The organism is Vibrio sp. 1562 (assembly GCF_033340155.1).
Taxonomy (GTDB): domain Bacteria; phylum Pseudomonadota; class Gammaproteobacteria; order Enterobacterales; family Vibrionaceae; genus Vibrio; species Vibrio alginolyticus.
Window position 1 is genome coordinate 115,344 of sequence record NZ_JAWOVY010000008.1, and the last position, 57,671, is coordinate 173,014.

A 57,671-nucleotide genomic window follows, 5' to 3' on the forward strand; every position below is an offset into this window, starting at 1 on the left:
GTCGCGCAAATCAAAAGTGGTCGAGAAAGTGGTAGAAAAACCAGTCGAGAAAATCGTCGAGGTTGAGAAACCAGTTGAGAAGATCGTTGAAGTAGAAAAAGTAGTGGAAGTAGAGAAAGTCGTAGAGCGTGTTGTAGAAGTTGAATCAAAACTTGCAACCGCATCAACAGACTCTGCAATGCAGCTGCTTTCTATCATGCAACAAGAAGCTCGTCTGATTGACTTCTTAAAAGAAGACCTAACGTCATTCTCTGATGAAGAAGTAGGCGCAGCCGCTCGCGTAATCCACACTGGTGGTCAGAAAGTACTGAACGACTACGTGACGCTAGCGCACGTTCGTAACGAAGACGAAGAAACTCGCATTACGGTTGAAGAAGGCTTCAACCCACAAGAAATCCGCCTAACTGGCAACGTAACAGGCAGCGCGCCATTCAACGGCACACTAGTTCATAAAGGCTGGAAAGCAACATCAATGACGTTGCCTAAACTGGCTGAGAACTACGATGCATCTGTGATCGCTCCAGCTGAGGTTGAGCTGTAATGGAACACATGAACCAAGAAAACCATTCTCAAGAAGCGTCTGTTGAAACTCAACAGACACCTAAATTCAGTGTTGGTATCGACTTAGGTACAACACACTGTGTCATGTCTTTTGTTGATACACACAACGAAGACGCTCGCGTTGAAGTGATGCCAATCCCGCAGTTAACTGCGCCAGGTACGGTAGAGACTCGTAGCCAATTAGGCTCTTTCCTTTACCAGCCGCACGAACACGAAATGAACCCGCAATCACGCGTTCTTCCGTGGTCGAGCGAGCCAAAAGCTCTAGTTGGTGCAATTGCACGTAACCTAGGCTCAAAAACACCAATTCGTCTTGTTGCAAGTGCGAAATCTTGGCTTTGCCACGCAGGTGTGAACCGTCGTGATGCTTTCCTGCCAGCAGGTAGCCCAGAAGAAGTGGAAAAAGTCTCCCCTCTTCGTGCGACAGAGCTTTACCTAGAGCACCTAAAAGACGCTTGGAATCACGCGAACCCAAATCACAACCTTGCCGATCAAGACGTAACCATTACGGTTCCTGCTTCTTTTGATCCTGCTGCTCGCGATCTAACTGCAGAAGCAGCACGCAACGTTGGTTTTGTGCACCTAACACTTCTAGAAGAGCCACAAGCTGCACTTTACAACTGGATCGATAACAGCAACGACAAATGGCGCGACGAAGTTGAAGTTGGCGACATCGTGCTTGTGGTCGATATCGGTGGTGGTACAACCGACCTTTCTTTGGTTGAAGTAACTGAAGACGACGGCAACCTAACTCTGAACCGCATCGCGGTAGGTGAACACATCCTACTTGGCGGTGACAACATGGATCTTGCACTTGCGTACCGCTTGAAGATGAAGCTAGCCCAAGAAGGTAAAGAGCTACAGCCATGGCAAGTTCAGGCAATGACACACGCATGTCGCGACGCGAAAGAAGCGCTATTGAACGACAGCGAACTTCAGTCAGTGCCAATCGTAGTACCAAGCCGTGGTTCTAAACTGCTTGGCGCAACGCTGAAAACAGAACTGACTCAAGAAGAAGTACAACAAACACTGGTTGACGGCTTCTTCCCTCAAGTTGCGATTACTGACCACCCTGTTCAACGTAACCGTGGTGCACTAACGCAAATGGGTCTGCCTTACGCGCAAGATGCAGGTATTACTCGTCACATCGCAGCGTTCTTGTCTAAGCAAGCTAATGCCCTTTCTGCTTCAGGAAATGGCGGCGAAGCAGCAGCTCAAGATTTCAACCCATTCGCTAACATGCCTGGTATGCCAGGTGCGGATGCGGCGCAATCAGCTGACTTCATCAAGCCAACCGCAATCCTATTCAACGGTGGTGTTCTGAAATCGAAACTTCTAGCATCTCGTCTAGAAGACACGATCAACGAATGGCTAATTGAAGCAGATGCGGAAATGGCTAAACGCCTAACAGGTGTAGACCTAGACCTTGCGGTTGCTAGCGGTGCGGCTTACTACGGCTCTGTTCGTCGTGGTCAAGGTGTTCGTATCCGTGGTGGTATTGCTTCTGCGTACTACGTGGGTATCGAAAGTGCGATGCCAGCGATTCCGGGCATGGCGCCTCCAATGGAAGCACTTTGTGTTGCACCATTTGGTATGGAAGAAGGTTCAAGCGTTGACGTACCAAGCCAAGAGTTTGGTTTGATCATCGGTCAGCCGGTTAACTTCCAATTCTTCGGCTCAACGGTTCGTCGTGATGACCTAGCAGGTACTCACCTAGACTACTGGGCACCAGAAGAGCTCGAAGAGCTACCAGAAATTCAAGTAACGCTGCCTGTATCTGAAGGTCGTCGTGAAGGTGAAGTGGTTCCGGTAACCCTAGCCTCTCGCGTCACAGAGCTTGGTACGCTTTACTTAGAAGCCATTGCCGCTGATAACGGTCAAAAATGGCATGTTGAGTTCGATGTGCGCGAAGACGCGAAAAGCAACTCAAACGAAGAAGAATAAATAGAAATCAAACGGCATCCAATCGGGTGCCGTTTTTAAATACGCGAAGGTTTGTATGGCATCTCCTCGTTTTCTTGTTGGTATTGACCTTGGCACCACAAACACTGTGGTGGCGTACTGTGAAATCACCGACAACCTTGAACAATCCGAAGTATCCCTATTCGACATCGACCAATTGATTGGCCCGGGTGAAGTGGTTCGTAAGCCATTGTTGCCCTCTTTCCGCTATCACCCAGCGGTTGGTCAAATCTCCCCTTCTGACCTAACACTTCCTTGGGAAAACGAACCTGTATCTGGCGACATTAGTAATGTGATCGTGGGTGAATGGGCTCGTGAATTAGGCGCTAAGGTGGAAGGACGTCAAGTATCCAGTGCTAAAAGCTGGCTATCGCACCAAGCAGTGGATCGTAGTTCAGACATTCTTCCTTGGGCTGGTGCGCAAGACGTAGATAAAGTCTCTCCCGTCATTGCCAGCGCAAGCTACCTCAACCACATTCGCCAAGCATGGAACTACCGTCATCCTAGCAATAAGTTAGAAGACCAAGATGTGGTTGTGACCGTTCCAGCGTCGTTCGATGAAACCGCTCGTAAACTCACGCTTGAAGCGGCACAGCTAGCTGGTTTAAAGAAAATCGTCCTGCTCGAAGAACCACAAGCCGTATGTTACGACTGGTACGCACGCCACCAGCAAACCGCAGCTGATAAACTCAAAGAGTTACCGCTGATTCTGGTGTGTGATGTGGGCGGTGGTACTACCGACTTGAGCTTGATTGAAGCCAGTTTCTCTTCTCAAGATGAGCTAGCCCTTGACCGCATTGGCGTTGGCGAACACTTGATGCTTGGTGGTGATAACCTCGATTTAGCATTAGCACACCTTGCAGAAAGCCGCTTCAACCAAAGTAAGAAGCTCACTGCCGCAAGCCTGACTAAGTTGATTCAGCAAACGCGTAAAGCGAAAGAAAACCTGCTTTCAGCGAATGCACCTGAAGAAGTGAAAATCACCATGCTGGGCAGCGGCTCGAAACTTCTTGGCGGAACAAAGAGTATTGGGCTGAGCAAACAAGAAGTGCACCAAATCGCTTTAGATGGCTTCTTCCCGCTTTCTGATTTCAGTGAAGTACCAGATAAACGCCGCAGCGCGGTTGTCGAGTTTGGTCTTCCATACGTTGCCGACCCAGCAGTGAGCAAACACGTTGCCGAGTTCTTAACGACGCATCAGCAAGTCTCTCGTGCCGCACTTGGCATTGAAGACGACAAACAAAATGCCATTCCAGTCGGTTTGCTACTCAATGGTGGTGTGTTCAACAGTGAGCTTGTGACTGAGCGTGTCACTACCCTACTTTCCGATTGGCGCGGCGCACCAGTTACGGTATTAGACAACCCACATCCAGATTGGTCGGTTGCACTGGGTGCTGTTGCATTTGGTAAAGCGCGTCGTGGCGCACAACTTAAAATTGGTGGTGGCGCAGCGCGTTCTTACTTCTTGCATCTTCAAGAAAAGAACAAGATGGGCAAAGCGCTCTGTTTGCTTGCAAAAGGCACAGAAGAAGGACACGAGATCCGATTAAGTGGTCGCCGATTCTCGCTTACCCTAGGTGAGCCCGTTCGCTTTAACCTGCTGACTTCTACCCACGACACCTTAACCAATAACACCGCCATTCAAAACGGTGTAATGGTTGACGTTGATCCGGACTTGTTTGCTCCCCTGCCGCCTTATATCACCACCCTTGAAGGTGAAGGTGCCGAACTGCAAGCCAACCAGAAAGAGCGCGTAGAAGTGCAACTGGCGTGTCAGTTGACTGAAGTCGGCACGCTTAAGATGGAATGTGTCAGCGCAGAAGACGACAACAAACGTTGGGAGCTAGAATTCGAAGTTCGTAACAAGCAAACCGATGACAGCGAGCAAGTTAAACTTCACCCTAAGTTGAACGAATGTAAGGAGCTGATCGCTCGCCTTTACAGCGGTAATAAGAAAAGCGCGGAAAGCAAAGAGATCAAAACCTTAGCCAAAGATCTTGAGAAGAAACTTGGCAAACGCGATGAATGGGATTTCACGACCCTACGTCAACTGTTCGATACCTTTGCACAAGGTCGTAAGCGTCGCCGCCGTTCAGAACAACACGAGAAAAACTGGCTTCGTTTGGCTGGCTTTGCACTGCGTCCGGGCTTTGGCGATCCAACCGACTCATGGCGTATTGAGCAAGTTTGGGGTCTCTACCAACAAAACATTCAGTTTAAGAACCATCAAGGTTGGACCGACTGGTGGGTGTTCTGGCGTCGTATTGCCGGTGGTTTAAGCCAAGAGCAACAAGAGACCATCTTGGCGGACATCGCGAAATACCTACATCCTGGTGCGATGAAAAACCCACAATCCGCCAAAGCGGCACAAGATATGGGTTACGAGTCGATGGTGCGCTTGTCTGCCTCTCTGGAGCATTTAGAAGTCGAAGACAAAGTTCTATTGGCAACGTGGTTCTTGAGCAAAGCCATCAACCATAACCAGTTCGAACAAGCACACTGGTGGGCAATGGGTCGCTTGGCATCACGTACGCCTTTATATGGCAGTCAGCATAACGTCGTTCCTCGTGAACAAGCGGAACAGTGGTTGCCTAAGCTGCTAGAGCAGAACTGGCAGAAAGAGCCAATGATCGCTTTCGCAGCCGTAATGATTTGTCGTAAGACGGGCGACCGCCTATTCGATATCTCAGACGACTACCGTGAGCAGGTACTGGCTAAGTTGAAGCAAAGCAAGGTACCTGAATCTTGGGTATCACTGGTTGAAGAAGTCAAAGAGCTATCTGAGAGCGAATCGAAACGTATCTTCGGTGATGCACTCCCAAGCGGTCTGACACTGGTAAATAACTAGGCTCTCACGCTTATAAACGCAACAAAGCCCTTCTCGTGAAGGGCTTTGTTTTATCTGATTCTAATAGCTGACGAAAAACGACTCGTTAGTTCATTTCCGTATTGATCACCACATCACGCGTTTCATTATCCATATCACTAATGCCGACAACTGAGATTTCACGGTCAGATAAATTCTCAATCATGCTGTCTTCTAACCCACCGTCCGTCATCCACGCATAGAATTTTTCTGCAATACGATCCGAACCTTCCCCGACAAACGTTAATGTGACCTTCTTCATTTGTGACACTCCATCAATTTACGATTCAGCCACTTAAGCGTAGTATGTTTCACAAATATCGACATAAACTAGGACTAACTTCTTTTATGAGTATCGAAAAATTTGACGCGATTTATCAGCGCGCTGCCGAGCGTAAAGGTGGTGAAGATCAACTTGAAGCGCTTTTGTCTCATCCACTAAGCAAAGAAGAATTGGCAGCGATTCCCGACGACCGTTGGCTAGCCGCTTTTTCGATGAAGGTATTCCAAAGTGGGATTTCGTGGAGCGTGGTTCGCAACAAGTGGCCGAACTTCGAAGAAGTGTTCTTTGGGTTTAAGATTGAGCCGCTATTGATGCTGTCAGATGAGCAATGGGAAACCAAAGCAACCGACAAACGCATCATTCGCCACCTCACTAAAGTCATGTCGATTCCTGCCAACGCTCGTATGATCCACGAAGCAAAAATCGAATATGGCTCGTTTGGCAAAATGGTTGCCGATTGGCCGCAAGAGAAAATCACCGACCTATGGGCGTATTTGAAGAAACGCGGCAATCGCCTAGGCGGAAATACTGGCCCTTACACACTTCGTCAAATGGGCGTTGATACCTTTATCTTGTCTAGCGACGTGGAAGCTTACCTGCGTAATTGCAAGATCATTGAAGGTGGCAAAGATACGAAAAAATCGCTCGATGCAACCAACAAAGCGTTTGTTCAATGGCAGCAAGAAAGTGGCAGAAGCCTGTCTGAAATCAGCCAAATCATTGCGTTCAGTACCGGCGATAATCGCATTTAATCCAGACTGAACCCAAAATACAAACGGCGCACTGATCATTGGATTTAGTGCACCGTTTTTATGTTCATTGGTTCAAGTACACACTTACTTTAAAGCCAGTGATTCCCACTCAGTCAGTAGCTGCATAATACGGTGAGAGTCTTCCCATGTTGCACAAGGGTTTTCTAACGAGGTACGCCCCTCTTCAACCGCTTGGCGAATATTGCGCACTTGATAGAAGAAAGCGTCCCCAGTTGCCGGTACAGACACTTCCCGCTTCGACGTCTCGTAAATTTCCACACTAAACTGGTTATCTTGCGTTGGTAGCCATGGGTTTGAATCTAAGGTAATACAGCCTTTGCTACCCAGAATGGTGAACTGGTGTTTCAATCCATGATCTTCGGCAGTATGTACGCTCACCGTTTGTTGCTCACCAAATTGCATCATCAAGCTCGACTCGCAGATATTCCCATCATTACCTCGTCGGCCAATCGCTTTCATTGAACGGTTCTCAAAGGTTTGTTCACCCAACATGGTTTTAACCACCAAATGCACTAATGACATTGGATAGCAACCTAAGTTATACAAAGCACCTTTGCTGTCTGGATTAACAAACTGCGCAATCGACGCAATATAAGACGTATGGATGGAGCGAAGTTCACCAATCTCTCCCGATTTAAGCACCGAAACCAACTCACTGATCAATGGGTGATGCAAGTACATTAAGCCTTCAGCAAAGAATACCTTGTGCGCTTCTACGGCTTGAAGTGCCAGCTCGGTTTTTTCCATATCTACCGAAAGTGACTTTTCACACAGGATCGCTTTGCCCTGCTCAGCCGCTTTGACGATAAAGTCATGATGAAGGTGATTTGGCAATGCGATATAAATAATGTCGACTTGCTCATCAGCAATCAACGCATCGTAATCGTTGAACGTATTCTCGATGCCATATTGCTCAGCGAATGCCTGTAAGTTCTGCTCCGAACGCCCAGCAACCGCGTACAGTTCACTCTTGTCATCGCCTTGGATTGCCTCAGCCATGACTCCTGAGATAAAGCTTGTGCCTAAAATGCCCCATTTCATGTTCACGTCTCCTATTGAGCTTGGGTTTCGAATGCTTGAACTAACTCTGCCATTTCAGCCGCAATAAACGCTTGTGTATGCGGCATAGCAAAATGCGCTTCAATCGCGGCGCGGTTTTCATATCGCTCCCAAAGAATCACACGTTGTGGAGCTTTAGAATCGTAGGTCGCATTCGCTTGCAAGCACCCCGCTTCGCTTTGCATATCAAGGCAAAATTGTTCAATGGCTTCAACCACTTGTTGTCTTGGCTTATCGGCATTCATTTTCAGTTCGGCGGTAACAAAAATCGTCTCGCTCATGATGGCTCTCTTTCTCCATTCTTAATCATACGCCCACTGTAATTAACCTCATTTGATTGATAAACTCTGCTTTAGTTATTTCTTTATCAACTCTGGGTGTGCAATGGATAAATTAACAAGCATGAAAGTTTTCGCTTACGTGGTCGAACACGGCAGCTTTCGTAATGCAGCACACCACTTTGATATTTCACCGACCATGGTTGGCAAGCACATGAGCTTTCTTGAGCAAAGCTTAGGTACGCAGCTGATTCATCGCACCACGCGCAAACAGTCCTTGACCGAAGCTGGCAGACTCTACTATCAAGAGTGCCACCGCATTATTGAAGACATCACCAACGCAGAGAACCTAATCCAGACGCTGATCAACCGCCCAACTGGAACAGTAAAAGTTAACTGCCCAGTTACCTATGGTAAAAAGGTGATTGCGCCCATCGTGGCTGACTTCTTAGCAGAATTTCCCGAACTGAACGTTGAGTTAATGTTGGATAACAGTTTGATTGACCCATATCGAAGCGAAGCAGACGTGATTATTCGTATTGGTGAGTTGGTCGATTCATCGTTAGTTGCAAGAAAACTCGGGCAATACGACATGACTTACTGCGCCTCACCCTCTTATCTTAAGCTGCATGCCCCTATCCAATCGCTTGATGACCTTGAACATCATCATTGTTTGGGATTTCAGTACCACCAAGGGGAAAGCCAACAGGTGTTGAACATGCCATCTAATACCTTTGGAAACAGCAACACCCGATTAACGTCTAATAATGGTGATGTGCTTAAGTTTGCCGCGTTAAAAGGCTCTGGTGTTCTTCTTCAACCAAAGATCTTAGTTGAACAGGAAATTCAATCTGGTGCCTTGGTAGAAATTCTCCAGCAACATACTCCCAAGCCAAAACCGATCCACCTGCTTTACCGTTCAAAACAGCTTTCCCTTAAAAACCGCACCTTGGTTGATTTTGTTCTTTCGCATGTGAATCCGTAACACCACCTCATAAAGCGGCGGCAATTTAACCATTTAATTAACTTTTATTGTCGATATGACAAATATTATTACTTGTTAATTGTCTTTATTTTTCATGTTGTTAGTCAGAGATACCCATTAACTAGGCATAATTTATTGATTCACACCAATTGCATTGCTCTGACAAAGTGACTAGGATTGCCGCCTTTCCTGAGTGAACTATCAAAAAAATATCGAGAAATTTAATCTAATTTCTCTTCCTGTTCGTGTGCAATCACAACATTTACACTCATTTCAAATTGCATAAGCACATTCCTTTGCTTATGAAAACGACATTGATTTCTCAACGCTTTTAGTCACGTATGTGACTTTTTGGCTTGAGAGAGATTTTTATTCAAGGTAGGTCACAAGGACGCTACCCCTTGACTGCATTTACTGGAGGATAAGATGCCTAAAGGTCTAATGCTGACTGACTTAGCCATCGCTGGCTTACTATTGATTTTGGCAAAAGTCATTCGCGTTCACGCGCCATTACTACAGCGTATGTACATTCCATCGGCGGTTCTCGCAGGATTATTCGGTCTAATTTTTGGACCAGCCCTGTTAGACGTACTGCCTTGGACCGATACGTTTACCGCTAACGCAAGCCTATTAACTGCTGCACTTTTTTCTGCGTTAGGTCTGGCAACGGATGTTCCATCACCTAAAACCGTCGCACAGCGTGCTGGCTCATTGTGGGCGTTTAACCAAATCGCTTCTGTTTCTCAGTGGTTGTTTGCGGCAATGTTTGGTCTAGTTCTCACAACCTTCTTCTGGCCAGAGATTAATCCCGGCTTTGGTGTGACAATGTCTGCGGGCTTTATGGGCGGACATGGCTCTGCATCTGTTGTTGGTGAAATCTTCACGGGGCTTGGTTGGGAAGATGGCTTCACACTTGGCTTAACGTTCGCAACCGTGGGTATTTTCATTTCAATTTCTGTCGGCATGCTCATGCTGCAATTCGCATTGAAGATGGGTTGGATTCGTAGCTTTACGACCTTCGACAGCATGGATGAACACGAACGCAAAGGTCTTGTTAAGCCTGTTGATCAAGAACCGGTAATGAAAGACACCATGTCTTCCCTGTCAGTCGATTCTTTCGCGATTCACGCGGCGTTGGTTGTAGTGGTAACGGCTTTCTCGTATGTAGCGGCTAACTACTTATCCTCTTTCCACGATAAGGTACAAATTCCTACGTTCGTAACTGGCTTCCTTGGCGGCATGCTCGTGCGAATCGTCGCGAAACAAACGAAAGCTTCACGCTATCTTTGTGACGGTGCATTCAAACATGCTGCGGGCATCAGTACCGATTATTTGATTATCTTTGGTATCTCAGCCATCAAGATTACCGTCTTAGCCCAGTTTTTAATGCCGATGGTCGTGCTTGCAATCGGCGGTATCGCCTTCACACTATGGCTAATCTTCTGGGTTGCCCCACGTATCATGGGAGAAGATTGGTTCGAGAAAGGCATTTTCTCTTGGGGTTGGTTAACCGGTACAGTTGCCATGGGTATTGCGTTGCTTCGCATTGTTGATCCAAAAATGCGTAGCAAGGTGCTTGATGATTACGCCATCGCTTATGTCCCTGGCTCAATCACTGACATCTTCATCATCTCTTTGATGCCAATCGCGATGTATAACGGCATGCACTGGCAAGCGCTTGGTGTAGGATTAGGTTACATCGCAATTGTCTTATTTATTTGGCGATTCATTTTTAAACGTAACAGCAGTGCTCTGACACACGAATCTTAGTCGCTTTACTCGGGAGGATTTTATCCTCTCGAGTTCATTCCTTGGTTTTTATCAAAATCACTCCTCATCTCGAAAGTAAGCAACTTGTTTTATATTTGAGATTTGCAATCCCGATCTCTTACTATCATCCTTTTTTAATACTTGACCTGAAAGTTTCTATATCAGAATAGCCGCCTATTCGTTTCTAAAACATGGAGAAAGGCTGTGCGTCGCTCTCAAGGATTTACTCTTATTGAACTCATTGTGTGCATCATCATTCTTGGTATTGTAAGCGTCGTTGCATTTCCTAAATTTCTTGGCTTACAAAAAGATGCCAGAGTGGCGGTTCTATATGGAGCCAGAGAAGCACTCATGACCGCCAACAACTTTGTCTACACCAAAGCAGTGATTCAATCTCAAGAGACAGTAGATGGCGGCATACAATATAACATTGATCTAGATAATGACGGCCATAACGACCTAATTGGTTACTTTGGATTTATCAAAAATGTTATTCCAGCAAAAGAGCTAGCAGGCTTTGATCCGCAACTCACTATCAACACTTGGTATGGGGTAGATAGCCCAGACGAGCCCTACTTCCTTATTGGTTTTGCAAACAAGCCTGTTGGTCCAGAACATATGTGTTATGTCGAAGTTTACTACCCAGAAACTCCTGGTGGCCAAGTGAAATACAAAATACAAACTGACGATTGCTAATTCCCATAGAGAGTGGCAGTAACACTTTTACTTTTGGTGTCTTCATCGTTATTGCAAGGTCATGGCTCCAAAACCACCATTAACAACTATTTCACATAATGTCGTCGCACAGTTAGCTCATAGAGATAAAACCAGTAATTTGCGCCGACACATGGTTATAATTGAAACAATCTATCGTTTTTAAACCCGCCTATAACTTGTGCTTGTAAACTCATCATTTCGCTCAATAATAGTTCTATAACAAATTCAATAATTTAAAGCGGGAGGCGTAATGAGAATATTCTGGCAGCTACGTTGGTATTTCCAACAAAAGTGGAGGCACTATGTCGGATCCATTCTGCTTTTCGCTGTGATATCAGCACTACAGCTTGTTCCGCCCAAAGCAGTTGGCATCATAGTTGATGGCGTCGTAGACAACACTTTAGATACAAATACGCTGATTCTATGGCTCTCAGGGTTAACTGTACTGATCTTTACTATTTATGGGTGTCGCATCTTATGGCGAATTTGGCTTTTCGGCGCAAGCTGGGAACTCGGGACCATTCTACGTAACCGTCTATATAGGCACTTATCGACACAGCCACCTCGTTTTTTTGAACGTTACAAGACGGGGGATCTGATGGCTCGTGGCACTAATGATGTGCGTAATATCGTTATGACAGCCGGCGAAGGGGTTTTAACCGCCGCAGACTCTTTGATCACTGGTATTGCGGTTTTAATCATTATGGTAACGCAAGTAAGCTGGAAGCTCACCGTAATGGCGCTTCTTCCAATGCCATTTCTTGCCATCATCATCTTCTTTATTGTGCGTATCCTACATCAACGCTTTCGTGTCGCTCAGGAAGCCTTTTCTACCATGTCAGACATGACACAAGAGTCACTTAATGGCGTGCGAATGCTGCGTGCTTTCGGATTAGAAAACCAAGAGCAGCAACGTTTTGAAGAGGTTGTGGATGATACTGGCGAAAAGAACATCGCTGTCGCAAGAGTCGATGCTAGATTTGACCCGGCAATTCAGTTAACCATCGGTCTTTCTTTCCTTCTTAGTGTCGCTGCTGGTACTTACCTTGTTGATAAAGGTGAGATCACGCTTGGTGATCTGACCGCATTTACGATGTATTTAGGGTTGATGATATGGCCGATGTTGGCATTCGCATTCCTATTTAACATTTTAGAAAGAGGCTCTGCTGCATGGAACCGATTACAAGAGATCTTTGATGAAAAGCCAGAAATTATCAGTGGCAATAAGCCAATAGAAAATAAACCACTTCCGTTAAAAATTGATATCGACGATTTCCATTGGTCTAGTGATTTACCGCCCGCTTTGACGGAAGTAAACATCGAACTGGAACCCGGAAAAATGTTGGGAGTTGCAGGGCCGGTAGGAAGCGGAAAATCGACCCTGTTAACACTACTTTTGCGTCAACATGATTTAGAAAACGGCTCAATTAAATTCGGGGATGTCGAGATCAAGAATGCCCTACTACCGCAGTGGCGCAACCGTTTTGCTGTCGTTAACCAAAGTCCGTTTCTATTCTCCAAATCTATCTTCGAAAATATTGCCTTAGGCAACCCTAATGCAGAGAAAGAAGAAGTCTATAGAGCAGCAAAGTTAGCCTGTATACATGACGATATTGAAAAGTTTCCTGAAGGCTATCAAACAGAAGTTGGTGAAAAAGGCATTACACTCTCCGGCGGGCAAAAACAACGTATTGCGATAGCACGCGCTATGCTGATGAATGCCCAAGTGTTGGTTTTGGACGATGCACTTTCCGCTGTTGATGGACGGACCGAACATCAAATCCTTAAGAATTTGGAAACATACTACCGTAATCAGGCCCTAATCGTTATTGCGCACCGCCTCACCGCTTTGGAAGCAGCAGACGAGATCATTGTATTGAATCACGGACACATTACTGAACGTGGGCAACATAGCGCGTTATTAGCGCATAAAGGCTGGTACGCCGAAATGTTCGAGTACCAAAAACTAGAACAGGCGATGGAGGAATAATGAATGAACCAGACCAGCACGTTTAAACGGTTAATGTCTTACCCATTATCTCAACCAAAGCCAATGATTAAAGGACTCGCCTTGCTGTTTATTGCTGCGTTAGCCAGCGCCGGCGGCCCTTGGTTGATTCAATATTTCATTGATGAGCACATCGCTAAAGGTGACTATTCACAAAATGTTCTGATTTCGCTAGCAGTATGTTATATCGCTCTTCAGATCGTATCGGCAACATTCCAGTATTTTCAGTCATTGCAATTTAGCATTGTCGCGGCTAACACGATCAAAGCGATTCGTAAGCAAGTATTTTCTGGCGTGATTAAGCAGCCGTTATCTGCGTTTGATTACACTCCTGCTGGAAAATTGGTGTCGCGAATCACCAACGATACGGAATCTTTACAGCAATTTTATGAGCTTTTGATCGCGACCGTGGTGAAAAACGTGGTCATGATTGTCGTAATGCTTGGCGTTATGTTTTTCATGAGCTGGAAGCTCACACTCGTTGTGCTTGTATTGCTGCCGATCGTCATCGGCTTTATGTACTTGTTTAAGCAGCTAAGTACAGAAAGCTACCGAAAGATGCGTGACCTATTGACCGATATAAATGCGAATCTGAGTGAATCCATTCAAGGGATGAGTGTCATTCAATTAATGCAACAAGAAGAGCGTTTTAATAAACAGTTCAACGAGCTAACCGCAGAGCATCTGGTGGCATCTAAACGAGTGATTCGGCTAAACGGCTATCTGCTAAGACCATTAATGGACTTACTCGCTGGTCTAGCGTTGCTTTGCTTGGTTGCGATCTTTGGTTTTAATGGTATTGAGTTGATTGGTGTGGGGGTACTGTATGCATTTATCAGTTATCTTGCGCGAGTTACTGAACCACTAATTGAGATGACTCAGCAACTTGCTCTACTTCAGCAAGCGTTAGTATCAAGCGAACGTGTTTTTGAATTAATTGACGCGAAAGAACAAACTTACGGGGACAATCATCAACCATTAAGGTCAGGTGCTATCGAACTTAGAGATCTCACATTTAGCTACGATGGTAAACAGGACGTCCTAAAAGACATTTCGTTGAAGGCCAACCACCAAGACTTTATCGCGCTTGTCGGGCATACAGGAAGCGGTAAAAGCACATTAGCGTCACTGTTAATGGGCTTTTATCCAACGCAATGTGGCGAACTGCTCATAGATGGTCGTCCACTTAAAACATTAGGGAAAGACGTACTTCACAAAGATGTGGCAATGGTCCAACAAGATCCACATATTCTCCCTGCTTCAGTCAGAGAAAACATCTCTCTCAGTCGGGCGGTTGATGACAATCAAATATGGGATGCGTTAGACAAGGTAGGTTTGGCAGAACAAATTCATCGTTACCCTAACGGGCTAGACACGCAGTTAGGTCAAGGCGAAACTAATTTATCTGCGGGTCAGAAACAGCTTTTGGCGTTAGCACGTGTGCTTGTGGTAAAACCTAAGATATTGATATTAGATGAAGCAACCGCAAATATTGACTCAGGAACAGAGGCTTTAATCCAAAAGAGCTTGGCGGTACTCAGACAAGACATGACGCTCGTTGTTATTGCTCATCGGCTGTCAACTATCCTAGATGCAGACCAAATCATTGTTCTTCATCATGGGGAGTTAGTCGAGAAAGGCACACACAAAGCACTCTTAACGCAAAATGGTCGTTATGCTCAAATGTATCAGTTACAGCAAGCAAACCGACACCTACAACAGATTGAAGAAGACACCAAGCAACTCGAAGAAGCGGTGTGATTTTATGCCCGTGCCTTCTTTTATTTAGTCGGCATGGGCATAATTGGTGTAACTTCAAAATTTAGCCTTGTAAGCTTCCAATTTCTTCATAATGTGAACTAATTTTCTATTTCTTACCTATTATTGACATAACCCCTCGCTATATCACGCAAGGTCGTTGTAAAATCGTACGGTACTTAAGTCTACTGCCTGTGGCATTGGGCTGAATTCCGCTTTCTAATTATGCACATTAATCTCATGACACAAGTCCATGGACAAAGATAAGTTTACTAACATCTATCGCTTGCCTGGTTCGATTCAAATTCGTATCGGTAAATGGCAAAAGACGTTCCGCGGCACCTCTGATTTAGTTTTACATCAGGCGCTAATGGAGCGTAATAAGCAATTTAAGAAGCCAGACTTTTTACCTAAAGGCTGGTGTGTCACTCCTGTTGATGAAAACGACATTACCATTACGCATCACGGTAAATATATCCAAACCGTTATGCGCACAATGCTGGACAGAAAGGTCTCATACAAGCGACTGTTCCTATCTCGAATGAGTCTCGAAGATGGTGAAAAAGTGCTCCACAATTACAAGCTGGAGTGGGTAAGAAAACATAACCAGATCGCCAAAAAGTACAATCAAATTAAAAAGAAACAATATATGAACTTTGCAAGAGAAGAAGAGGAAACCCTCTACCCTTCGATTCCAAAGGGTGAGTTTGACAAAACATTATGGAACAAACTTGTCGTATCATCGTTTGGTCCGCAGAAAAAGTACAAAAACCCGCACTTTGTCCGTAAAGCCGATTTCTAAATAAACACCCCTAAAGTTAGGGGTGTTTATTTATACGTTAACTCACCAGTCGTAAGTTAAACTTGCAATAACATTTTGTCGGTCGCCATACCAACAAAAGCCATCACATGTCGCTATGTACTTTTTATCCGCGATGTTTTTAGCTGCGACTTGTAGCTTGTAATCGCCGATTCGATAACTGACCGTCGCATCCATTAAGAAATAACTTGGTACTTTTAGTCTCTCTTCATTGTCTCCGTATGACTCACCTGTATAGCGCGCGCCTAAGCCAACAGCAAAGCCATCAAGAGGTCCATCAAAGAAACGATAATGTGCCCAAGCTGATGATACGGTATTCGCCACTTGGGAAGGTGTTTTGCCAACCCATGCCTTATTGATGTCTTCTTTTATCTCTGCATCAACGTACGCAATGTTCCCGATCAATGTTAAGGATGGTGTCACATTAGCTACAGCTTCAAACTCAACGCCGTTATTTTCTATTTTTCCTATTTGCGTTAATTCACTCAAGTAGATACGAGCCAAGTTTTCTTTTGTTGCCCGATACGTTGCAATATTGAAATAACCATCAAATGAATCCGGTTGGTATTTCATACCGATTTCAAATTGATCACCGCTTTCAGGCTTCGCTGGCTTACCATTGCTGTCTTCTTGAATAATTGGATCAAAGTACTGAGAGTAACTAAAGTATGGCGTGAAGCCAGAATCAGAAATATAAGCCGTTCCCACGCTAAACGTCCACTCTCCATTATCGACTTTCGTGCGAGCACCCGTGGTAACATTATGTACTTCATTACTTGTATCGTCGTAACGTGCGCCCAATAACATCGCCCATTTATCGTTGATCAGCATATGATCTTGAAAGTAGACGCCGAGCTGCTGATTATCGATTTTCGTTCTTTGCTTATCGGTTTCGCTCAATGGTTGTAGCGTATTCGGATCGAGTAACATTATGTTATCCGAATAAGTAGGATTAAATACATTAAACCTAGGATCGGGCAAAGCTCCCATTGGTGTGTTTAATAATGCATTACCATTAGCAACTATAGGGTCATTGGCAAAATCTTTACCATCGATACTGATCATTTGAAAATCTATCCCCAACATCAAGTTATGCTCAACACTTCCCCAATTTACTTGGTGCATCAAACGATTATCGATATTAAAAGCATCAGATGACCCATCTTCTGTTGAAGCACCCCGAAGTATGGTTTTGCGTTCATTTGATGGGTCCAAAGCCGGCCCCAACGCAGGCACGTCAGCCGAGTAAACGTACGAATACATTTGTCTTAGCTTAACATCCATTTCGCTGTAACGAGCTGCTTGAACAAATGAAGTGGTATCATTAAATGCATGAGAAAACTCATAGCCTAAAGACACCTGCTCACGCTCAAACGTCTCCCAGTTAGGATTGCCTATCGCTAAACTATCACTGATCTTTCCATTTTTGTTTGGCGTTAACGTTCCTTCAACTGGCAAAAATTGCAGATAAGGATCTGAGTCGTCTTTTTGATAGCTCGTTAGAAAGGTAATTTCAGACGTCTCATTAAATTTGTACGTCATCGATGGAGAGAGAAGAATGCGCTCTGCTTCTACCCCACTAATTCTCGTCCCATTTTTTCTCGCTAACCCTTGAAAGCGGAAAGCTAGCTGCTCACTCACCTCAGAGTTTACGTCAAGAGAAAGTTGTTTACGGTCTTCAGAACCGTACTCCAAAGATACAAGTCCTGACCCCCCATCAAATTGAGGTCGCTTACTGACAACATTGATGACCCCACCAGGAGGGTTTTGCCCATAAAGAACAGACGCTGCACCACGTAAAACTTCAACCCTCTCTAACGCAAACGGATCTATTTGCCAACTATAGAAGCCAGAAGAATATAAACGGGTACCATCTTGATACAACCCACTGTTCGCCTGCTTAAAACCACGAATAATAAACCAATCTTGCTTGTTATCTTCGCCGAAATAATTAGTTTGAATGCTTGGTGTGTACTGTAGTGCGTCAGAAATGCTAATAGAGGCACGATCATCCATTTGCTCTCGCGTAACAACAGACACCGCTCTTGGAGTCTCATTGATAGCAATATCAGTTTTCGTCGCTGCCCGACTCTTCGCTCCGAGATAACTAAAATCTGGACCAACTGCACTGTCTTGCTGCTGTCCAATCACAACTATATTTTCATCTTCCTGAGCCAAGACATTTGTCGTTGATACAGCTAATACAACCGCCATCGACGTTGGTGTCAGCATAAACTGCCGAGTCATATTCTCTCCTTTTTGTCGGCAGCCAAACCAACCCTTCATGACTTCAGCGACCGCTGAAAGAAAAGCGAGTTACGGCATCGCCAGTTGTTTCCGTAAAAGACAAACCAGAGGTTTTGCATAAAGCACTCGCATAGGTTACGAATGCCACTACGAGTGCTTATTTGTATAAGTACTTTCTTGGTTGAGGCTTAGCTCATTTCTATAAGCGGCGTAAACCCCACATTAAATACAAACCGCCAATGAGAGACGCCATAAGCCCTGTTGGTATTTCTTGCGGGTAAAGGACCTGTCGTCCCAACCAATCAGCCAACAACATCACCCCTGCCCCCAGTATCGCGGCGCATAACATGTGTTGTGACGCTTTGTTAAAACCAAATAAGCGAGCTAAATGCGGAGCCAACAACCCAACAAAGCTAATCGGGCCAACAACCAATGTCGCACTGACCGTGAGACAAGCAACTAAAAGAAGCAGTATTGCGCGTGAACGGTCAACTCGAATTCCAAGTGCTTTAGAGGAAGCGGCACCGACAGGAAGAATATCTAGCCATCTTACGCAGAGAAAACTCAACCCTATAAAGACAAGCGCAGATAAAGACAATGGGAGTAACGTTTCAACCGAGACATAGTAGGTAGACCCAGACAACCAAGCCAATGCTTGATAACTTCTTGGGTCACCAGTGGCTAGAATAAAGCTCTGTATTGCATTCATCAGTGCGGTTATCGCAATACCAGTCAATAAAATACGCTCCGGCTGAAAGCCTGACTTACGGTTTAGCAGCACAATGACTAATACCGTCGCTAATGCACCTACGAGCCCGCCTAGAGAAAGAGTGAAAATTGACGAACCAAACCCAGTAAACATCGCGATGATCAATCCCATCGCTGTCCCTGAACTGATACCGATCACTTCAGGACTTGCCATTGGGTTTCCACTTAGGCGTTGAATCATGGTTCCAGCAATCGCTAACATTGCCCCCGCAATTGCTGCTGCAAATAATCTAGGTGCGCGCCACTCCAAAAAAATCCAATTTTGGCTAGCAAATAAGTTTGCCCACCCTTCATTTTGCACAGCAACCGTGGCAAAAAGAACAACAGAAATTAACGTGCCGATCAACGCCAATGAGATCGCTTTAGGGTTTAGCTTGTAAACATGTTCACGATGTCGAGTTAACACTGTTTGAGTATGGCCCTGCGTCTTTTGTGATAAACGAGGTAACAGCCATAACAGTAACGGAGCGCCCAATGCAGCCGTTGCTGCTCCCGTTGGTATAAAACTCGCCATTAGCCCTGGCAGTTGCTGAATAACCAAATCGGTTAAAGTCAATAACATGGCACCAATTAGCATTGATACCCAAAGCTTATGCTGGACTTTATTGATACCTATCAATCGAGTAATCGCTGGCGCCGCTAACCCGATGAAACCGATGATTCCTACGGCAGAAACCACCCAAGAAGTGATTAACACCGCAAGCCCAAGACAGACAAAACGCAACTTAGCTAGCGAGACACCTAAACTCTTGGCACCTTGCTCGGAGAGTTCCAACAGACTTAACGGCTTTGCAATCACAAATGCAACGACCGTAGCAAGTGCGATTCGAGGGGCAAGATACGAGAAATCTCCCCATCCACTCTGAACAAGCGAACCGGCTCCCCATATCATTAACCCATTCAGCTTTTCGGTATTCATCATCAGAATAACCGTACTTAATGATGCAAAGTACAGGTTTATCACTAACCCAGAAACGACGACAACCGTTGGAGATAACGCTCGTCGCCATGACAACAGCATCACCAACCCCATCGATATCACACCGCCGATGAGAGCAACCAAATTAGGCGCGATATCCAACATCCAAGGTGCGAATAGCGTTGCTAACATCAAAGCAAAACTTGAACCGCTCGCCACACCAAGTGTCGTGGGTGAAGCGAGAGGGTTACGCAGCACTTGCTGCATCAATACCCCAGCAACCGCTAATCCAGCACCAGATATAATCGTGGTGAAGACTCGAGGCCACCAGCTAAAGTGAAGTAAAACAGAATCGATAGATTGAAAGTTAGGCTCCCATAAACTGCTTAGAGCTAACGAAAATGAGCTTACTTGGTACAATTGGAAAGCACCAATAGAAAAGGTAAATGCCGAAAGTAACACCACAAAGCTTAAAGGCATCGTTTTCATTGTGTTAACTCCTCGACCTTACTCGCCGTAACTAACTCTGCGAAACGGAGGGCTGAAGGCATAGAACCAAAACTCCAAACGGGCGCGACTTGCATGACCTTTTCACCAGATTGTTGAACAACATATTGCCAAAATGGGTCTTGAGAGAGCTGCTCCGCTCCACCATAAGGTAATGGCTCTACGATAACGATTTGAGCTTTTATGCCAGCTAACTTGTCGATGCCAACTAGGCTGAAGCCCCAGCTATTCGTCTTTTCATTCCATGCATTACTCAGCCCAATCTTTTCGATAGCCTGGGAGTAAAGACTATTTTGACCAAAAACACGTACGTGCTTTGTATCCATAAACTGAATCATTAGAAGTGGCGGCTGGCCTTTATTTATACGCTGTTTTAATAAAGACAAACGTTTTTCATATTGTTGGATAAGCGCCTCTGCTTCCGCCTCTCTTCCCAGCTCTTCACCAAACCTCCGAGTGAAACTGGTAAGTACCGACCAATCCGTAATCCCGCTTTCATATAAGTCAATGGTGGTAACCGGGGCGATATCAACTAAGCGATGCTTCATTGAGGAGAAGTACGGGGCAATAAAAATACGATCAGGTCTGAGCTCGTAAATGCGCTCTATATTGGGTTGAGTTCTTAACCCTACATCCTTCGTTTGAGGTGGTAACGGTGGCGATTTTACCCAAGCATCGTAATCTTGCCCTTGAGCAACGCCTACAGGTACGACCCCTAAAGCCAACATCGTTTCAGTTTGTGTCCAATCAACCGACATCACCCGAGGTGATGCGTCAGCTAGTGCTTGAAAAGAACTGACCAAAAGCGCACTAAGTGAGAGAGCGAAAGAGAAATGTTTAAGTCGAGTGTTTGTACTGCTCATTATTCCAACCTTTAGCTTGGCATCGCCACCGGATAACCCGCAGGGTGGTCAGAGATCATCATCTCTATCCCATATATGTCCCTCAACTTAGGTTCAGTAAACACCTGTTCAACATTGCCTTGTGCAATCAAATCACCTTGATGTAATGCAACGATGTAGTCGCAAAATCGTGCAGCCAAGTTGATGTCGTGTAATACGATAATAACGCCCAAACCCAGTTCTTGACTGAGTTTAGAGATAAGCTTCAACATATCGACTTGATGGCTGATATCTAGCGCAGACAAAGGCTCATCAAGAAGCAAATACTCGGTTTTTTGGGCTAACAGCATAGCTAGCCACACACGTTGACGCTCTCCTCCAGATAACGTGTCCACTAAGCGATCTGCGTATTTTAGTGTGCCTGTCATCGCCATTGCTTCTTCAACAATGTCGTGATCTTTCTTACTCAAACGTCCAAGTAAACCATGCCATGGATAACGACCAAAACCGACTAAATCTCGACCTAAAATACTGTCGGTCACTGGAAGATGCTGAGGCAAGTAGGCAATGTGTTGGGCGAATTTTTTCGCTGAGAGATCGTTAATGCTCGTTCCATGCAGAACCACGTCACCAGCGGTGTATGGCTGTTGCTGTGCCAGCAACTTTAACAATGTGGATTTTCCTGAACCATTGTGTCCAACAAGAGCGTATGTTTTTCCGGGTTCAAATGTCACATCAAACGCTTTTAGCAATGACTTGCCTTCAATCTCAAACTGGAGTGCTTTAGCTTCCAACATCCCTACTTCACCTAATAGCCATTTACGAATAACAGTTATTCAGAGCTCTCATTCGTTGATCACGTTTGCCGTTCTTATTCAACAGAACGATTAATAAGGGAGGTTTTATATAACAACAAAGATACAAATGCAAACCGTTGTCATTATCATTACATCAACAAGATCATTGAGAGAATTGCTAAGTGTTAGTGATAATTTGCTCTGCTGAACTTCATTAGTAAATTATAGGCAGGTCAACGAGAGCAGCGGTCTCCCACTGCTCTCGCATAAATTTGAACGAATACTGCAGCGTATGAAGAAATGAAAAATGCCGCAGTGAATACATTAATGACGAGCGTCAGCGCCAAACTCTACTTCTTTATAGATATCGGCCAGCGACTTTTTACCTTGTTTGTCTTTGGCTGAACGCTTTTTCTTAGTTTGATAATGGTATTCTTGCTCCTGAAGTGCTTGTTCGTGCTCTTTTGCTGACTCAACAAACTCAGGATTTGCAAGTGCTTGTTGGCGTAAGCGGTTTACTCTTTCAAGGGTTTCCCACAACATACTTCACCTCCAAACTTATTACTGTATATAAAAACAGTATTGTTTAAATATTCCTCCTCGTCAACATTTCAACTTTGTTACTGCTCTTCACATTAACCCCAAGCCAGTATAGTGCTCGGGATATTTGTGGATGATTTGCTTTATATAACCTTGATGCTCTCGCAGAGCATCAACACATTCTCGAGATAACCATCCCTGATATACCCATTTTTCAAGTTCTAACAATGCGTATGGGATGGACCACGCTTGTCTATACGGATGGTGCGTTGTCATAAAATCAAAGGCATTTGCGGCAGCCGTAATTTGGGCGGCGATTGGTATATCATCATTGGTTAAACCATAAGGATAACCAGTGCCATTTAAGTTTTCGTACTGATAAGTAACCATCTGCAAAAACAAAGTCACACTCGGGTGAACCGGATTTCCGATACGGGCAACTATGTCATCCGCTGAATCGATACAACGCTCAATATGTTGAATCAATATCGCCTCTTGTTCTTGAGAGTAATTTGTTCGGCGGCTAGCAATTTCAACTGGCAGCTGACTATCACCGAGCGCATGGAACTGAGCAAAAATACCAATATCTTCGACCATTTCGTCATTCAGGTGATAACGATCCGCTAACTGCGTTGCGATAATTTGACTGTAGTACTTCATGCGTTTGGTATGCGCGTAATACTCAGGTGAATAGCCTGGCATCATACATTGCATTCGGTTCGCTAGCGTTTCTATCGCATTGACTACTTGAGTTTCTGATTCAACCGCAAATCGAATCATTTCGAAATAAGGTTTAAGACCATTCAGCGCTTCTAAACTAAACGCATCACGTTGAGTGGAGTTCAAAAATACAAAACCAGTAAAAGCTTTATTGTCATAACAAGGAATAGCAGCCGACGACTGATATCCGTGTTTGAGTAAAATTTGAACCCGAGGACAGTGATTAATATCATGAAGGTCTTCGACGATACGAGGAACCGCGTTTTTGGAGGCAATATTGAGGTGGTGGAGTTTACGGAATGCTGATTCGTGATGGGCTAAACACCAAGTGTCGAACTCACTTTCTGCAAATGATTTGAGCACATCTTGGTCTGGGTGATATTTTGCAAATGACACCCTATTAATACATGGCAAGTGCGCCTGCATCCTGCCTTTTAGCGTTTGCAGTTGCTCGTTAAGCGGTTTTGCAAACGGGTAAAAACTCCGGTGCGCCATGCTTCACCTCCACACCAAAGCAGAGAAACAAGAAAAGCTCATTGTGTTGCAAATTCAATGGTATTTTGAGCGGTTTTCTCCACTTAAATTATCGATATACCACAACTTAAGTGTACGAAATAAAAGCACATTTCTACCAATTTTTTCACCGGATATCTTACGGTAATTTGATCCAGATTAAAAAAGCCAACGAGCGAAACTCGTTGGCCTAACAATACTGATTGATTACGATGGATTCAGTAACTAGAGGTTATTCAAAGAACGTTCTAAACAACTAGCCTAGAGCAGGAAGCACACCCAGCGTAATTAACACCTGAGCGAATACGATGCCAGTGCCAGCGATGCCCGTTATCACTAACGCACCTTGACCACCAGCGACGCGGTACTCCCCAGTAAAATCATCCGATTTACGAACCTTGATCACCATAACCAAAGGCAAAAAGATGGCTAAAATCGCTAAGGCAATCGCTGCATAGCCCAAAGCCATAATAAAGCCTTGAGGATAGAAAAGTGCGAAGCCTAGCGGTGGAGTAAACGTCACTAGTGCCGCAATCAAACGATTAGGCTTATCGTTACTTCCTTTGATGGTATCACCCAAAAATTCGAATAGACCCAAACTCACGCCAAGGAACGATGTCAACAATGCCAAGTCAGCAAACACACCAACAATGCTACCCAAATTTGATTGGTGTACTGTCTGAGATAGTTGACCAATCAGTGCGCTCAACCCCCCATTTTCAACAAGCGTACTTTGGCTAACCACACCCAACGTCACGATTTGCCAAAAGATATAAATAACGAGTGGAATCGTCGAACCAATAATAACGGCTTTGCGTAAAGAAGAAGTGTCACCGTCTAAGTAATTCACAATTGCAGGTATACTTCCGTGGAAACCAAACGAAGTAAAGATCACCGGAATCGCCGCTACAACAAGGCCTTGTTCGATTGGCATACTTAACAAGTAAGATTCCGTAACGTTTGGAGCAAGAAAAGAAAGCACCGCAACCATCGCAATGAGCTTCATCGCGAACAGGACTCGGTTTACTTTATCGACCGTACCGGTACCCACTGTCACAACTAAAGTCACAATCAAGGTAAAGATTATCGTTGATGTAGGCCCTGAAATATCGAGGTCAAACCATTGTGCAAGGCGGTCTCCGAACTGAGCACCACCGCCAGCGATATACGCTGCACATAATGAGTAGAAAAGAAACAACATCGCAAAACTTGCCACCCACTTGCCTTTTTGACCTAGGATCTGTTTCGCCAAAGTATGAAGTGTAGCACTACTCTCCGCATGTTGATGAAGCTCAAGCATAAGCAAGGCAGTGAAAGCCATCAGAGCCCATAAGCCTAGCATGATGATAATAGAAGTTGAAAAACCAATGCCGGCAGAGGCAAGTGGAAGCGCTAGCATACCAGCGCCTATTGTAGTGCCCGCAATAATTAGCGTACTACCGAATACTTTAGAACGACTCATTGTATATTAATCTTTACACTTTATTAGAAATTATCAGTATTAGATCGGGCAACGGCGGACCGAAACCAACACCATATTTGTATTGCCGTCGATATTGTAGGATCTTTAGCAGAAGATCAAGCAAAGTGTAAGGATAAAAAACCACGCATGTAAACTATAATTTACGCCTTGCTGATATTTAACAATAACTGTGTGCATTCTTCCCTGTTCATGAACTTGGGAACAGGGTAATTCCAGTGCGCCTCTTTCAGAATTAAATCAACAAGCGCATCAGCATCTTCACGTTGAATGAGCGCACTGGTTTGCTCAATATCAATAGTTGAAAACAAGGACTCCAGATTCGCCAAAAAATGCTGAGCACTTGCGTTACCTAACTGCCCCTCGGCCGTCAACTCATCGAGCTTTCTTAGTTGAGGCTCAATCTCTGATAATGAAAAGCGCAGCACAGGCAACAAGGCTAATCCGTTTGCCATACCATGAGGTATTCCATATCTCGCACCGAATGTGTGAGCAAAGGCATGAACATAACCCAAACTCGCTTTGGTAAATGCTAAACCCGCGTAATAGGATGCCATAGCCATTTTATGACGAGCTTCGACATCATCCCCTTGCATCACAGCCCTAGGAAGATATTTAAAAATGAGTTTAATAGCGGCAACCGAATAAGCCATCGTTTCTTGAGTAGCGTTTTTCGATACATAGGCCTCAATAGCGTGGGTTAATGCATCAACGCCAGTATCAGCCGTGATCTTAGGAGGTAAACCAATCATTAAATTCGCATCTAAAGCTGCCATTAGTGGCACCAACTTTGGATCCATTAAAGGGGTTTTAATGTGTGAGGAGGGATCTGACACGACCGCAGCGATAGTAACTTCACTTCCGGTTCCAGCCGTTGTTGGAATAGCAAAAAGCGGCGCTGGCATTCGCCATACCTTCAATAGTCCAGCTAATTTTTTTATTGGCCGTTTATTGGTAACTTTCGCAGCGATGACTTTTGCACAATCCATTGCAGAGCCGCCACCCAAAGCTAATATGCCCTCACAATGAAAACGATGATAAGCCTCTAGACCGCTCTCTACCTGATCATAGGTAGGATCGGGCTTAACTTGCGAGAAAACATCTAACTGTAAATCGAGTTGTGCTGCAGCCTCAAGCACCTTATCTACAATACCGACTTGGACTAACCCTTCGTCGGTAACTAACAAAACGCGTTTAAATCCCAGCTCGGTCATCGATTCTAATAGCTCATTCATCGAACCAGGGCCGGAAAACAAGGTTGGTCTCGGCATAGGAAGGATAAGGGCTGCTATTTTTAACCCAGCGGTGTAACTCCGATATAAACGATGCTTCAACATACGAAATCCTTTTCATTTAGAGCTATCATTCTAGCTACTTTTACTACCTATGCTTACTTTGCAATCACACATTTTCAATAAACTTATCTCACTAAAAGGGCTAGCATCGCTGGGAAACCGTACCATTTTATTATCTTCCCTCAACGACATGAGCTACAGAGAAAATGTTTTCAACGACGCTCTATTGTCATGTAGTTAACAAGCTGCTTTCCCTATTACTCTGTTAGTTACAGAGCAAGCCTCGAAGAAGTCTTCTTATTTTTTGCCTTCAAAAGCAACAATATGAATTCTGTTAATCAGACATCAATACCGTGTGTCTCTGGTTGAGCCCGAACACGATCTACAAAAATAAAAATAAGAATGCGTTACATCATGATTTATTGTCGTTTTCAAATAAGTCAACAAGAGCAACAATAATCTTTCAAAACTTATACTTAGTTCAAATATCTGACTCTTAACCATGAGCTTCAGGTGATATTATTATGCAACTAGGATTATTATCCCGCCCATAATCAAAACTATGTCTAAACGCCCACCTTTTTGGGGTCTATTCGCTGTCGTACCCAATTTTTCCTATCACCTTCTGATTTGGGTTTAGCGTGGGCTAATTAGCAATGTCGGTATAAACCATGAATCATTCTTGCCATTCCCATACGGACATGGGCTTTGAAGTCGATCTGAAACAAGCACTTATCTGGGTTGCTCGAGCACTCGACTATGTCGGTGTTGATGATACGCACCATAGCCATCGTGTCGCTTACATCGCTTACCAATGTGCTCGGGTCATGAACTGGGAACCAGAAAAAGCGGAGTTTTGCTACTTCGCAGGGATGATCCACGATTGTGGGGTCTCCGAAACACAAGAACATAAAATGTTACTTGAGGAGTTGGTGCCACAAGATGTAAAAACACATTGCTTAAGAGGATACCGAAGCCTCAAGCAGTGTCGTTTGTTACGTCAGTTTGCGACACCTGTTCTTTACCACCATACACATTGGAGTGAACTAAAATATCTTGATTTACCGCCTTTTGAAAAAGAGGTCGCTGCCCTACTCTATTTAGCCGATCGTCTCGATTTTATGCGTTCCAAATACGTCATGAACTGCCACTGTGACATTGTCACACTTCATGAAGAACTAATTGCAGAATGCATCATGGCAAACGCTGGAACTTTGTTTAATCCAGACATGGCTAAGGCAATGGTTAAGCTCGTTATGACCGACGCATTTTGGTTCGCGATGGAGTCTGAAAATATAGAAACCATCGGATTAAACTTTAAAAGCATTGATTGGCTTCAAAAACAGCTCACCATCCAAGATATGAATAGTTTGGGAATGTTTATCGCTCGAATTGTTGACGCAAAAAGCCCATTTACTTATCAACATTCGCAAAAAGTGGCGGAGTTATCTCGGTATCTAGCCATCAAGCTTGGGTTCTGTGAGCACGACCAAGAGATGTTATTTATTGCTGGGTTGGTGCATGATATCGGAAAGTTAAAAACACCAGATGAGATTCTTCATAAAGAAGGCTCTCTTAATAAACAAGAGTATACGCGTATTAAACGCCATACAATTGATACTCAGCTCGCATTACACAAAGTGTTTCCCAACGCTAAAATAGCGGAGTGGGCCTCTAATCATCACGAGCGTTTGGACGGTTCTGGCTATCCTTATCATAAAACAGGAGACGAACTCGATGTACCATCGCGTATTGTCGCGGTTGCCGATGTTTTTCAAGCTCTGTCTCAGGACCGTCCCTACCGAGGACGAATGGCTCAAGCACAAATCGCCGCGATTATGGGCGAGCAAGTCGCTAAACAAGAACTTTGTTCTGACGTCTATGCAGTGCTAGAGCGAAACATGACCGAGTGTTACGAGCTATCAACTAATGTTTAATCGATAAAGGGCGTATCTACGCCCTTTGCTGATTTTGTGCAGGTTGCAAACCAATCATTTTGCAATATCAAGTACATTGTCTCGCACACCATTGATTCTGAACCAACCTGCAATACTGAAACGCTCAGCATTGGTCGGTAAAACCTCATGCGGGAATTGCTCAGATAAGAATAAAAGTAAGCGTCCCGATTGAGGAGGGATGGTTGCTATCTTATTATCATTTAGATCGTAAACCACCAATTCACCTGCATCCTTTTCCGTCCAAGATTCGTTCATGTAAAAAACGGTTGTCAATCGACGGTTTTCATTGCCCTTAAAACAATCTAGATGCTTTTGGTAGAAATCCCCTTCCTCGTACTTGGCAAAGTGAGCTTCATACTCAAAAAGCCCCAGAAACAAGTGACGGTTCACTTCTTGGCGTATTTCTTCCATCTTATCTAAGTAAGAAGTAACCGCGTGCCCCATATTGGGCGATAACCATTGAATTTTGTCACTTCGAATTGACTCAATACGTGTCACATCGTCATTACGACCAATACGCGCTTTTTTCCAGTTACTTGGAATGCAGTCTCGTAATTGAGTCACTTCTTGTTCAGAAAGAAAATCATCCCAGATGTAGTAGCCATGGGTTGCTAACGCATCGATCATTTTATCCATTATTGTCGTTCACTCATATTAGTTGGGCGGTCTATATAAAAAATCTTCAACCCCACAACAAATGCGATTTTTTGTCGAAACGACAACAAAATAAAAAGAGAGTAAAAATAGGTGATGACGAATATAAAAATGCCGCTCATATGAGCGGCAATATCTTTTATTATTGACGAGCTTCTAATCTGGTTGGATGAACTCGCAACGGACTAAGACGTTTAATAGTCGGGCGTTGTTTGTTTTTTAACTGGATATGACAAAGTTCCAGAATTAAGCCGAATGCCATCGCAAAATACACATAACCTTTGTTGATATGAATTTCGAAGCCTTCTGCCATCAATAAACCACCTAACAAAACGAGGAATAACAAAGCAAGTGTCTTAAAACCAGGGTAACACGACACCAGGTTATTGATTTTTTCGGCTGTCATGACCATCACGATAGCAGAAGAAACAATCGCTGCGACCATAAGTGGGACATCACTTGTCAAACCAACGGCGGTTATCACCGAGTCCATCGAGAATACAGCATCCACGGCAACAATCTGCAACAGAACTACCGCTAAACCAGTACGGGCGTGAGTTGAGTGAGCCGACTCGTTGTGATTTAACCAACTCCACAACTCTTTCAGGCTTTTAGCCAAGAGGAATGCACCACCCGCAATCATGATAACGTCTCTTCCGGTAAACGCTTGGTTCGCCAAAGAAAATAGCGGTTGAGTCAATTGCATGATCCAAGAGATTGAAAACACTAAACCAATACGAGCAATAACAGCAAGACCAATACCAAGGTTTCTTGCCAGCTTACGTTGGTGCAGCGGCAGTCTTTCACATAAGACAGAGATAAAAACGACGTTATCAACGCCTAAGACAACTTCAAGCGCAAACAAAGTGGCGAAAATAGCCCAAGCTTCTGGTTGCATAAAAAGTTCTAGCATGAGTATGTCTCCAATAATAAGAAGACATATGGTGAAGGATTTTGTCGACTAAAGGGGTCGTCCATTAATTATTTATACCTTTGTTACTGAGGGATCATGAGTAAATCACCAAACAATCAACAAAACAATATCTATTTTAATTAACAAGGAACAAGTTTTATTCGTGTACAAATCAATCAACTCCTCCAAATTGATTAAAATTACATAGAAGCTTTAGAATTGAATAAATGAAAGCATTAAAGTCCAACAAAACTAAGATAAATTTCTAGACTTATAAGCACCATCAACCCTTATGCAACCCATTAAATGCATTGAGCTCAAAGAGAAACAGGCGTGTTTCCGAGATAAACAATAGTAAAAATTTGTTTCATGCTGATATACTGCCAAAAATCATAAGAAACCATGCTATTTATGGACTACATTGCTCTTTCGCGTATAAGCCTTAAACATCTAACTGTTTTACATATGTTGTTAACCACTCACAGCGTCACACTTGCGGCAGAACGCTTGTGTGTAACACCATCGAGCGTCAGTAAAACGCTCGGACAGTTGCGCGAAACGCTAAAGGATGACCTTTTTTATCGTGATGGCACTCGCTTAGTGCCGACAGCATTTGCGCTGCATATAGGCCCATCAATCCATGGCATACTCTCCAGTATGAATGGATTATTACATCAAGGCTCTTTCAATCCGGCTTACTATCAAGGTAGTTTTTCATTAGCAATGCGTGAAAGTTCATTTGAGCTCTTTGCGCCAGTTCTACAGCACTTGTCCCAACAACTGAGCAACCACGCGCACTTGAATGTCCATGCGAAAGAGGAAATGAGCTTCGATGCATTAGCAAGAGGTCAAGTGGATTTTTTGTTGCTTCCTCACGATCTCAGCCAACCACCCACACAAAATAAAGACTTGGTCTGGAAAACCATTTTGAAAGACGAAATGGTTTGCTTAATGAGAGCATCGAACCCACTCGCTGAGCAACCCTTATCTGTTGAAAGTTACCTTTGTGCAAGACACATCGGTATTCATGATAAAGATCTGTCACAACCTTATTTTGAGCAAAATCTCACCCAAAGGCATTCAAAGCGAAACTTGGCCATGCGTGTAGCCGACTTTGGTTCAGCTGCTGTGATGTGTCAGCACTCGGATTACTTGTTCACATGCTCCAAGCTTTGGGCAAGAGCGGCAATGCAAGCAAAAGGTTTGGTTGAACAAGCTCTTCCATTCGATTACGGACAGGTAGCCTACAGCCTCGTTTGGAACAAAGCGAGCTTAAACGATCCCGCTTTAAAATGGTTGCAGCAACAATTACTCGACGCCTGCGCCATGTTAGATGCCTGTGATGCGTAAGCATAGATAAACAACGGTACTACGTGAGTACTGTCGGCACTGTGATAGGGTTACTCACGTAGCATCGAAGCTCTGATTTTAAGCGTTCGATATCATGATGAGAGCACATATCCCAAGTTAACGCCTCCCCCACTACTCCGTGATGCTGAAAGGCATTTAAACGTATAATCACCGATTCAGGAAGAGTACTCAAGTAACGTCCAATTGCTACGATTTCTATATCTAAATCACTTTTTTGGGGAATATGCAGTAAGCGGACCTCGTACAATTTTTCGTGCTCAACAAGGTACTGAAGGGTTTTAAATACACGATGATTATCACGCCCAGTTAGCCACTGATGCGTCTCCGTCTGCCACGCTTTCAAATCGATCATTGCGCCATCCAGAAAAGGTAGAATACGCTGCCAACCAGCAACCGCTAAAGAACCGTTACTGTCGATGAAACAAGAGAGGTGCCGTAATTCAGGATCTTGTTTTATCCCTTTAAACAGCTCAATAATGAAAGGAAGTTGTAAGGTAGATTCCCCACCGGATACAGTAACACCACTGATGAAAAAGCGATGTTTGCGTATCAAATCGAGCATTGTTACTACAGAGTAGTCAGTAATTTTTGGATTAGATTGGTTCTGACATATCTCTATACAATGATCGCAGTGGGTGCACTCCTCTTTAAGCCAAACAACGTTGTTGTTTTCGTCGAACTTCAATGCGCCTGCTGAACATTCACTCACACACTCACCACAATGATTACAATGGTTTATCGTGTGAGGATTGTGGCAGTTCAAACACTGATAGTTACAACCCTGTAGAAAGATGACTAGACGATTTCCTGGCCCATCAACACAAGAGAAAGGAAGGATACGAGTGACTTTTGCCAAAAGGCTTCCACTTCGTCTAGACATCTTGTTCTTTCCTAAACCGAACTTATGCCTGCGTGTAAGTCGGTGTTACTTCATGACTCACCACACGTGGCGAGCGTTCTAAAATTTTGGTATTTTTTGCTGCTTCTGCACCTAGAAACGTCGTGTTGGTTCTCGAACCTTCTTTATCATATTTCGCGACATCTGAAAGTTTGATCATGTAGCCTGTCACGCGAATTAAGTCATTTGAAGTGACATTCGCGGTAAACTCACGATAACCAGCATTTAGTGCCCCTTTACATAAATTGAACATCGCTTCTGGGTTAGATTTCACCGTTTCATCAATCGTCAAAATATCGCTGATACCCGCACGATAATACTGATGATGCTTCGCCGTTGCTTGTACATAAGTGACAGGGTCTGGCTCTGCACCATAAGGCAGACGTACACCTGGCGTAACATCATGATCTAAGCTAATGCCGCCTTGTGCATGTAAGAGCGCTTTGCCATCTAAACCATATTTCACCGGGGTTGAGTCCACCAGTTTAGCCAGTGTTGCTGAAACATCATGAGCAAAAGTATTTGCTCGATCATTTTTTCCGTATCGCCCTATTTGCCCTTCTTTTTCAAATAGAAGGTTTACCGCTTCGGCCATGCCGTAAACGCCATACATTGGCGCGAAATAGGACTCTTTTATCAACCCTTCTTGCGTCAAAAAGCCTTGAAAGAAGTTCGATTTTTCATGCAAGTGCGTGCTTCTTGCGTTTATGAGCTCGACCATTAATCGATGGTAAGAAGGCAACGCACTGTTTAAGAAGTCGTTACAGTCTGATGCTCGTTTTGCAACTTCTTTTAAATTCATTCGCACCAATGTGTTCGAGCCACCTGCTAATGGAAGCGAGTTGTAGCAACTTACAATACCAAAGCGTGAGCCGTTGTAGGCTTTCGTGTGCATTGGGTAATTGGCGATATGCGGTTTACTGCATTCACAAATGTTCTGTGTCGCTTGACGAAGTAAATCATCAGGTGTAACTGTCTCGTCGTACATAAAGGTGAGATTCGGTGCAATCTGCTTGAGCTCCGCATCTACTTTTAAAACAGTGCGACAAATAATGTTGTCTGTCGGTCCGACATTCACATGCATAAACGCATCTGGCAATGTGCGATCCAGCATGATCCAAAAATGTTTTAACTTTTTGTAAATCTGGCTCTCTGTTAGGTCGCCTATGTAAGGCAACAAGACATCATCTAACTGGCCTAAGTAAACCGGAATGTTCGTTACCGAAGGAACATGATGGTAAATGATGGTCAGCATGTTCAACGCATCATCGAAATCATCAGCCGGAGACAACTCTAAATAGTCTGAGCCTTGCGATAGAAATTTAGCGTAATCAGGCAACACATAGCGAGGTTTAAACGGTGCATGACCTTCAAACATATCGCAGATGATGCCTTCATCCATTGCTTGTCTCAGTGATGGAGATACGGTCATGTAAGGAATGCACGCTTCAGCCTCTAAAGCTAAAAAACTCGACTTCTGTTTTGGAGAAAGACGGACGTCGGTCGCGATATCTAGAAAACGTTGTTGTAGTTTAGAAAGGCTTGTCATCTAAGATATTCCTACAAAGTAACCACAAGCCCACAAGACAAAATACGAGCCCTACCCCTAAAGAGTAACGTGATTTTACTCCTACTTGGCTGTTGCCACTAATGAAAATAAACAAAACGTCTATTTCCATTCTGGAAATAAGACAAAGCTAAATTAGCGCATTCCAACTTACTATATGGGAAAACCTAACTGCGTACCGAAGTCTGTCTTATTTATCGGTTTGCCGTCGACAACATCACGCCTGCACCAATAAATACTCCACCAGTCAAACGATTGAACAACTTCGCTCTTCCAGCGACAAACAACCAATCGGAGGCTTTTACCCCTAACAATGCATAAAATGTTAGCCAGCTAAGCTCAAAAACCACAAATGTAGACGCGAAAATCGCGTATTGAGACAGTAGCGGTGCGGAAGGTTCTATGAATTGAGGAAACAAAGCGGTGAAAAAGACTATCGCTTTGGGATTACTAGCGCCAACAATGAAACCACTAGTGAACGCGCTAAACGCTGTCGCGGAACTTTGAGTCGTTGCCGTTTTATTAAAATCTGTCTGAGATGAGCGCAACGCTTGAATACCTAACCAGATTAAATAAGCGGCGCCACACCATTTGATAATATTAAAAACTAACTCAGATGAAGCAATGACAACTCCCAGCCCGGTAAATGAGAGCGTAAGGATGATCGTAATCGCAGACAAACTGCCAAGCGCAGTCATGAAAGCAATACGAAACCCACTACTCACTCCTTTACTCAAACACAACAGTGAGCTTGGTCCTGGTGAAGCTGTGAGCACGAGAATGGCAAGAGTGTAAAAAATCCATGTATCTATTTGCATTAGCATCCCTTCCAGCAAAATGAGGTTTATAGCCCATTGTGTATAGAACTATTTTATCGCCCGGTTTCTATCCATGAAGCCGAGGTCTTAATAACCATCTTGCATCTAAATAACTTAGAAAAAATTAATAGATAGTTATGCAAATAAAATACGATCTACATGCAAGGATGTAAAGCCTGTTGTATAAGCTTATCTATTTCTCTTAATCATAAAAAGGCTTAGGATCGATCTCTAACGATGAAGGCGCGATCGCTCTTTCAATTTTGTACGCACTCGTTTTTAAATCCACCATCGTGACATCAATGTATCGTTTATACTTGCGGGAGTAGAAACATTTCACTTCTGGCTTTAATGCTTGAGATTCATTTGAAGACCAAACAATACCAACACGCCCATCGTTCAACTCGACAATGGAGCCTACGGGGTACATCCCAATGCAATTAATGAATTTGTAAACTAAGTCGGCGTCTAAATGAAATGGCGTTAGACTCAACAAGATTTTAAACGCTTCCGCAGAACTCATGCCTTTTTTGTAACAGCGATCAGCCGTTAGCGCATCGTAGATATCTACAATACAGCTCATACGGCCGTGAATTGGAATCTCCTCCCCCTTCAAGCCTCTAGGATAACCATTGCCATCTAACTTCTCGTGGTGCATCAAACAAACATCACGGCTTACGTCACTAAGTCCTTTTACGTGAAGGATTATCTCACCTGCGAACACTTGATGTAGCTTCATATGTTCAAATTCTTCAGGCGTTAGCTTCGCTGGCTTGTGCAAGATCTTATCATCGACTTTAATTTTACCTACATCATGAATAATGCCACCTACAGCAAGCTGTTTTAGCGTTGGCTTATCCAAGCCCAAGTACTTACCGAATGACACTAAAAGACAAGCGACATTGACGGAGTGTTCCAATAAGTAAGAGTCTTTTTTTCGGAGTGCAGAGACACACTGCAACGCATCTGAGTCAATCAAAACACTTTCAATGACATCGTCAGCCCAAGCTTCTACTTCATCAACTTCAATGATTTTTCCTTCAAAAGTTTGATTCAATAGTTTCTGCGCCAAATCTTTTGCTTCAGCGATCAGCTTTTTGGCTCGCTTGTGTTGGATGTCTCTCGAACGATAAGCTCGTTGACCCCTCTTAAAATCGGAGTGTTTCTGCTCTCGCGTCTCATTAGTGGCATCAGTTGATTCATCTACAGGCTTGAAGACACACTGCTGCGAAGATAATGTTTGATCTACCCAAACATACTTTACGCCACTTGTAGCAAGCTTCTTAATGCCTTCAGGGCTAGATATCCGCCCCGCATTTGCTAAATTGACGCGCTTGTTGTGCTCTATCGCGGTGACAAACATACCAACGCCGATATCAGCGAGCGCAATTTTGATTGAATTTTTCGGATCGTACTGCATATAAAGAAGGCTTACTCGATATTAACGTCCGCATTATAAGAGATTTGATTACTTGGCGTGATAATAAATTTGAATTGATTACAATTAATGAGCATCCTGTCAATTAATAATCGGTCGCGCTCATTAAGTCCTTTTTGTTATTATGGTTTTATCCAAGATAACATATATACAAATGACGTTAGAAAACAGCACATTGATACCGACACAACTGAAAATAACTTTAGGATAATTATTCATAAATATTTATAGATTGCGGACGGCATCAATAACTGTATTTTATAAATGATTTTTACTGTTGACTATTTTTTATAAATGTCGATGATTAGCCGCCTAATCTTAGTATGTTATTAACCTAGTAGCGCATAAAATGATAGCCAAACAATTTGAACTGACACTTTTGTGATTGTAATGTACGCCAGCAGATCAACTCTATGTTATCAACCCCAACACTCATCTCTGATGCTAAAAGGCTCGAGGAGGAAATATCTTGACCACCATATTTGACCAACAAGTCTCAGATAGTGACCGAGAGTTCCTAAAAATCGTCGAAGAACGATTCATTCATATCTTCGATGTATTTAACGAAGGCCTCTTTTACATGGATGAGTTTGGCACCATGGTATTTTATAACAAGGGCTTTTATGAGCAGCTTGGTATCAACGCTGGTCGAATCAGCTTAGAGCAATGGTTAGACCTTGTTCACCCTCTCGATCGAGAAAGACTCTCCACTCGGGTCGATGCTCACATCATTACCAACAACACGAGGGTCACAACGACCTACCGCGTGCGTAAACCCAATGGACAGTACGTCTGGATTGAAGGCGTAGCCATGACCAAAGAAACAGAACATGGTCATTATATGGTTGGTAGCCACCGTGATATTTCTGAACGCAAGCTGATGGAAAGCTACATTCATCAAGTCGCATTTCATGACAATGCGTCAGGTATGGCTAATCGCGCCCATCTCTTGCTGGATATTGAAGATAGTGTGCGAGCCACTGATTCTTGTGCATCTATCTGTTACATTCAGATAGAAGAGATTAAATCTTACTTAAATCAATATGGCAGCGAGTTGGTCGATGGGTTAGTGGAAAAATTGCTACAAACTCTCAGTCACCTACCTTCTCCAAATAGTTCTGTATATCGCGTACATGATGATGACTTTGCGATTTTGATTCACGATGAATGCTCGGTAGAAACGCTGCAAAGTTACGCCGAAAGTTTAAAGGAAACCTACCACGAGGCAGTGATTGAAGAGGGCCAATACTTAGGAAGTAACATTAGTATTGGTTTGTATCCTTGCATAGATCCAAGTCACTCAGCAGAGGAAATATTGCGTAAAGCAGCACGAACTTGTCAGTACGCAAGCGAGCAGAATAAAGACCGTGTTGCGGTTTACAGTGAGAAAACTCAGCATGCCGTAGACCGTTATTTCTTTATTGAACAAGGTCTAAAAAGTGCATTAGAAAAACAGACATTAAGCGTTAAGTTTCAGCCAATTATTGACGCCAAAAGCTCAAAAGTAGTGAGCTTCGAATCTCTGGTTCGCTGGCGTAGCAAAGAGTTTGGCGAAATTTATCCAGACGAATTCATCCCCGTCGCAGAGAACAAAGGTTTGATTGTCGAGCTCGGATATCAAGTCTTTGCCAAAGCGTGTGAATTTATCAAAAACTACCGTGAGCGTTACCAAAACCAAGTTCGTGTAAACGTGAATGTTTCTGTACTTCAGTTAATGAATAGTGAATTCCCTGCGCGAATTAAAGCCATGGCGGATGAGGTTGGTGTCGATCCTGAGTCTATTGTGTTGGAACTAACAGAAACGTTTATTTTGGATAATAATCAGACAGCCATTGCCCCTCTGAATACCCTCAGGGAACTAGGATTTGCACTCTCTCTGGATGACTTTGGATCGGGTTACAGTTCATTAAATAGCTTCTTCGACCTCCCGATGACACAAATCAAAATTGATAGGTCGATGGCGTGGAAAACACTAACCAACCGCTCTTCACAAGAATATCTGAAGTTTCTTATCACTATGTGCCAGGAAAATAATATTGAAGTAGTGATTGAGGGAATTGAAGACGCCAAAATGTGTGAATTTTTTACCGAAATGGGCGTCGATTATCTGCAAGGTTATTGGTTCTCTAAGCCACTTTCTGTTGCCAGTGCAAGCCGCTATTCGTTGAGTTAAGCATACTAGAGCAATATTCCGCACGGCCACGTTAAACATGCTGAACTATTCACTATAGATTTCAGACACTAACTGGCCGTGACGAAAACAAAGCTTAATGCCCCCTATTAACGTAGGCGTTCAAACACCACACTCTGATCTAAATGTTCGTGATACTGAGTGTAATCTAAGCCCACATCAAAGATATATTGGGTCACCAGGTTTCTAACGCACTCTATTAATTGGCTTGCTTGCCATGGTTTTTCAAAGTAGCGGTCAATGCCTGCGGAGTTGATCGCATTAATCGTATCGGTGTGCGTCGCTTGCCCGGTAAGAAGCACTTTCCTCGTAAAGCCAAAACGACCGTCTTTTGATACATCGGTCAGCAGCTCTACTCCCGTTTTACCTGGCATCACATGATCGGAAATAATCAATGCGATCATCTCGCCTTCTGCATCAAATTCATCCATCAGTTCTAGAGCCTCACCTGCTGATTCGCAGTCTTCGATATTCAACCACTGATTTAACGGCTCTAAATCTTGTAGAACCGCGCTTAGTACCTCTCGTTGGTCATCAACGCAAATTACATTAAGCTTCTCCATGTTCACCCTCTACTGGTAACTTGATTCTAAAAATCGTTTTTTCACTGTCGCTCTTTACTATAATAGAGCCGTTATATCCGGCGATAATGCGCTTCACAATCGACAGACCTAACCCTAAACCAAACGACAATCCCCCCTTTTTAGTGGTGAAGTTTGGCCGGAAAATTTTTCTACGTGTCGCTTCATCAATTTCTGGTCCATTGTTAGCAATCGTGACCAAAATTTTACCCTTACTCTCCCGAGTATGTATTTCGATACCGGGTTTCTCCGTTTCACCAAGTGCATCGCACGCATTCTTTAATATATTTACCCAAACTTGGACGAGTTCGGTTTGAGAACCAATAAAAGCAGGTAAATCCGCAGGGCTAAAACGAACACTCACTCGTCTTAAGTCACTTTGCAATAGAGCCAAGGCGCGATTGATTGAATCATTGATGTTAATCGCTTCATCCAAGTCGATATCCGTGCGCCCCAATTGTTTTACGGATCGCACAATGCCAACGGTATGTTTAGAAGCGATGCGTAAGTCATGGAGATCTCGCCCCATTTGCCAGAAACGTATCGCTTCTTCTGGTCTTTTTAGCCAATGTTCCGAAAGGAAATTATTTGGAACGGCACGTGCAAGATCACGAGCAACCTCCTTGGTTAAACCGTAGTATTTTTCGAAGTGGCGCCCCCGCTTTCTCGCTTCGCTAGAAGAGACTTTCTGCCCTTGCATTAAACCAAAATCAAAAAATTGACTCGCTTCCGGATGAACTTCTTCAAGCAGTTCCATGATAACTGTCTCTAGCCGTTCTGATTTACTGCTTACAACGCCTATCGCATTGTTCAACTCATGAGCAATACCCGCTGCAAGCTGCCCCAACGTTGTCATTTGCTCTGCGGTATGAAGCTTTTGTAGTGCTTTTTCTTTAGCCAATGCCTCTTGCATTGCGCGCCGTTGACGACGAGATAATTCGTTAACCATCACAGGCATAAATTGTGTCGTCAATGGCCCGTATGTCGCCTCTTCCACGGCAGGCGTATCACGCTGTATCCAAGCCAATTCAACATCGGTTTGAGCAATCACTGTCGAAGAGGCAGTCCACGTACCAGAAAAGAAACTATGTACGCCAATAAACGCTCCTTGAGACGCAGAAAATACCTGAATCGGTTTCTTGTCATCTTCCGCGTAATAGCCCGCCAGTTCTCCCGACAGCACATAGTACAAGCGATCGTTGTAGCCAGCTTGCTCAATAAGCACCGACCCGGATAGAACCGTTAATCGGCGTTCAAGGTGATTAAAGTAGCGTTGTACTAACGCGTCTAACTTCGTTTCGTACATGGTGGGTTATCCAATATGCCCAACAGTATGTAAAATCCACACCATCACAAAACTGAGTAATACGCCAATCACGCCTAGCACGGCACCGATACGAGCCATTTGGCCGCTCTCGACATGCCCTGTTGCATGAGCTAACGCGTTTGGTGGCGTACTGATTGGTAACGACATACCGAGTGAAGCGGCAAATGTCACGACCAAGATCAGAGTAACTTCACCGCCGAGAGGCGTTAGCGAAGCCATAGAAGTACCCAGCGCAGCCATTATCGGCATCAGCAAGTTTGCGGTGGCTGTATGCGACATAAAGTTTGCCATTAACAAGCACAAGAAAGCCGCACCAAACAAGACAACATATGGCGAGAACTGATCAAACGGAATGCTGTGTACCACCAGCTTCGCAAGCCCGGTTTTATCTAGAGCAAGGCCCAGAGCAATACCGCCTGACACCAACCAAAGCACATCCCAAGAGATTTTCTTCAAGTCTTCTTTGTTAATGATGCCCGTCAATGAGAACACTGCGACCGGAATTAATGCTACTGTGTAAGAATTCATTCCATGTGCAGAACCCATCAACCAAAGAATAATCGTGCCGGCAAAGGTGACGTAAACCATTATTGCTTTGGGTGTTTTCAAAAACTTGCTTTTAATGTTCAGATCGATGGTGGTTTGTTCGGCTTTATACAAAAAGCCAATCAGAAACCAGGCTAACGCCATCATCACAATAACGAATGGCACACCAAATACCATCCATTCACCAAACGTAATTAAGTTGTCACCAACCAAATACTTTAGGGCGATGGCATTCGGTGGCGTGCCGATTGGAGTACCAATGCCACCAATGTTGGCTGCAACAGGAATACACAAGGCGAATGCAATTCGACCTGGGTCTTTAGGCCCGAAAACCGCTATCACAGGGGTTAAAATGGACAACATCATCGCTGTTGTTGCGGTGTTTGACATAAACATGGAAAAAACAGCTGTGATCAGCATCAACCCCAGCATAACGAACTTTGGTTTTTGTCCAAATGGTTTGAGTAACACTCGGGCTAAGTTGACATCTAACCTGTACTTTGTCGCCGCCATAGCCAAAAAGAAACCGCCGAGGAAGAGCATGATAATCGGACTAGCGAAGGTCGCCATTATCTCGTTATATTGTAATAGCTCACCAAAATGTGGCTGCCCTTCTTGCAAACGAAAGAGCACAATACCTTTATTTGATACAAGCAATAGCTCTAGGACAATGATCACAACCGAAGTGGCGTAGATTGGAATTGGCTCGAATACCCAGCAAAGTGCGGCAAGCAAGAAGATTGCAATCACTCTTTGCTGGACGATAGTAATGCCATCAAATGGGAACGCAGAGAGAGGCATTAACCAAACAAGCAATGGTATCAATGTTGGAACAACGTATTTGAGATAAGGGCGCATAGTACTACTTCTCTTCCTGAGATGGTTAGCCAGACACATTTGGCGTTTGGAACGCTATTACCCGCCGCAAAACCAAAACTTTCAGACTGTTTTTAAGCCTTCAGAGACGAAATGCGGTAATGGCGTTCCAGAGAAGATTATGTACACTGTTTTCAAACAAAACGTTGGTGCGAGATCAATGAACTCGTTTTCACATTGGAAAACATTTTATATCTGTGTTCAAGCTCACTAAATGCTCACTATTTAAGTTAAATATACTTTTCCATCATAAAGTTAGTTAAGGTTTCTCCCCTAACCTCAACACGTTGTCGAGACTTAACTGTGAAACCCATTTTCTCGTAAAAAGGTCGGGCGGTAATACTCACTTCAGAATACAGTCGTTTTATCCCCTGTACTTTCGCCTGTGAAAAAAGAAAAGACATCAAATCACGACCAACACCTTGTCCTTGGTATTCATGATGGCAAAAGAAATGATCAATCAAGCCGTCACCTTGCAAATCACAATAGCCAACGACCTGCCCTTCTATCTCCGCGACGTATGGTTGAATATCGTCCATTTTTCGTTGCCACACATCGAGGTCAAAATCTGATGGTGCCCAAGCGGAAACTTGTGATTCCGTATAATCGCGACGATTAATGATTCGCACAGTATGGTAAAAGAGTGCCCACAGTGTTGGGGCATCCTCGGTGCGATAACAGCGTATTGAGAGCATCAATTTCCTCATTCCTATTCAATAAATACTAAGCATTAACGCAAAGTGATACTAGTGAACTCATCATTTTCAATGCCAATCACTAAAGGCTTCCCAATCTGATCACTGTTCATCAATACGGTAGTATTCAGCTCACGGCTTGATCTGCGTATATTGCTTTTTCTTATGATATGAATATTCACAATATAATCGGAATACTCCTTTGTGATTCCGCCGGAAAATTCTACGTGCTCACTTTCATTGTCTCGGACAACATGAAATTTTCGATTGGCTTGAATATCAGTACTGATGGAGGAATCACCATAGTTCAGCACAACGGACGTTGGTTCGCTATCTTGATTGGCAAAACAGCCAAATGCGAACATGCTTAATGCGAGTATACTTTTTGATTTAAACATTAATTATTCTATTTCTAGTTATTTTTCTGCTATTTGCATGACCAAACAGCACTTGTTCTGTGAGCGCCTATTGTGCCATAGCTGAACGCTGACTCTAAACGCGCAAAAAGATGAGCGATGAAGATTCCGCCCAAAACAAGCAAATGTGAGACAATGTGAGGGTCCCAAACTCACTCAATCAGTCAAAATCCACTGTAAATATCTGTTTTTTAATGCTTTTAATTCATGTGGTCGTGTAAGGAATACATACAACCTCTTACTTTTTCATACGCAACTAGACGAATCGTTCGAGAAATACGGCATCGTCTATGCCACATGTTACAAATCGGCTTACCTTATTATTACGTATGAACTGGAATTATGGCACTAACTTCCCTCTCTCTTTTAATAAGGAGAGGATTTCAACAATCAGGCTTGCCACGTTTTTATAGCTAAAATCAGTAGAGCGTTACCAACATCGGTTGGTCTAGGAGCAATAAATGAAAGACCCTCTCAACTTTACTTACCTTGTAAAAATTTGGCTCATGTCAATCGCGGTTATGCTGGGTGGATGCACTCAAGGAGATTGGCGTACTGCTAGCAGAGAACCTGCGGGTATCGCACCCGACCCTTCTAATGTTAAGCATGCTGTGATTGAGTTTTACGCCGCAGATGCGTTTGGTTGGCGAGGCTGGTTTGCTGTTCATACATGGTTTGCAATAAAGCCTGAAAATGCGAACGAATATACAGTGTATGAAGTAGTCGGCTGGAGAGTGAATCGCGGACAACCCGCTCTATATAAGTACCAAACTGGGACGCCAGATCGATATTGGTATGGTGCAAAACCAGAAAAGATCCTCTCCATACAAGGTGAAAAGGCCCGCCAGCTTATCCCTAAAATACAAAGTGTTATTAACCAATACCCTTGGGCTGAAGAATATACGCTGTTTCCAGGGCCAAATAGCAATACATTTCCGGCTTGGGTGGGTAAACAAATTCCAGAGTTAGAGCTAAACTTGCCGTTTCGCGCAATTGGTAGCGGTTACGCCAGCGATTAACAGCAAAGGTTAGTCACTGGCTCGTTTTATGTTCAGCATAAAGCGCAATATCTATTGTGCGTCGTCACCCAACTCCGTTCTATTTCTTCCATTATGTTTCGCTTTATACAGTGCATTATCGGCGTCTTTCATTACCGCTTCAATTGGTGTGTCATTGCCTTTCCAGTGAGAAACGCCCAACGAAACCGTGACCTTACCAACCACCTGAAAGTCATGTTGTTCCACGTTGTGTCTAATACGCTCTGCAACATCCATAGCGTGGTTTACGTCTGTTTTTTCCAAAAACATCATAAACTCTTCACCGCCAGAACGACACAGGTGATCATTAGAGCGAGCTTGGTCTTTCATTAACTGCGCAAACTCTCTAAGTAAGTTGTCACCCACGTCATGGCCATAGTTATCGTTTACGCTCTTAAAGTGGTCAATATCTAGCGCCAAAACAGAGAACGCGGTATTTTCCTGCTTAAACAAACCAAGAACTTTATCTAATCCACGTCGATTCAATAATCCAGTCATCGAATCTGTTAATGTATCCAGTTGCAGCTTATCAATGGTTTTTGACACGATACCAAATGCTTTAAGAAAACTAAGCTTCAAATGTGAGACCTCAAAATACCAAGACTTAACCAGTTTGAGATCATCGATAGATGATGAATGTTCTTCGACACCTCGCACAGCACCCGCTAACTGCCAAAGTGGTCTAGAAATAAGAAGGGACAAGAACCAAATTAGCAACAAAGTTAATAAACCAATTGGAATCGACTTAAGGAAAACATTCCACATCTGTTCATCTAGCACAGATAACGTCATCGATTTCGGGCGCTGAGCAACAATTCCCCATCCTGATGACTTTACTGGCGCATAACCAGCAAGCATTTCGACGCCGCGAGAGTTAACAATTTCTTTGTTGCCGCTCTGCCCCATCGTCACCGCTTTGATTGCTTCATTATCGTCGATTACTTCACCAACCCTCGATTGATCTGGGTGATAAATCAGAGTGTTACTCTCATCGACAACGTAAAGGAAAGAACCATCTTTGTATGCGTGCTGGCTGAGTAACTCTGCGAGAATATTTTCTTTTTCTAGATAAATAGTGCCGCCGATATAACCTAAATATTCATTAGATTGAGAAAATATAGGGTATGAGATGGTTAACAAGTAATTTCCAGCGGGCGATATAAATGGTTCAGTAACAACTGGTGCTTGAGCGTTTAAAGATTGGCGTTTTCTTTCACCCACTAACCTTACACCTTTCACCTGAAGTGTTTCAGGTGATACGGAAATAATAACCCCTTTTGCATTAACGACAACCACAGAGTTAAATGATTTGGTTTGCGTTCTTAATCTCTCAGCCTCTTTATCAAGAAGCTGAGCGTCATGCATCTTGTCTTTTAGCACGTTCGCACTGTATTTTAGCTGCGACATTGAGCTTTCTATGAAAGAGTCTGTCATTTCAGACATTTTTTGGGCGTAAACACGGTTTGATTCTAACGTGTTATTGATGATGAGATCCCTTTGAACACGATAAATCGAGTAGAATGCGTTGATCAAAGTGACAAGCACACTGAACACACATAGGGTGACAATAAGATTTCTAAGATTGAGTTTTTCTTTTCTTCTAAAAGACATTGCCAATGGCCAACTTTGAAGGCTTTCTATATGAATGAGCGTATAGGTTATATGAAATTGATTTGATTTTCAGGTAGTAAGTTGGGATCAATGTTAATATTTGCTCACATTAAAGAACACTTTATGAGCTAAAAAGAGAATTCAGTAGCACGATAAAGAACCGTGCTACTTTCATATTTGGCGTTTAAGAGGGTTTTGTCTCTATCATCGTTTTTAATATATCCACAACTAGCTGATGATCATCTAACTGCGGTAAACCCGATACCGTCACAACCCCAACCAAACCAGACCCAGAAAGCCGAATTGGGAACGCGCCACCATGAGCACAGTACTCACGAGCATCGAGATGAGGCTGATTTTCGAAATCACGTTGCTTTTGCTTGTTGTACAGAGAAAGATAGTAAGAGCTGTGGCCATACCTTAATACTGAGTTTCGCTTCCTACGGACCCAATCTAAATGATCAGCGCAGGTTCCTGCCATCGCGTATTGAAATAGCGTTTGTCCAAAGCCGTAAACCTCAATAGCAACAGCCGCGCCGCGAGCTTCAGCCTCTTCTTTTAGAGCGAGGCCGATAGACCACGCAATATGGTGATTAAATTCCGCCAACTGAAGTTCATGCTCTTGCAGGGCCACGAGTTCAAGCGTCAAACTCATGGTTTCACCTGAATCGTTTTACCCGTTTTACTGCTTTCCAATGCCATCTCAATCAGAGCGATATTCTGTACTGCTTGAGCGGCAGGAACCGGGTTATCAGTGCCCAAACGAATGGCGTCTGCCACACCAACAAAGTAAGCTTGGTACGCGCCTCTCTCCGTTTTGATAGTTTGCGCACCGTCTTCGTCGTAACGGACGCCGTATAACGCCTCATCTTCTTCCGACCAAGCATCGTTTTCCGGCAAACGGCCTTCTTTTAAGTAGCCCTCTTGAGGATCTAATCCGAACTTTTCATATTTAGCTTCCGTACCCAATACTTTGTAGCGGAGATTCGGCTCTGGGCTATACAAGTTTGAATGCAAGTGCACAATATGCTCAGGGTAATGAAGTATCAAGTTGTAATAATCAATCGTCGTCGCGCCCGGACGCATCATTCGACATTGTGCGTCTATCGCATCTGGCAAGCCAAACAACACCAATGCTTGATCGAGAAGATGAGGAGCAAGGTCGAATAGAATACCACCGCCATCTTGAGCCTGCTCTCGCCATCGTTGACGAACTTCAGGGCGGTAACGGTCAAAGTGTGACTCAAACAGCTTTATATCACCTAACTTACCTTGTTCGATAAGAGATTTAACCGTGAGAAAATCTCCATCCCAACGTCTATTGTGAAAAACGCTCAGCACTAGACCTTTCTCTTCCGCCAAGGCGATAAGTTCATTACCGTCTTCTATACGAGTAACAAACGGTTTCTCGACGATGACGTGTTTCCCATTGTTCAACGCACGCTTTGCAAGTTCGTAATGTACGTCATTTGGCGCAGTAATGATTACGAGCTCTGCATCACTATCATCGAGTAAAGTATTCGCATCAGAAAACCACTTAGCATCTGGCCAATCATTTTGAACCGCCTCCTGTTGACGAGAGCTTATCGCGCTCAGCGTTAAATTTGGTAGCGCTTTAATGAAGGGTAAATGAAACGTTTTTGCTGAATATCCGTAACCAATCACAGCGGTTTTTACGGGATCGTAAGCCATTCTAAGATTCCTTATTTCGGTGACACAACAATACATTCAATATCATTGTGATCGAGGAGTTGTTGAAAATCTGATTGAGGGGGATGATCGGTAATAATGATGTCGATCTTTGACAAATCACATACGTGGTGGAAATTGTCGCTACCAATTTTTCGGGATTCACAAACGACGATGACCTGCTGAGCTTGAGCAATCATCGCTTGTTTCATTGTTGCTTCTAACAAACTATTTGTTGTCAGCCCTCGGGATGTCAATGCACACACGCCAATGAACGCTTTGTTCACGTGATACTGCTGCATTTGCTGCTCTGCTTGCGCCCCTAAAACTGCTCTGGCATAAGGGTCAAAGTGTCCGCCTAAGAAATGAACGTCCATTGTGTCGTTTGTCTCAGCAGCGGTCAGCACATCAATGCTGTTAGTAACGACGTTGAGCTTGTTTTCTCCACAACGCGCTTTTCCTGCATAGAGTGGGAGCAGAGACAAAATGGTGCTGGTATCAATAACAAGATGGTCGCGCTCATCCAACAACGCTGCGGAAGCTTGAGCTAGTCGATGTTTAACGTCACTCACGGGTCGACTCGCGTATGCCTCGGTATGGGAAGAGATCGGCGCAAGCATGACACCACCTCGTATTCTTTGTAACCCAGGTTGCTGACTCAACTTAACTAAGTCTCGACGAGCTGAATCTCGCGAGATACCAAAGTACTCACAAACTTCAGACAACGTTACTTTATTTTGCTGATCCAGCTTCGCTCTGAGCGCTACGAGTCTTTCTTCTTGTGTCATAACTTAAATTCACTTAAGTGATTTTAAGTAAACTTGCCACAATGATAGAAAAATTACCAACAAAACCACTTATAACCAACTCAATTGACCAAAAGTTAACCAAAGATAAATGAGCAGCAAGGCAAAACTTCCTAGGACGGTACGTTCACTCAAGCCCACATAGTTAGGCGTATGAAGTTTATTTATACCCGTTTAAAACAACTGGCTCATCTAGCCCTAACTTCACTCTATTTCTTTTAATAAGCGCTTTTGGTAGTGGAATAAACCCAGCATTTCGTACCTGTTGTGTATTGTGGTCGGTTGTAAGGAGTTCAAATAGTTTTGATTTTGTGATCTTCTGATTAGTGTCGAATTGTTTATTTATATAAACGTAATAGACCACGGAAAATGGATAGCGAAGAGAATAGATGCAATCTGTGCTCAAAGAGCATGAGTCATCGTTATGATGAACAGAGAGAGCCTTGTAGCTCGACCACTGTTCTGAGTATTTAAAATCGGAGTATCGCATATAAGCTTTGGCTGACAAGTCGTCGCTTAAAGCCCGTTTCAATCGGTCTTCATCAAGCATTTGAATCGATGATTGGCAACCATTAGAGCTCACATCTGGGTTACTTAAACGCATCTGCCCGAAAGCATACGTATTTGCATCACAGCGTTTCAATTCACTAACGGAAAAACTATCTACTGTACTCTTTTGACTATTGATTACGACAATAGCGTTTGCCATTAAAAACAAACGTGTAGGCCTGTGGCCTCTTTCTCGTTGAAATCGGGAGATGTTTTCATCTGACCATTTCTTAGATGTGATCGCAATAGAGGTTCCGTCATTTAGCATGTCGTTAAAACCACCAGACTGAGATGCAAGCGCTACATTTACACTTGGCTCATCTATCAATGTTTCTATCGTTTCTAGTATCTCTGGCTCGACAAAAATCGATGTTCGAGCCTCAGAGTCAGAAAATGCCAGCGGTGAAATCAAACATGAAGTTAGAGCAAGGAAAGGCAAGACTTTAATTTTCATAATTCAGCTCCAACTTCGAATTAGGTGTCAACTCGCTGTCCGAACTAAATATAGTCCACGCTTGTTCCGTACTTTCAGCTTTCGTGTTTACAACAGCAATTGTGCGCCTTTCCCGTTTTTTTAGTTGTACCGTCAATGCCGTATTCTGATAAAACTCTTGCTCTTCAATTCGATTATCTTGAATGCCGTTTCTCACTAGCAATTCTCGTATAGCTGCCGTCCTTTTCTTTGCCAACGCTTTGTTGTATTCGAGTGACGCTTCAGGGCTTGTGTCTCCTATCAGTATGACTTGCGCATTTGGGTTACTCTGAAGCAGTGCTTTCAACTCGCTTAGCGGCATATCATGAGATGGCGTTACCTGATGCTCATCCATCGCAAAGAAAAAGCTGATCAGGTGTGTCTGCGAGTCGTTGACCCAATTCGCACAGCCTTCACTGTCAACAACCACACCTTTTGGCGTATCTGCGCAGTTATCTCGTTGGTTTATCACGCCATCACTATCATTGTCTTTAAGGTCGTTGTACTGGTAAGTGGTCAACGTCGTATTCGGTGATTCAGCACAGCCTGCTAACATGAAAACTAGAAGACTCGTCACTGCGAATTTATCCATTATTGTTCTCCTTCCAGTTCTCTGGATACTCAACTCGCAACGCATAAGTCAGAATCCCCATCGAGTTGAATAAACGGTAAGTGGCAACCAAATGATCGTACTTTGTTCGGGTGTAGTTCCGTCTCGCAACAAACGTTTCAACTTTGGCATCTAATACATCTAACAAACTGCGTCGCCCTACATTGAACTGCTGGATGTACCCTAATTCAGTTACTTTCGCCGCATCAACGTTGACTTTTAAAAACTCCATTTGCTGTTGAAGCAATGTATGTGCGTCCCATGCCAGCCTTACACCTTCATTCGCATCTAGTTCTGCATTTGCTCGAATAGCCCTCGCCTCCTCTACTCGCCAGGCAGATGACTCCACTCGGGAGTCTGTAGAAAAGCCGTTAAAAAGATCGTAGTTGATCGTCAGCATAACCTTTGCATCTTCGTTAATGCCTTCAATATTATCCACGTTGTCTGTTTTGTTGGCTGACAGCTCAAGCTTGAGCTCTGGGTAGTAATCCCCCTTTTCTCTTTTTACTTCATGTCGAGCCGCCTCTAAATCTTTCATCGCTGACTGTATGGATGGGTGCAACCTAACCGCTTGTTTGAGTGCTTCGTCAAGCTTATTCGGAAGCAATTCCTGCGGGTAAACAGGCTCAACTAAGTTTTGCGGCGCTCGACCAACCAAACGTACAAATCTTGTTCTAGCATCGGAAAGATTGTTTTGGGCGGCAATCAATGAGGACTGTGTTGTCGCGACACGCGAAGAAACCTGTGCTAAATCGGAGTTGCTGGTTAAACCTTTTTCTTTTTTATCTAGAATGAAACGGTAGATCTCTTGGTGTTCACTTAGGTTTCTTTCTGTCAGTTTCATCAACTCTCGGGCATGTAAAACATCCACATACGCTCTGACAGTATCTAATGCGACATTTTCCGCAGATGCCAATAAGCCCAAGCGTTCAGCTTCAGCCTCGTAAGATAAGCGATCAACGTCAGCACTTGTTTTAAATCCATCAAATAACAGTTGGGAGATTCTTACGCCCATCTCCGTTCTTTCTAATGTTCTATCTTCACTGTCGATGTAGTTTCCGTTGTTATATCGAGTACCTTCGTACCCTGCTGCTGCATACAAATTAACCTGAGGAAGAAATGAACCATTTATGGCATTTCGGTCTCGTACCATCGACTCATAGCGAGAATAGCGAGCAAGCAAACTTGGGGAGCTATCGAGAGATAACGTAACTGACTCTTCTAAAGTCAAAGCGTTTGGCGACGATGATACTGCAAACAAGACCAATAACGTTGATTTAAGCCGCATCTTATATCCTTATGTCTATCTTTCTCTGAGCGAATTCTCTTTCGCACGTAATATAGGTTTTAACCAATAATTCAGTACTGTTTTTTCTCCTGTAAGAATGTCTACCACAACCTGCATTCCCGGGATGATCGTAAACTTATCATCAACCTTGAAAGTAACGTTGGCACGGTAGTAGGCATTGCCCTCTTCATTTTGAAGTGCATCGGCGCTTACGTAGGTCACTTCTCCTTCTAGGCCTCCGTAAATGACAAAGTCATAGGCAGACAACTTTACCGTTGCCGGCAGGCCAGGCCTTATGAAGGCGATATTCTGAGGAGAAATTCTCGCTTCAACGATTAACGTGCTATTACGAGGGACTATTTCTAAAATAGGCTCACCCGGCTTAACCACACCTCCGATGGTTCTGACAAAAACATCTTTGATGGTTCCATCGACCGGAGAAAGTAACTGCGTTCGATTCAACTGATCCGCAATCGCCTGACGACTTTCATTGAGCTGCGCTAGTTGCGTCACAACTTCATTGAGCTGCCCTTGTGCCTCTGCCCTAAAAGCAAGCGCAGTACCACGATAATCTGCGATGGATTCAGAATACACAGCCCTTTGCTTTTGGGCAGCAGCTTGTGAACTCGCGATGTCTCCTTTGAGCTTTATAACGTCTCTATTCAGTTTTAATAATTCCACTTCAGCTACCGCGCCACTAGAAACCACCTCTCTCAGCATATCTCGCTCTTTCGAGACAATAACCAGACTGCTTTTTAGTGTTTGAATGGTATTCAAGGTATCTAGATAAGCTTGCGATTGTTGCTCAATTCGCAATTTAGCCTCCTCCAGCTCAGACTCCAGTTGGCTCAACCGCTCAAGATAGTTTGCTTTGGCATTCAGATAGGCAGAGTGGCCGGTCATCGAAATATCAAATGTCTGAGGCTCGATACTCACTTGTTGTTTCCAATCCAGTTGGAGGCTATTCACTTTTACCGTTTCTAATTCAATTTGAAGCCTCTGCTTTCTGGCGAGCAAAGATTCAACTTGTTCAGAGGTCTCCGAATAGGTCGACTTAAACCTTGTATCATCCAGAATAGCGATGGTTTGCCCCTTAGTGACGCTTTCACCAGGCATGACAAGTAACTCCTTTAGAATACCTCCCTCTAAGCTCTGAATCGTCTGAACAGACAAAGTAGGAACAACCTTTCCTTCGCCGACAACCACTTCGTCTAACCTCGCCCACGAGGCCCAAATAATCACACTTAGCACTAACGCGGCAGACAACCAAATCAACGTTCTCGAACGGTTTGCTAAATGAGCATTACTCCAACGAACTGTGCTCATCATTGACCTCCTTCGCGTACAATTGATACTGCGCGTACTCTGTTCGTTTTCGCGTTAGACTGTTGTTTAGCAAAAATTTCTTGGGGCGCTCCTTCCCTCAAAATTGTGCCTTTATCAAGCACAACAATTCGATCACAAAGCGATAATAAGGAATGTTTATGAGAGCTAATAATCATCGTCGTCGAGTGCGGCAACGATTTAAGAGCATTAAACAACGCATTCTCAGCTGGCTGGTCTAAGGAACTGGTTGGCTCGTCTAAAATTAATGCTGCAGGGTTTCGATAAAAAGCTCTTGAAATCGCTACAGCTTGCCTTTGCCCCCCCGACAAATAACGCCCTCCTTCTCCGACTTGCGTTTCTAGACCATGAGGAAGGCGACTCATGTACTGGTTCAAACCCGATAATTCTATCGCACGGCGTAATCGTTCTTGATCAATAACATGATGTCCTAATACTATGTTTTCCATAATGCTGCCGTATATAAGATGCGAATCTTGGCCAACCCAACCCGTTTTCTCTCTTATCAATTCGGCGGGCCAAAGCTGACTGTCAATGTCATCAAAATAAACGCTACCCTGTAAGGTACTGAGTTGATTGGTAATAATAGAAAGGAGTGTAGACTTTCCTGCTCCTGCACTACCAATAACGCCAACGCGTTCGCCTTGCTTGATAGTAAGATTAATATCTCTCAAACATGGCATATCAACATCTGGGTATTGGAAGCTCACGTTTTCTAAACGTATATTCCCTGTAAATTCGGCAGACGTAATGACCTGACTGCGTTGCACCTCCTGAGGTAAAGACATGATAGAATTTAAGCCTTCAACCGCTGTTTTTGTCTGTTGATAGCGAAGTAACAGCATAGCTAACTGGTTAATCGCCCCTGCAGCACGACCGCTAAGCATGACAATAGCAATGAGCCCCCCCATGCTGAGCAATCCCTCAGAAATTCTGTACACGCCTGTTACAAGTAACATTACGGTAATTATCTGCTGGCTAGATTGAATGGAGTAAGCAACGATATTCGAATAGTTTCGCGATTGATTTTGCCAATCAGAAAGCATGGATACCGTTTGCTCCCAACGCTTTTGTGCTTCTCCCGTAGCGTTATTTTGCTTAATCTCTTTTAAAGAGGACAATGAATCAAACAAGTGAGCTTGTCGCTTCATGGATAGTGCAGCACTTTCCGTATGTGATTGTTCTATTTTTGCTTTTACCGCAAAGCCAAGGATCAGCAGGGTAAACATGACGGCAATAGGTATGAACATCATTGCCCCACCTAGCCAACCTATTAAGACTAAAAATAACAACGTAAATGGGAGATCAACTAAGGTCACAAGAGATGCAGAAGTAAAAAAATCGCGAACACTATCAAAATCTTGTAGTTGTCGAGCGAATGCCCCGACTGATGCAGGACGGTGTTCAAGTTTCATCCCCATAACTTTAGAAAAAAGTATCGAAGAAAGCTTGTTATCGATGTACTTACCCGCGGTATCAGTGACAACTCCCCTTGCTTTACGCAATAGCCAATCAAAAATAATGATGACGGAGACACCAGCGACCAAAACCCATAATGTACTGAAAGCTTGATTAGGCACTACACGATCGTAAACGTTCATAGTGAAAAGCGGAATAACTAGCGCTAGCGTATTGATAAGGAAAGAGGCAATCAAAAGATCTCGATACCACGGAGACATTTCTTTTACTACGGTGAAAAGCCAATGTTCATTATAATCCGCTTGAATAGAACTTATCCGTTTGTCCAGCTCTGGACGCATAGAAACTTGCCATGCTTGAGGCTGGAATTGATTCTGCAGTTCCTCGCTCGTAACGTATTGCGTTTCACTCTGGTCTTCACTAAATAACGTGACTTGATAATCGCTGTTATGTCGCTCAGATATAATAGCGGGTTGTAACGTCTTCCTATTGATTACCACCAATGGAAGGCTCAACATTGCGGTGGATTTTAAATCGATTAATGTGAGTTCAAGATCGGCTCGCTCAGCGGCTCTGATGAATAAGTCACTATCCAATCTACCCTCAACAAGAGGTAATCCAGAAAGCACCTTTTTTGTATGGTGTCTAACCTCAAAATAACGCATCAACCAAGTTAACGATTGCCCCCAAGGATCGTTAGTCAGCTCACTTGATGAGGATGAGTGATGCTTCATGACATACCACCTACTAGCAAGTTGTTGTCATCAATCATCTTCTGTAAGACATTTTCTTCGGCTACGCCAGTCGAGTCACCTTTGTAAAGCTGATCGAGAGTGACGCCCTGCATAAGAATCTGTTGTTTTGTCCCCGTCTCTTCTGGTTTTATGTGAAGCGTTACGCCATCATCATTCTCTGTTAAATCGAGCTTATTATCGACTTCTGTTATCGAGGTAGCGGTGATTATCGAGGCGATGTCAATTGTGTCATTATCATCACCAATAACGGATATTTGGAAATCGTTGATCACATCGTACGAGGGCTTTAACTCGTTACCGAGCCCTGAACTGTCAAACTGGAATACATCGCTGCCACTTCCTCCAATAAGCAAATCATTAGCATCTGTCGCAAGTAATGTTTGGTCACCCTCTTCCACTAAGGCAACATTGACTGTCTGAGCAGCACCTTCTGCGACTGTAGCACCCAGTGTTGCAATCGGTTTTATCGACAACGTAAAATCACTTGCACCGCTAAACCCGCCAACGATGGAAAGATCAGCGACATCCTCTTGATCAACAGTATAAAAGCCGTTCAATCTTTCACCATGACTCAACTCTAGATCTGTTGGTAATCCGCGAATCTCCACACTTCCAAACTCTTCGGGTGCAGGGTTGACTAAATTCATGCTCAACCCTAAAGGAATACTCCCAGACGCTTCAGACACAATAGATTGATAATCGGCCGTTAGTGTTGGCTCATCAGCTTCAGGGGTAACAACAATAGTTAGATCGGTGCTTTGCACATCTCCAAAATCGGTTTCGAGTTTCCCTGACACTATCGCTTGATCAAACGTTCTAACATTGAGAGCAACATCCATCGTTCCAAATGCATCCTTCGGAACGAACTCCAAACCTGACACTTCATTTGCTCGCACTAATACCGTCGCCACGGCATTGCCCGCGTCATCGAAGGTAAAGGATGAGAATTGAGTTCCAATACGAATCCTACCTAAGCCTTCCAATGCAGAGGGTTCAGAGCTTGCTTTGATCAACATCGACACTTCTATATATTCGTTGCTATTTGTTTCAAAACCGCTCGCTAAAAAGTCAATCGAAATGGAATCACCTTCATCTCCAGTGAACGTGTTAGAGCTTGTATTCAACGATACATCGTCGCCAATCGGTTTTACGCCGACGTTGAACTGAGAAGTGGTATAGTTATAGTTGTTTGATCCAGACTCTTGGGTAATAGCTTGCAGTGTTAATGAAATATCCCCACTAAAATCTAGTGGCGGTAGAAAGTAAACCTTATCAAGTTGTGCTTGAGTTAGCTGCCACTCTTTGCTCTCACCATCCGTTGAACCGTTATCAGGGAGTAAGTCGAACGTCCCGTTATTGTCCCAAACCAACACGGCTCCGTCTGGCACTCCTGTCATGACCAAAGACATCGACTCAGAACCATCTTGATCGATTAATGATGCAGATAAGTTTCCTAAATAAATATAATTATCTTCATTACCAACTACGTCTTCTGTTTCCAGAACCGCTTTATCAACCACTGGGGCAATGGTAACGGTAACTTCTGTTGATTTAGTTTGAGTATCTTTCGCACTGTCAGTACTTAAACAACTTCCCGTGACTTCATCAGTAATGTTTGCGTCAACGGAAATAACAAGCTCTCCACTGTAGTTTTCAGGTGGGATTAACTGAATTTCGTTTAGACGCGTAACATCTGTCACTACCCATGTTCCATCACCATTGTCAATGAGTAGGCTCGGGTCCACGGCAGTAAACCGCGCATTCTCGTCAGACACCGATAAAGAAACCCAATTGACACTTTCAAGGCCAGTCGCTGCGTCACCTTCTCCAGTAATGGACTGCATTGGCCCTTCACTATCGCCCAATACAAGAGCAAGATTCAGGTTGGTTATAGTATCTTCTTGAACCGTAACTTGGCTTGGTGCTATCGCGATATCATCGACAACAGGAGAGATTTGTACCGTAATGGTCTGAGCGGTTGTTTTCGAGTCACCATCGCATGGGGCCGTTTCTGTCACTTCTAAATTGAAAGTAATGCAACCAGCAAAGTCCTCATCCACGCCAGTAAGCGTCAAGGAAGACAATCCAGCGCTAGAAATTGAATAACCCAACAGATTGCCCGCATTATCATAAGCAGGTATCACACCTTCGCCAGTAAGCTCGACTCCTTCAGGTAAAGAATCTGCGGCGACAAAGAAGGAAACTAAGTTACCATCACTACTCGCCACATCAGGGTTTAAAAACGCCCCAATTGAGACATCTTCACCTTCTTTACCTACAATATCCCCACTTTGAACGCTTCCCGGTTCACCAGGATCAGCACACTGGTCTCCATCTCCTTCATGGCCAGTAATTTGAATTTGGAACTGACCTGTGATGTATTGAGCATCCGTTCCATCTCGAACATACGCTAACACATTCACATCAAGTATCTCTGTGTTAGATGGGCTATAAATCGATGCGCCAGCAAGCAAATCTTGAGCGGTTTCCAACATGCTATCACTTGTGATTCCTTCCATTGGAATCAGCCAGTTCCCATCGGCATCTTGAGAAGCACCATTCGGATGAGTAACAATGAGGTCTTGACCCTGCGGTATCTGTAAAACGATGTAATCGAGATACTCTGAACCATCAATATCCGCTTCTGTAAATGTAATGCCTCCACTCACGTCAACAGCAGACCCATCCGTACTTGTGAATACTTCAGTCGCGCCTTCTAAACGTGTTTTGTCAATATCTTCATTACCAATATCCACTTTTCCAGAAACCAAGACGCTCAAAGAGCCATTGATTGCCTTTACATCAGTCTCCATCGTAGGAGACGTGTCTGTCACTTCGTACTGAACTTCCAGGCTAAACGTCCCACTTAGGTCTTCATTAGCTTTTACAGTGATTCGTCCACTGTTTAACAACTCAGATAATGTTGCCGAGCTACCATCGAGTAGTTCATTGAGTTCTAACGGTAAATTACTTTCCTCTACTGCATTACCATCAAAGTAAAGTGTTAAGCCATCTGGAATGGATACAATGGTGTATCCTGTCAAGGACTCACTAGAATCTATATCTTGATTAACGACAGGCTCAAGATTTAGTGTGATGAAATTGTCCTCAATACCATTGCTTTGTAATTCTTGACCGTCAGTTTGATCAACAATAGGTGAGATTTCCATTTCCACTTTAAGAGGGGTTTCAGCAGAATCACCATCCGGCTCTGTTGAAACGACGATAACATCCATGCTCAGTGTTCCACTAAAATCTTGCTCTGTTTTGAGGTAAGTGTTTTCAAGAACAGCATTCGAGACCTGATAAACTGGCCCCGTTATTGGGTCCACGTAAGCAATTGGAAGAACAATAGGGTCACCATTTACATCTGT

At 43.8% G+C, this 57,671-nt stretch carries 46 protein-coding genes (2 of these 46 cut by a window edge); 14 read left to right on the forward strand and 32 right to left on the reverse strand.

Annotated elements, in window-relative coordinates; all coding sequences use genetic code 11:
- The 3 genes in view from R7Z49_RS10870 to R7Z49_RS10880 are tightly spaced (at most 55 nt apart) and all read left to right on the forward strand, a layout consistent with a single transcriptional unit that may run on beyond the window.
- A protein-coding gene (locus tag R7Z49_RS10870) for a DUF2760 domain-containing protein (RefSeq protein WP_017634945.1) crosses the window boundary here: on the forward strand, window positions 1-541 show its 3' portion. Its footprint begins 92 nt before the window's first position; only the last 541 of its 633 coding nucleotides appear in the window; its start codon lies beyond the left edge, outside the window; its stop codon occupies window positions 539-541.
- Entirely contained in the window at window positions 541-2,505 is a 1,965-nt protein-coding gene (locus tag R7Z49_RS10875; RefSeq protein ID WP_256901100.1) for an Hsp70 family protein, read from the forward strand. The genes R7Z49_RS10870 and R7Z49_RS10875 overlap by 1 nt, the downstream gene beginning before the upstream one ends.
- 55 nt (window positions 2,506-2,560) lie before the next feature.
- Entirely contained in the window at window positions 2,561-5,371 is a 2,811-nt protein-coding gene (locus R7Z49_RS10880; RefSeq protein ID WP_186584285.1) for an Hsp70 family protein, read from the forward strand.
- Window positions 5,372-5,456: 85 nt separating this feature from the next.
- On the opposite strand, the gene R7Z49_RS10885 is transcribed toward R7Z49_RS10880, so the two are convergent.
- Window positions 5,457-5,651: a hypothetical protein gene (locus R7Z49_RS10885; RefSeq protein ID WP_005377692.1), complete on the reverse strand. Its 195-nt coding sequence runs from the start codon at window positions 5,649-5,651 to the stop codon at window positions 5,457-5,459.
- 86 nt (window positions 5,652-5,737) lie between these two features.
- Between R7Z49_RS10885 and R7Z49_RS10890 the strand changes: the two genes are divergently transcribed.
- A complete protein-coding gene (locus R7Z49_RS10890) occupies window positions 5,738-6,424 on the forward strand; it encodes a DNA-3-methyladenine glycosylase I (RefSeq protein WP_005377694.1) in 687 nt (228 codons plus the stop codon).
- 84 nt (window positions 6,425-6,508) lie between these two features.
- Here R7Z49_RS10890 and R7Z49_RS10895 read toward each other — a convergent pair whose 3' ends face one another.
- Together R7Z49_RS10895 and R7Z49_RS10900 are read right to left on the reverse strand one after the other, a co-directional pair.
- On the reverse strand, window positions 6,509-7,486 hold the full coding sequence (locus tag R7Z49_RS10895; protein WP_186584286.1) for a Gfo/Idh/MocA family protein: 978 nt from the start codon (window positions 7,484-7,486) through the stop codon (window positions 6,509-6,511).
- 11 nt (window positions 7,487-7,497) lie between these two features.
- Window positions 7,498-7,785, reverse strand: coding sequence for a putative quinol monooxygenase (locus R7Z49_RS10900; protein WP_025766691.1), 288 nt, complete (start codon window positions 7,783-7,785; stop codon window positions 7,498-7,500).
- Window positions 7,786-7,888: 103 nt separating this feature from the next.
- Between R7Z49_RS10900 and R7Z49_RS10905 the strand changes: the two genes are divergently transcribed.
- From R7Z49_RS10905 to R7Z49_RS10930, 6 genes are all read left to right on the forward strand, one after another.
- Window positions 7,889-8,767: a LysR family transcriptional regulator gene (locus R7Z49_RS10905; RefSeq protein ID WP_186584287.1), complete on the forward strand. Its 879-nt coding sequence runs from the start codon at window positions 7,889-7,891 to the stop codon at window positions 8,765-8,767.
- A gap of 426 nt (window positions 8,768-9,193) precedes the next feature.
- Window positions 9,194-10,537 carry a sodium/glutamate symporter gene (locus tag R7Z49_RS10910; RefSeq protein WP_213986340.1) on the forward strand — a complete coding sequence of 448 codons (1,344 nt, stop codon included), beginning with the start codon at window positions 9,194-9,196 and terminating at the stop codon, window positions 10,535-10,537.
- Between the two features lie 204 nt (window positions 10,538-10,741).
- The gene (locus tag R7Z49_RS10915) at window positions 10,742-11,233 is read left to right on the forward strand and encodes a type II secretion system protein (protein ID WP_005377704.1); all 492 of its coding nucleotides are present in this window, start codon (window positions 10,742-10,744) and stop codon (window positions 11,231-11,233) included.
- Window positions 11,234-11,504: 271 nt separating this feature from the next.
- Window positions 11,505-13,244, forward strand: coding sequence for an ABC transporter transmembrane domain-containing protein (locus R7Z49_RS10920; protein ID WP_318111652.1), 1,740 nt, complete (start codon window positions 11,505-11,507; stop codon window positions 13,242-13,244).
- Between the two features lie 3 nt (window positions 13,245-13,247).
- On the forward strand, window positions 13,248-15,023 hold the full coding sequence (locus R7Z49_RS10925; protein ID WP_318111653.1) for an ABC transporter transmembrane domain-containing protein: 1,776 nt from the start codon (window positions 13,248-13,250) through the stop codon (window positions 15,021-15,023).
- Window positions 15,024-15,273: 250 nt separating this feature from the next.
- On the forward strand, window positions 15,274-15,822 hold the full coding sequence (locus tag R7Z49_RS10930; protein ID WP_017820633.1) for a hypothetical protein: 549 nt from the start codon (window positions 15,274-15,276) through the stop codon (window positions 15,820-15,822).
- Window positions 15,823-15,864: 42 nt separating this feature from the next.
- On the opposite strand, the gene R7Z49_RS10935 is transcribed toward R7Z49_RS10930, so the two are convergent.
- From R7Z49_RS10935 to R7Z49_RS10970, 8 genes are all read right to left on the reverse strand, one after another.
- A complete protein-coding gene (locus R7Z49_RS10935) occupies window positions 15,865-18,087 on the reverse strand; it encodes a TonB-dependent siderophore receptor (protein WP_256900579.1) in 2,223 nt (740 codons plus the stop codon).
- Between the two features lie 199 nt (window positions 18,088-18,286).
- Window positions 18,287-20,263: a Fe(3+)-hydroxamate ABC transporter permease FhuB gene (gene fhuB, locus R7Z49_RS10940; RefSeq protein ID WP_005389078.1), complete on the reverse strand. Its 1,977-nt coding sequence runs from the start codon at window positions 20,261-20,263 to the stop codon at window positions 18,287-18,289.
- A complete protein-coding gene (locus R7Z49_RS10945) occupies window positions 20,260-21,144 on the reverse strand; it encodes an iron-siderophore ABC transporter substrate-binding protein (RefSeq protein ID WP_005377718.1) in 885 nt (294 codons plus the stop codon). The genes fhuB and R7Z49_RS10945 overlap by 4 nt, the downstream gene beginning before the upstream one ends.
- Window positions 21,145-21,155: 11 nt before the next feature.
- Window positions 21,156-21,920, reverse strand: a complete 765-nt coding sequence (locus tag R7Z49_RS10950) for an ABC transporter ATP-binding protein (protein WP_005377721.1) — start codon at window positions 21,918-21,920, stop codon at window positions 21,156-21,158.
- A gap of 324 nt (window positions 21,921-22,244) precedes the next feature.
- Window positions 22,245-22,463: a hypothetical protein gene (locus tag R7Z49_RS10955; protein WP_005377723.1), complete on the reverse strand. Its 219-nt coding sequence runs from the start codon at window positions 22,461-22,463 to the stop codon at window positions 22,245-22,247.
- Window positions 22,464-22,550: 87 nt separating this feature from the next.
- Entirely contained in the window at window positions 22,551-23,675 is a 1,125-nt protein-coding gene (locus tag R7Z49_RS10960; RefSeq protein WP_053350575.1) for an HD-GYP domain-containing protein, read from the reverse strand.
- Between the two features lie 274 nt (window positions 23,676-23,949).
- Window positions 23,950-25,155, reverse strand: a complete 1,206-nt coding sequence (locus R7Z49_RS10965; protein WP_033905238.1) for an aromatic amino acid transport family protein — start codon at window positions 25,153-25,155, stop codon at window positions 23,950-23,952.
- Window positions 25,156-25,316: 161 nt separating this feature from the next.
- The gene (locus R7Z49_RS10970; RefSeq protein ID WP_062730625.1) at window positions 25,317-26,510 is read right to left on the reverse strand and encodes an iron-containing alcohol dehydrogenase; all 1,194 of its coding nucleotides are present in this window, start codon (window positions 26,508-26,510) and stop codon (window positions 25,317-25,319) included.
- A 629-nt stretch (window positions 26,511-27,139) separates the two neighbouring features.
- On the opposite strand from R7Z49_RS10970, the gene R7Z49_RS10975 reads away from it, so the two are divergent.
- Entirely contained in the window at window positions 27,140-28,405 is a 1,266-nt protein-coding gene (locus R7Z49_RS10975) for an HD domain-containing phosphohydrolase (protein ID WP_025766702.1), read from the forward strand.
- Between the two features lie 54 nt (window positions 28,406-28,459).
- Here the strand turns inward: R7Z49_RS10975 and R7Z49_RS10980 are convergent, their stop codons facing one another.
- Complete coding sequence (locus tag R7Z49_RS10980) at window positions 28,460-29,062, reverse strand: 2OG-Fe(II) oxygenase (protein WP_062730627.1); 603 nt, start codon at window positions 29,060-29,062, stop codon at window positions 28,460-28,462.
- Window positions 29,063-29,222: 160 nt separating this feature from the next.
- Complete coding sequence (locus R7Z49_RS10985; RefSeq protein WP_005377734.1) at window positions 29,223-29,993, reverse strand: TerC family protein; 771 nt, start codon at window positions 29,991-29,993, stop codon at window positions 29,223-29,225.
- A gap of 411 nt (window positions 29,994-30,404) precedes the next feature.
- On the opposite strand from R7Z49_RS10985, the gene R7Z49_RS10990 reads away from it, so the two are divergent.
- Complete coding sequence (locus tag R7Z49_RS10990; protein WP_005377737.1) at window positions 30,405-31,343, forward strand: LysR family transcriptional regulator; 939 nt, start codon at window positions 30,405-30,407, stop codon at window positions 31,341-31,343.
- Window positions 31,344-31,362: 19 nt separating this feature from the next.
- Here the strand turns inward: R7Z49_RS10990 and R7Z49_RS10995 are convergent, their stop codons facing one another.
- The 4 genes from R7Z49_RS10995 to R7Z49_RS11010 form a co-directional block, all read right to left on the reverse strand.
- A complete protein-coding gene (locus tag R7Z49_RS10995; protein ID WP_031778972.1) occupies window positions 31,363-32,244 on the reverse strand; it encodes a YjjW family glycine radical enzyme activase in 882 nt (293 codons plus the stop codon).
- A gap of 22 nt (window positions 32,245-32,266) precedes the next feature.
- Window positions 32,267-33,811 carry a YjjI family glycine radical enzyme gene (locus R7Z49_RS11000; RefSeq protein WP_053350580.1) on the reverse strand — a complete coding sequence of 515 codons (1,545 nt, stop codon included), beginning with the start codon at window positions 33,809-33,811 and terminating at the stop codon, window positions 32,267-32,269.
- A gap of 212 nt (window positions 33,812-34,023) precedes the next feature.
- Complete coding sequence (locus tag R7Z49_RS11005) at window positions 34,024-34,647, reverse strand: LysE family translocator (protein ID WP_025766704.1); 624 nt, start codon at window positions 34,645-34,647, stop codon at window positions 34,024-34,026.
- 202 nt (window positions 34,648-34,849) lie between these two features.
- A complete protein-coding gene (locus tag R7Z49_RS11010; protein WP_062730628.1) occupies window positions 34,850-36,067 on the reverse strand; it encodes an HD-GYP domain-containing protein in 1,218 nt (405 codons plus the stop codon).
- Window positions 36,068-36,554: 487 nt separating this feature from the next.
- On the opposite strand from R7Z49_RS11010, the gene R7Z49_RS11015 reads away from it, so the two are divergent.
- Window positions 36,555-38,258: a putative bifunctional diguanylate cyclase/phosphodiesterase gene (locus R7Z49_RS11015; protein ID WP_005377743.1), complete on the forward strand. Its 1,704-nt coding sequence runs from the start codon at window positions 36,555-36,557 to the stop codon at window positions 38,256-38,258.
- Between the two features lie 107 nt (window positions 38,259-38,365).
- Here R7Z49_RS11015 and R7Z49_RS11020 read toward each other — a convergent pair whose 3' ends face one another.
- From R7Z49_RS11020 to R7Z49_RS11040, 5 genes are all read right to left on the reverse strand, one after another.
- Entirely contained in the window at window positions 38,366-38,839 is a 474-nt protein-coding gene (locus tag R7Z49_RS11020) for a response regulator (RefSeq protein WP_053303110.1), read from the reverse strand.
- Window positions 38,826-40,163: an ATP-binding protein gene (locus tag R7Z49_RS11025; RefSeq protein WP_053350582.1), complete on the reverse strand. Its 1,338-nt coding sequence runs from the start codon at window positions 40,161-40,163 to the stop codon at window positions 38,826-38,828. The genes R7Z49_RS11020 and R7Z49_RS11025 overlap by 14 nt, the downstream gene beginning before the upstream one ends.
- Window positions 40,164-40,169: 6 nt before the next feature.
- Window positions 40,170-41,588 (reverse strand): SLC13 family permease, encoded by a 1,419-nt coding sequence (locus R7Z49_RS11030; protein ID WP_017634015.1) that lies wholly within the window; start codon window positions 41,586-41,588, stop codon window positions 40,170-40,172.
- A gap of 248 nt (window positions 41,589-41,836) precedes the next feature.
- Window positions 41,837-42,301: a GNAT family N-acetyltransferase gene (locus R7Z49_RS11035; RefSeq protein ID WP_017820619.1), complete on the reverse strand. Its 465-nt coding sequence runs from the start codon at window positions 42,299-42,301 to the stop codon at window positions 41,837-41,839.
- A gap of 35 nt (window positions 42,302-42,336) precedes the next feature.
- On the reverse strand, window positions 42,337-42,699 hold the full coding sequence (locus tag R7Z49_RS11040) for a hypothetical protein (protein ID WP_017634013.1): 363 nt from the start codon (window positions 42,697-42,699) through the stop codon (window positions 42,337-42,339).
- Between the two features lie 479 nt (window positions 42,700-43,178).
- On the opposite strand from R7Z49_RS11040, the gene R7Z49_RS11045 reads away from it, so the two are divergent.
- Entirely contained in the window at window positions 43,179-43,736 is a 558-nt protein-coding gene (locus R7Z49_RS11045; RefSeq protein ID WP_318111655.1) for a DUF3750 domain-containing protein, read from the forward strand.
- A 51-nt stretch (window positions 43,737-43,787) separates the two neighbouring features.
- On the opposite strand, the gene R7Z49_RS11050 is transcribed toward R7Z49_RS11045, so the two are convergent.
- The 10 genes from R7Z49_RS11050 to R7Z49_RS11095 form a co-directional block, all read right to left on the reverse strand.
- On the reverse strand, window positions 43,788-45,365 hold the full coding sequence (locus R7Z49_RS11050) for a sensor domain-containing diguanylate cyclase (RefSeq protein ID WP_005389121.1): 1,578 nt from the start codon (window positions 45,363-45,365) through the stop codon (window positions 43,788-43,790).
- A 184-nt stretch (window positions 45,366-45,549) separates the two neighbouring features.
- A complete protein-coding gene (locus R7Z49_RS11055; protein WP_053350586.1) occupies window positions 45,550-46,020 on the reverse strand; it encodes a heme-degrading domain-containing protein in 471 nt (156 codons plus the stop codon).
- Entirely contained in the window at window positions 46,017-47,057 is a 1,041-nt protein-coding gene (locus R7Z49_RS11060; protein ID WP_167415181.1) for an oxidoreductase, read from the reverse strand. The genes R7Z49_RS11055 and R7Z49_RS11060 overlap by 4 nt, the downstream gene beginning before the upstream one ends.
- Before the next feature lie 11 nt (window positions 47,058-47,068).
- Window positions 47,069-47,842: a DeoR/GlpR family DNA-binding transcription regulator gene (locus tag R7Z49_RS11065; protein ID WP_053350587.1), complete on the reverse strand. Its 774-nt coding sequence runs from the start codon at window positions 47,840-47,842 to the stop codon at window positions 47,069-47,071.
- A gap of 178 nt (window positions 47,843-48,020) precedes the next feature.
- Window positions 48,021-48,863 carry a hypothetical protein gene (locus R7Z49_RS11070; RefSeq protein ID WP_053350588.1) on the reverse strand — a complete coding sequence of 281 codons (843 nt, stop codon included), beginning with the start codon at window positions 48,861-48,863 and terminating at the stop codon, window positions 48,021-48,023.
- Window positions 48,853-49,473 carry an OmpA family protein gene (locus R7Z49_RS11075; protein WP_053303115.1) on the reverse strand — a complete coding sequence of 207 codons (621 nt, stop codon included), beginning with the start codon at window positions 49,471-49,473 and terminating at the stop codon, window positions 48,853-48,855. Before R7Z49_RS11075 ends, R7Z49_RS11070 begins: the two co-directional genes overlap by 11 nt.
- Entirely contained in the window at window positions 49,466-50,779 is a 1,314-nt protein-coding gene (locus R7Z49_RS11080; RefSeq protein WP_053350589.1) for a TolC family outer membrane protein, read from the reverse strand. Before R7Z49_RS11080 ends, R7Z49_RS11075 begins: the two co-directional genes overlap by 8 nt.
- A 15-nt stretch (window positions 50,780-50,794) precedes the next feature.
- Window positions 50,795-52,108 carry an HlyD family type I secretion periplasmic adaptor subunit gene (locus R7Z49_RS11085; RefSeq protein ID WP_047102180.1) on the reverse strand — a complete coding sequence of 438 codons (1,314 nt, stop codon included), beginning with the start codon at window positions 52,106-52,108 and terminating at the stop codon, window positions 50,795-50,797.
- A complete protein-coding gene (locus tag R7Z49_RS11090) occupies window positions 52,105-54,276 on the reverse strand; it encodes a type I secretion system permease/ATPase (protein WP_258676649.1) in 2,172 nt (723 codons plus the stop codon). Before R7Z49_RS11090 ends, R7Z49_RS11085 begins: the two co-directional genes overlap by 4 nt.
- Window positions 54,273-57,671 carry the 3' end of an Ig-like domain-containing protein gene (locus R7Z49_RS11095; protein ID WP_318111657.1) on the reverse strand. It continues 8,742 nt past the right edge of the window, so 3,399 of the gene's 12,141 nt are visible here — the last part of the coding sequence; its start codon lies beyond the right edge, outside the window; the stop codon is at window positions 54,273-54,275. Before R7Z49_RS11095 ends, R7Z49_RS11090 begins: the two co-directional genes overlap by 4 nt.

Coding starts and splice junctions, on each gene's coding strand:
- R7Z49_RS10875 (WP_256901100.1), top strand. CDS start 541: ATGGAACACATGAACCAAGAAAACCATTCTCAAGAAGCGTCTGTTGAA.
- R7Z49_RS10880 (WP_186584285.1), top strand. CDS start 2,561: ATGGCATCTCCTCGTTTTCTTGTTGGTATTGACCTTGGCACCACAAAC.
- R7Z49_RS10885 (WP_005377692.1), bottom strand. CDS start 5,651: ATGAAGAAGGTCACATTAACGTTTGTCGGGGAAGGTTCGGATCGTATT.
- R7Z49_RS10890 (WP_005377694.1), top strand. CDS start 5,738: ATGAGTATCGAAAAATTTGACGCGATTTATCAGCGCGCTGCCGAGCGT.
- R7Z49_RS10895 (WP_186584286.1), bottom strand. CDS start 7,486: ATGAAATGGGGCATTTTAGGCACAAGCTTTATCTCAGGAGTCATGGCT.
- R7Z49_RS10900 (WP_025766691.1), bottom strand. CDS start 7,785: ATGAGCGAGACGATTTTTGTTACCGCCGAACTGAAAATGAATGCCGAT.
- R7Z49_RS10905 (WP_186584287.1), top strand. CDS start 7,889: ATGGATAAATTAACAAGCATGAAAGTTTTCGCTTACGTGGTCGAACAC.
- R7Z49_RS10910 (WP_213986340.1), top strand. CDS start 9,194: ATGCCTAAAGGTCTAATGCTGACTGACTTAGCCATCGCTGGCTTACTA.
- R7Z49_RS10920 (WP_318111652.1), top strand. CDS start 11,505: ATGAGAATATTCTGGCAGCTACGTTGGTATTTCCAACAAAAGTGGAGG.
- R7Z49_RS10925 (WP_318111653.1), top strand. CDS start 13,248: ATGAACCAGACCAGCACGTTTAAACGGTTAATGTCTTACCCATTATCT.
- R7Z49_RS10930 (WP_017820633.1), top strand. CDS start 15,274: ATGGACAAAGATAAGTTTACTAACATCTATCGCTTGCCTGGTTCGATT.
- R7Z49_RS10935 (WP_256900579.1), bottom strand. CDS start 18,087: ATGACTCGGCAGTTTATGCTGACACCAACGTCGATGGCGGTTGTATTA.
- fhuB (WP_005389078.1), bottom strand. CDS start 20,263: ATGAAAACGATGCCTTTAAGCTTTGTGGTGTTACTTTCGGCATTTACC.
- R7Z49_RS10945 (WP_005377718.1), bottom strand. CDS start 21,144: ATGAGCAGTACAAACACTCGACTTAAACATTTCTCTTTCGCTCTCTCA.
- R7Z49_RS10950 (WP_005377721.1), bottom strand. CDS start 21,920: ATGTTGGAAGCTAAAGCACTCCAGTTTGAGATTGAAGGCAAGTCATTG.
- R7Z49_RS10955 (WP_005377723.1), bottom strand. CDS start 22,463: ATGTTGTGGGAAACCCTTGAAAGAGTAAACCGCTTACGCCAACAAGCA.
- R7Z49_RS10960 (WP_053350575.1), bottom strand. CDS start 23,675: ATGGCGCACCGGAGTTTTTACCCGTTTGCAAAACCGCTTAACGAGCAA.
- R7Z49_RS10965 (WP_033905238.1), bottom strand. CDS start 25,155: ATGAGTCGTTCTAAAGTATTCGGTAGTACGCTAATTATTGCGGGCACT.
- R7Z49_RS10970 (WP_062730625.1), bottom strand. CDS start 26,510: ATGTTGAAGCATCGTTTATATCGGAGTTACACCGCTGGGTTAAAAATA.
- R7Z49_RS10975 (WP_025766702.1), top strand. CDS start 27,140: ATGAATCATTCTTGCCATTCCCATACGGACATGGGCTTTGAAGTCGAT.
- R7Z49_RS10980 (WP_062730627.1), bottom strand. CDS start 29,062: ATGGATAAAATGATCGATGCGTTAGCAACCCATGGCTACTACATCTGG.
- R7Z49_RS10985 (WP_005377734.1), bottom strand. CDS start 29,993: ATGCTAGAACTTTTTATGCAACCAGAAGCTTGGGCTATTTTCGCCACT.
- R7Z49_RS10990 (WP_005377737.1), top strand. CDS start 30,405: ATGGACTACATTGCTCTTTCGCGTATAAGCCTTAAACATCTAACTGTT.
- R7Z49_RS10995 (WP_031778972.1), bottom strand. CDS start 32,244: ATGTCTAGACGAAGTGGAAGCCTTTTGGCAAAAGTCACTCGTATCCTT.
- R7Z49_RS11000 (WP_053350580.1), bottom strand. CDS start 33,811: ATGACAAGCCTTTCTAAACTACAACAACGTTTTCTAGATATCGCGACC.
- R7Z49_RS11005 (WP_025766704.1), bottom strand. CDS start 34,647: ATGCAAATAGATACATGGATTTTTTACACTCTTGCCATTCTCGTGCTC.
- R7Z49_RS11010 (WP_062730628.1), bottom strand. CDS start 36,067: ATGCAGTACGATCCGAAAAATTCAATCAAAATTGCGCTCGCTGATATC.
- R7Z49_RS11020 (WP_053303110.1), bottom strand. CDS start 38,839: ATGGAGAAGCTTAATGTAATTTGCGTTGATGACCAACGAGAGGTACTA.
- R7Z49_RS11025 (WP_053350582.1), bottom strand. CDS start 40,163: ATGTACGAAACGAAGTTAGACGCGTTAGTACAACGCTACTTTAATCAC.
- R7Z49_RS11030 (WP_017634015.1), bottom strand. CDS start 41,588: ATGCGCCCTTATCTCAAATACGTTGTTCCAACATTGATACCATTGCTT.
- R7Z49_RS11035 (WP_017820619.1), bottom strand. CDS start 42,301: ATGCTCTCAATACGCTGTTATCGCACCGAGGATGCCCCAACACTGTGG.
- R7Z49_RS11040 (WP_017634013.1), bottom strand. CDS start 42,699: ATGTTTAAATCAAAAAGTATACTCGCATTAAGCATGTTCGCATTTGGC.
- R7Z49_RS11045 (WP_318111655.1), top strand. CDS start 43,179: ATGAAAGACCCTCTCAACTTTACTTACCTTGTAAAAATTTGGCTCATG.
- R7Z49_RS11050 (WP_005389121.1), bottom strand. CDS start 45,365: ATGTCTTTTAGAAGAAAAGAAAAACTCAATCTTAGAAATCTTATTGTC.
- R7Z49_RS11055 (WP_053350586.1), bottom strand. CDS start 46,020: ATGAGTTTGACGCTTGAACTCGTGGCCCTGCAAGAGCATGAACTTCAG.
- R7Z49_RS11060 (WP_167415181.1), bottom strand. CDS start 47,057: ATGGCTTACGATCCCGTAAAAACCGCTGTGATTGGTTACGGATATTCA.
- R7Z49_RS11065 (WP_053350587.1), bottom strand. CDS start 47,842: ATGACACAAGAAGAAAGACTCGTAGCGCTCAGAGCGAAGCTGGATCAG.
- R7Z49_RS11070 (WP_053350588.1), bottom strand. CDS start 48,863: ATGAAAATTAAAGTCTTGCCTTTCCTTGCTCTAACTTCATGTTTGATT.
- R7Z49_RS11075 (WP_053303115.1), bottom strand. CDS start 49,473: ATGGATAAATTCGCAGTGACGAGTCTTCTAGTTTTCATGTTAGCAGGC.
- R7Z49_RS11080 (WP_053350589.1), bottom strand. CDS start 50,779: ATGCGGCTTAAATCAACGTTATTGGTCTTGTTTGCAGTATCATCGTCG.
- R7Z49_RS11085 (WP_047102180.1), bottom strand. CDS start 52,108: ATGATGAGCACAGTTCGTTGGAGTAATGCTCATTTAGCAAACCGTTCG.
- R7Z49_RS11090 (WP_258676649.1), bottom strand. CDS start 54,276: ATGAAGCATCACTCATCCTCATCAAGTGAGCTGACTAACGATCCTTGG.